This is a genomic window from Stenotrophomonas sp. FW305-C-20-S1 (assembly GCF_058783335.1).
The window spans coordinates 1-55,907 of record NZ_JBYTEK010000007.1; the positions used below are offsets into that span (position 1 = coordinate 1).

Here is a 55,907-nt window from a genome sequence, read left to right on the forward strand (position 1 = left end):
CCCCCCCCCCCCCCCCCCCCCCCCCCCCCCCCCCCCCCCCCCCCCCCCCCCCCCCCCCCCCCCCCCCCGCACTACCCTGTTCAGCGCGTCATCCGGATAATCGCGCGGTGAGTACCGAACCTGACACCCTCGCCGCGGTCGAGACTGAAACCGCGCCCCTGCAGCTGCTGCACCTGGATGAACGACTGGCCGTGGTCAACAAGCCGGCCGGGCTGATGGTCCATGACAGCAAGCTGGCCCGTGGCGAAGATGATTTCCTCGCCGATCGCCTGCGCGAGCAGCTGGGCCGGCCGATCTTCCTGGTCCATCGCCTGGATCGCGCCACCAGCGGCTGCCTGTTGCTGGCCTTCGACCGTGATACGGCCAGTGCGCTGGGCAAGTCGTTGATGGGCGGCGAGGTGAGCAAGGATTACCTGGCCATCTGCCGCGGCTGGCCGGCCGAGGAGGCCTGGCAGGTCGACCACGATCTGGATGGCGGTCCCGGCAAGCCGGTGAAGAAGCCGGCGGTCACCGACTTCCAGCGCCTGGCTACCGGCGAACTGTCGGTACCGGTGGGCGAGTTCACCAGCTCGCGCTATGCACTGCTGCGCTGCCAGCCGCTGACCGGGCGCTTCCGGCAGATCCGCCGCCATCTCAAGCACCTGTCACATCACCTGATCGGTGATACCAGCCATGGTGATGGCCGGCACAACCGCAACTTCCGCATGCAGGGTGTGCACCGCATGCTGCTGCACGCCGAGCGCCTGCGCTTTCCGCATCCGGATGGTGGCACGGTGGATGTGCGCGCGCCGGTCGACGGTGAATTCCAGAAGGCGCTGGACCTGTTCGGCTGGCAGGCTCCGTAGCGGTAGCGCCGGGCCATGCCCGGCGGCTTCTGCGAAGAAACGGCCGCGCTTCGCGCTCGCCGGGCATGGCCCGGCGCTACCGTCTTACTTCTTTTCCGGCTCGTTGACGATCGCTTCCAGATCCTTCTGCAGATCGGCGAACAGCGGCTGCATGCGCGTCTGGATCGCCACCATCACGTTCTGCATCAGCGCCGGGGTCTTGTCGAGCAGGCTCTGGCCGGCCGGGCTCTCGTAGAACTCGGCCATGGCCAGCACGTCTTCCTTGCTGAAGGTCTTCTTGTACAGGTCCACGTACATCGGCCGCAGCTGCTGCCACGACAGTGCCTGGCGCAGGGTCTGGCTGGTACGGGCCTGGATGCGCTGCAGCTGTTCCTGCTGCTGGGCGTTGAGCTTGCGCTGTGCGGCGACCTGCTGGAACTGCTGCTGCTGCATCGCTTCGATCTGCGGCAGCATGGTGTCGATCATGCTCTGCGCACGCGAGGCCGACAGCAGGCGGTTGATGTCGCCATCGGTGGGGGCTGCGGCCAGCACCGGCGCGCTTGCTGCGGCCAGCACCAGCAGCAGGGTCGCGCGGCGCAACAGGGAGGGAACGAAGCGGATCATGCGGAGCGTCCTGCAGTACACGGGATGGCAAGCATACCCCCGGCAAAGGCGAAGGCGGCGTGTTCGGTGCCTGATCGGCGGCATACGGGGCGTGATGGCAGCCACGGCAACGCGGCTGCCGCTACAATGCGCGGATGGGCAGTGGACCGGTCATCATCAGCGCGCAGCTTGAAATCCCCGACGGCGAAATCGTCGAGCGTTTCGTGCGTGCCAGTGGTGCCGGCGGCCAGAACGTCAACAAGGTCTCCACCGCGGTGGAACTGCGTTTCGACGTGGCCGGTTCGCCCTCGTTGCCCGAGCCGCTACGCGAGCGCCTGTTGGCGCGGCGCGACCGGCGCATGACCGGCGAAGGCGTGCTGGTCATCGACGCGCAGCGTTTCCGCACCCAGGATCGCAATCGCGAGGATGCGCGCGAGCGGCTGGCGGCCTTCATCCAGGCCGGGCTGAGCGTGCCCAAACCACGCAAGGCCACCAAGCCGACCTTCGGGTCGAAACTGCGTCGTCTGGACGCCAAACGCGGGCGCGCGCAGATCAAGCGCGGGCGCTCATCACGTGACTGGGAGTGATTGCTTGAACAACCCGACGCCGTTGCTGCCGGCCATTCCGCCGAACATGCCGCAGGTCAAGCCCAACCGTTTCCTGCGCTGGCTGGCGCGCTGCACGCTGCGCATGGGCGGCTGGAAAGTGACCGGCACGCTGCCGAACGTTCCCAGGCTGGTCTTCATCATCGCTCCGCATTCGTCCAACTGGGACGGGCTGTGGGGCATGGCCGCCAAGATCGCACTGGGCATGAAAGTGAAGGTGCTGGGCAAGGCCTCGCTGTTCTGGTGGCCACTGGGCCCGCTGCTGCACAAGCTGGGCGTGATCCCGCTGGATCGCAGCTCGCCGCAGGGCACTGTCGGCCAGGCCGTGGACCTGCTGCGCAACAACGAGAAGATGTGGTTCGCCATCACCCCCGAGGGCACCCGCAAGGCCGTGAAGGACTGGAAGGCCGGCTTCCTGAAGATTGCGCGGATGGCCGACGTGCCGATCCTGGCCGCGTATTTCCACTACCCGGAAAAGACCATCGGCATCGGCCCGCTGTTCACGCCGACCGGCGATGATGCCGCAGACATGGCGACCATCCGCGAGTTCTACCGGCCCTGGATCGGCAAGACCCGCGGCACGGTCTGAGCCAGCCGCCGCCGGCAGCGTAGACGCCACGTCCGGCACATGCCGGGCGCCCGTGACAGGAGTAGGGTGGACGGCTGCCATCCCGTACCGTCTGCCCAAGGAGCGTTTTACATGTCGCGTACCGTAGTCCTGGCCGCCGCCATCAGCCTGGCGCTGGCGGCCTGTTCCGGCAAGGAGTCCACCCCCGTGTCCGAAGCCCAGAATGCACCGGCCCAGCAGCCGGCCGAAGCCTCCACCAATCCGCTGCTGACCGCCAGCAGCCTGCCGTTCCAGGCACCGCCGTTCGACAAGATCAAGGACAGCGATTACCTGCCGGCGTTCGAAGAAGGCATGCGCCAGCATCTGGCCGACGTGCGCAAGATCGCCGACAGCGCCGAGCCGGCCACCTTCGACAACACCATCGTGGCGATGGAGCGCAGCGGCGAGACCCTGACCCGCGTGTCGCGCATCTTCTTCGGCCTGGTCCAGGCCGACACCAACGATGCCCGCCAGAAGATCCAGGAAGAAGTGGCGCCGAAGCTGGCCGCGCACCAGGACGAGATCAACCTCGATCCGAAGCTGTTCGCGCGCGTGAAGTCGCTGTACGACCAGCGCGAGACGCTGGGCCTGGATCCGGTGCAGAAGCGCCTGGTCGAGCACTACTACGACGGCCTGGTGCGCGCCGGCGCGCAGCTGTCCGACGCCGACAAGGCGAGCCTGCGCAAGCTCAACGTGGAAGAAACCACGCTGTCCACCCAGTTCCACACCCGCCTGGTGGCTGCAACCGCCGCTGCTGCGGTCGTGGTGGACGACAAGGCCAAGCTGGCCGGCCTGGACGAGGGCGCGGTCAACAATGCCGCCGCCGCCGCCAAGGACCGCAAGCTGGATGGCAAGTTCCTGCTGCCGCTGCAGAACACCACCCAGCAGCCGGTGCTCGGTTCGCTGACCGACCGCGACCAGCGCGCCGCCGTGCTGAAGGCTTCGGAAACCCGTGCCGAGCGTGGCGATGCCAACGACACCCGGCAGACCGTGCAGCGCCTGGCCCAGCTGCGTGCGCAGAAGGCCAAGCTGCTCGGCTTCGACACCTTCGCCGACTACCAGCTGGGCGACCAGATGGCCAAGACCCCGGCGGCCGCACTGAAGCTGCTGACCGACACCGTGCCTGCCGCCACCGCCAAGGCGCGTGCCGAAGCCGGTGAGATCCAGAAGGTGATCGACGCCCAGAAGGGTGGTTTCCAGGTGGCCGCCTCGGATTGGGATTTCTACGCCGAGCAGGTGCGCAAGGCCAAGTACGATCTGGACGAGTCGCAGATCAAGCCGTACTTCGAGCTGGACAACGTGCTGCAGAACGGCGTCTTCTACGCCGCCACCCAGCTGTACGGCATCACCTTCAAGCCGCGCACCGACATTCCGACCTACAACCCGGACATGAAGGTGTACGAAGTGTTCGACAAGGACGGCACCTCGCTGGCCCTGTTCTACACCGACTACTTCAAGCGTGACAGCAAGTCCGGTGGCGCCTGGATGGACGTGTTCGTCGAACAGGACGGCCTCACCGGTGCCAAGCCGGTGGTCTACAACGTCTGCAACTTCACCAAGCCGGCCGCCGGCCAGCCTGCGCTGATCAGCTTCGACGACGTCACCACGATGTTCCATGAGTTCGGCCATGCACTGCACGGCATGTTCTCGAACGTGAAGTACCCGTCGATCGCCGGTACCGCCACCTCGCGCGATTTCGTCGAGTTCCCGTCGCAGTTCAACGAGCACTGGGCGCTGGACCCGAAGGTGTTCGCCAACTACGCCAAGCACTACAAGACCGGCGAAGCGATGCCGCAGGAACTGGTCGACAAGATCCTCAAGGCGCGCAGCTTCAACCAGGGCTATGCGACCACCGAGTACCTGTCGGCGGCACTGCTCGACCTGGCCTGGCACACGCAGAAGGCCGATGCCCCGCTACAGGATGTCGGCGCCTTCGAAGCGAGCGCGCTGAAGAAGTTCAAGGTCGATCTGCCGCAGGTGCCGCCGCGTTACCGCACCACCTACTTCGACCACATCTGGGGTGGCGGTTACTCGGCCGGCTACTACGCCTACTTCTGGGCGGAAGTGCTGGACCATGACGCCTACCAGTGGTTCACCGAACACGGTGGCCTGACCGCCGCCAACGGCCAGGAATTCCGCGACAAGATCCTCTCGCGCGGCAACAGCATGGAGCTGTCGACCCTGTACCGCGATTTCCGCGGCAAGGACCCGTCGGTGGAGCCGCTGCTGAAGTTCCGCGGCCTGAAGTAAGCGCGGCCTGAAGTACGAAAAACAAAACGGCGGGGGCAACCCCGCCGTTTTTCGTTGTGTCGCTCATCCACACATGGCGTGGATCCATGTGTCGACCAAGATCGACACCCATCAAGAGCAGGCCATGCCATTCCGACAGGTCGCGGAAATGTGTCGAAGGCGGGGTGGGGCCGGTTGCGGGGGCGTGAGCGCCATGGATGGCGCGATCGAGCTTACATGGACGTACTTGCAGCGTCCCCCGCAACCGGACCCACCCCGCCATCCCCCAGGAAACCGGCTTTGGCTGTTGAGGTTGCCGGCCAGGGGCCGGCACTACCGGGTGCCGGCCGCAGCCCGGCCATCACGTCCCTACATGCACCCGGTTCGCCTGCTCGGCCAACCCCAAGTGATCCAGCGCGATATCCAGCGCCAGTACATAGCTCTGCGCGCCGTACCCGGCGGCGATGCCCAGGCGCTGGCCAACACCGGCCGGCAGGCACGGCTCGGCCACGGCGCCATCGTCATGCACTTCCACGTACGCGTTGTGCAGGTAGGGCAGCAGCCGCTGCAGGCGCAGGCTGTCGGCACATGCGCCCGGATCCAGCAGCGTCACCTCGCCACGGCTGTGGTCGGCCACGCGCAGCGCGTCCAGCAGTTCCTGCTCCGAACCGCAGGCGCGGATCGCCACGCTGGTGCCCGCATCGATCGCACGGTGCACCAGTGATTTCAGTACCGGCGCCGGCAGCGGCGCGGCGGTGCGGATCAATGCGCCCGCCGCTTCCGGGCCACGGATGATGAAGATCGACATGGCTCAGCCCTCCCGTGCCAGGCGACGGCTGACGATGGCCAATGACAGCGGATAACCCGCCTGCTGGCTGCGCTGGTCGACCACCACGGCGGCCGGGCCGTGCTGCAGGCGCAGGCGCGCTTCCAGACCGGGCTGGTGCGGCGACTGCAGTTCGATGTACTCCGCCGGCAGACCGTCCAGCGCCGCCTGCAGCGCACCGCCCTCGGCACACCATTGCGCCTCGTCGGCGACGCCGACATCAAGCAGCACCCAGTCCGCGGTGCGCGCCTGCGGCTGGCACAGACACTGGCGCACATCGGCCAGGCTGGCGCAGTCGGTGCACAGCACCGGATGGCCGGACAACTCGGCCGGCAGCAGCGGACGCGGCACCGACGGCGACGCATGCCGGATCACCAGGAGGGTCATACAACACCTTGCGCAAAGCGCCCTGCGGCGCGGTAGGCACACGATGCGCGTGGGGGCCGTAAAGGTGCGATGCCCAGTGCCCGGCCCGGGCGTAAAACCTTCATAACGTCCGGCCGGAATGCACCCGGTGGCTGCCGACCGTTGATCGGCACGGGCATGGAGACCGGCATGATGCGCGGGAACCTCACGCCTGCCCTTGCGGTCTGATGCCCACCCACCACCCGGAGCCTGACATGGATGCTGTAGCCCGTCCGCCGTTCCCAGAGCGCGCGCTCACCTGGCTGAAGAAGGAGGCACTGCCGCTGCTGGTGATGCTGGGCCTGCTCGCTGCCGCCCGCGACACCCTCGCCAACCACTATGTCGTGCCCAGCGGTTCGATGCAGCCGACGCTGCAACCGGGTGACCGGGTGGTGGTGGACATGCGCGCCTACGGCCTGCGCCTGCCGTTCACCAGCCAGGAGCTGCTGGCTACCGGCACGCCGCAGCGGGGTGAGGTGGCCGTGTTCGATTCACCGGCCGACGGCACCCGCCTGATCAAGCGCGTCGCCGCCGTGGCCGGCGACCACGTGCAGCTGCGCGATGGCCACCTGAGCATCAACGGCCAGCCGCTGCAGATCGCCGACCTGGCCGACACCGAAGCTTTCGGAGAGCGCCGCGCCAGCCTCGATCTGGACAGCGGCGGTGGCCCGGACATCGCGGATCTGCAGGTGCCCGCCGGCAAGGTGCTGGTGCTGGGCGACCATCGTGGCAACAGCTTCGACGGTCGCTTCTTCGGCTTCGTCGATGCGGACAAGATCTATGGCCGCGCAGTGGCGGTGTACTACCGCCGTGGCGACGGCTTCGAGTGGCAGCGGCTGTAAGCTTATCGATATGCCAGAAGTATCAATCATGACCTATCAGGTTATGGATCGACTGGATGGACGGGCCTAGTCTGGGACCCGTCCCCTCCAATCCGGCCGCCCCCACGGCCCACCGCTCCCATGACTGGCGATACCCCGGCGGCCCTCGCCGACCGTCCCCGTACTGACCACGCTCCCGTCGACACCCGCATCCAGCAGGGAACGCCGGCCTTCCGCCGCACCGCGCTGGCGCTGTTCCTGGCTGGCTTTTCGACCTTTGGCCTGCTGTACACGGTGCAGCCACTGCTGCCCGAGTTCAGTCGCCACTTCGGTGTGTCTGCTGCCGGCAGCGCGATGTCGCTGTCGCTGACCACCGGCACCCTGGCCGTGGCCATGCTGCTGGCGGGCCTGCTGTCCGATGCGGTCGGCCGGCGCCCGCTGATGATCGTTGCGTTGCTGGCCTCGGCCACGCTGTCGCTGTGCACCGCACTGGTCGACGACTGGGCCACCCTGCTGGTGCTGCGCACCCTGTTGGGGCTGGCATTGAGCGGCGTGCCGGCGGTGGCGATGACCTACCTGGTGGAAGAGATGGACAGCCGCGCGCTGGGCCTGGCGATGGGCCTGTACATCGGCGGCAACGCCATCGGTGGCATGAGCGGGCGCCTGCTGGCCGGCATCATCGCCGACCACTGGGGCTGGCGCTGGGGCATCGGCGTGGTCTCGATCATCGCCATCGCCAGCACCGTGCTGCTGTGGCTGCAGCTGCCACCGTCGCGCCACTTCCAGGCCAGTCGCAGTGGCCTGCGCCAGCTGCCCGCGCGCTGGCGCACGCTGTTTGCCGATCCCGGCCTGCCGTGGCTGTTCGCCACCTCGTTCGTGCTGATGGGTGTGTTCGTCACCCTCTACAACTACCTCGGTTACCACCTGCTGGCGCCGCCGTACCACCTCAGCCAGACCGTGGTCGGGTTGATCTTCAGCGTGTATCTGGTCGGGACCTTCAGTTCGGCGTGGATGGGCCAGCAGGCCACGCGCCATGGGCGCGGTCGCATCCTGGCGATCTCCTTCGGCCTGATCGCCGCCGGCATCGTGCTGCTGGCGATGCCGTGGCTGCCGGCGATGGCAGTGGGCATCGCGCTGGTGACCTTCGGTTTCTTCGGTGGCCATTCGGTGGCCAGCAGCTGGGTCGGCAGTCGTGCTGGTTCGATGCGTGCGGAAGCGTCGGCGCTGTACCTGTTTGCCTATTACCTGGGCTCGAGCGTGCTGGGCGGCGTGGGTGGTCTGGCCTATGCCGCGTGGGACTGGCTGGGCGTGTGCGCGTTCGCCGCGCTGCTGACCCTGATCGGAGGTGGCATCGTATGGGCGCTGCAGCAGCGCGCGCCGCAGCCGGTGACCGCCTGATCCTGCCCTGGTAGATGCCGACCTTGGTCGGCGTTGTGGCCCTGGGCCAACCAAGGTTGGCCACTACCGGGCGCGATGCACCTCACCCCTCCGCAAACGCGTCGCGCAGCAGCCCGGCGAAATTGCGGATCAACGGCGTCACCCCCTCGCGGCGCCACGCCAATTGCACTTCCGAATGCGCGCCGGCATCGGCCAGCGGCACGAAGCGCGCACCTTCCACCCTGATGTGGTCGCACGACGAAGGCAGGATCGCGGCACCCAGTCCCGCAGCGGCCAGGCTGATCAGCGTTGAAGCCTCACCGGCTTCCTGCACGATGCGCGGGGTGAAACCCGCTGCCGCGCACAGCGCGATCATGTGGTCATGGATGCCCGCCCCGGCGCTGCGGCGGAATGCCACGAACGGTTCCTGCGCCAGATCACGCAACGCCAGCGTCCCGCCTTTCGACAGTCGACGCAGGGCAGGGTGGTCGGCATGCACGATCAACGCCAGCGGATCGACGAACAGGCTGTGCGCCACCAGCTCGGCCGGCAGCGTGCGCTTGCGGATGATGCCCACATCCAGGCTGCCATCGAGCAGCGCATCGATCTGCTGCAGGGTGTTCATCTCGCTCAACTGCAGCCGCACCTGCGGATACTGCTGGCGGTACTGCAGGATCGAACGCGGAATCTGCGGTGACAACGGCGTGGCCCGGGTCAGGCCGATACGCAGCTCACCCTGCTCGCCACGCTGCGCGCGCTGCACTTCATCCACCGCCGATTCCACCTGCTGCACGATGCTGCGCGCACGTTCCTGCAGCAGTTCCCCTGCAGCGGTCAGCTGCACACGCCGATGGCTGCGCACGAACAGGCGCGCACCGATCAGTTCCTCCAGCTGCCGGATCTGCTGGCTGAGCGGCGGCTGCGACATCCCCAACCGCTCGGCCGCCTGGCCGAAGTGCAGGGTATCGGCAACGGCAAGGAAGTAGCGCAGGTGGCGAAGTTCGATGGACATGGATGCAGTCTATCCAGCCCGACGCCGGGAATCGTCATCCACGCATGACGTGGATCAACCGTGTCGACCAAGGTCGACACCCACCAAGAGCAGGCCATGCCGTTCCGACAGATCGCGGAAATCTGTCAGAGGTGGGGCGGTGTGGGTGGGCAGGGCCGTTGGCGCCATGGATGGCGCCATCGAGCCCCCAAGGACGGGTTTATGGCGTGTCCTGCCCACCCACACCGCCCCGCCATCCGACGGAATCCCCGCTGTTGCCGTTGCCGTTGCCGTTGCCGTCGATTCGGCAGGTGCAGGGCGCAGCCCTGCCGACAACCCCTCACCGCTCCGAATGCCCGCTCTGGTCGTAATCGCGCGGGCTGAACAACTCTGGCTGGATCAGCTCGATGAACGCCCGCGCCTGCGCCGACAGCGCCTTGCCACGCCGCACGATCACCCCGTAACTGCGCTCCGGGAACCAGCGCTTCATCGACCGTGCGGCCAACCGTTCGCGGTCAGCATCGTTCAGGCACAGCGCCGGCACGATGGAAATACCCATGCCCATCGCCACGTACTGCTTGATCACCTCCCAGCCGCCCACTTCCAGCGCAACGGTGTAGGCGATGCGGTGACGCTGGAACACCTGGTCCACCAGCCGGTAGGTGATCTGCCGTTTCGGCGGCAGCACCAGCGGGTAACGGGCGATGTCGGCCAGTTCCAGCTCGCCACCGCTGGCCAGCGGATGGTCATGCGGGGCGATCAGCACCTGTTCGAAACGGTAGGCCGGCGCATAGCTGAGGTCAGCCGGTACATCGGTCATCGAGCCGATCGCCAGGTCGGCGGCATCCTCGCGCAGCAGGTCGGTGCCGTCGGCGCTGATGGCGTTGTGCAGGGTCAGGCGTACGTCGGGGTAATGCTGGCGGAAGCGTTCGACGATCTTCGGCAGCAGGTACAGGATGGTCGAGCTGTTGGCAGCGATGTTCAGCTCGCCCGCGTCCAGCCCGCGCACCTTGTCGCGGAAGCGCGCTTCCAGACCGTCCAGGCTCTCCACCAGCGGCTGCGCCATTTCATACAGCAGCTGGCCCTCGCGACTGGGCACCAGGCGCCGGCCGCTGCGCTCGAACAGCGGTACCCCCAGCTCACGCTCCAGCGCCTGCAACTGCAGGCTGATGGCCGGTTGGCTGACGAAAAGTGCCTCAGCCGCCCGTGAGACTGAGCCCAGGCGCACCGTCTGGCAGAACGCGCGAAGCGGCTTCAGCCGATCGGATTTGTAGGAAAAACGAGGGCTTGGCGGGGTGCGCGTGGTCATGGCGTCACAAGTATTAGCACAAGTTATGTAAAGCATTGCAAAAACTGTTTTGCCAAATACAGGGCTGCGGCCGCACGGTGGAGTCGTTCCCCCACGCTGGAGTTCTGCCATGTCCGCCGTCGCTTCCGCTGTTCCCTCCACCGCCGCCAAGGCCACGCCGGGCATTGCCCTGGCGACCCAGGTGGCGGGCCAGGCCACCGTGCTGCCGGCGCCGTTGCTGGCCCTGCTGGTGTCCCTGCACCGGGCAGTGGAACCCGGCCGGCAGGCGCGGCTGCAGGCCCGTCGCGAGCGCCAGGCGTTCTTCGACCAGGGCGGCCTGCCGGACTTCCGCCAGGACACCACCGCGATCCGCAGCGGTGACTGGACCGTGGCGCCGCTGCCGGCCGCGCTGCAGGACCGTCGCGTCGAGATCACCGGCCCGACCGACCCGAAGATGGTCATCAACGCGCTGAACTCCGGCGCCAAGGTGTTCATGGCCGACTTCGAGGATTCGACCTCGCCGACCTGGCGCAACCTGCTGGCCGGTCAGCAGTCGCTGGCCGCTGCGGTGCGCGGCGACCTGCAGTACACCGCACCCAATGGCAAGCACTACGCACTGCGCCCTTATGAGGAGCAGGCGGTGCTGATCGTGCGTCCGCGCGGCTGGCACCTGGACGAAAAGCATGTGCGCGTGGATGGCCAGTTCCTCGCCGGCGGCCTGTTCGATGCGGCGGTCTTTGCCTTCCACAATGCGCGCGCGCTGCAGTCCAGGGACCGCGGCCCGTACTTCTACCTGCCGAAGCTGCAGAGCATGGAAGAGGCGGCGCTTTGGGAGACCGCGCTGTCGCACATCGAAGGCATGCTCGGCCTGCCGCACGGGCAGATCAAGGTGACCGTGCTGATCGAAACGCTGCCGGCAGTGTTCGAGATGGATGAGATCCTGCACGCCCTGCGCGATCGCATCGTCGGCCTCAACTGCGGGCGCTGGGATTACATCTTCTCGTACCTGAAGACCTTCCGCCGCCACGCTGACCGCGTGCTGCCCGAGCGAGGCCAGGTGACCATGACCCAGCCGTTCCTGAAGGCGTATTCGGAACTGCTGATCCAGACCTGCCATCGCCGCGGCGCACATGCGATGGGCGGCATGGCCGCGCAGATTCCGATCAACAACGATGCCGCCGCCAACGAGCAGGCGATGGCGCGGGTGCGTGCCGACAAGCTGCGCGAAGTGAGCGCTGGCCACGATGGCACGTGGGTCGCCCATCCGGCGCTGATTCCGGTGGCGATGGCGATCTTCGACGAGCACATGCCCACGCCCAACCAGCATCACGTGCTGCGCCAGGATGTGCGCGTGGGTCGCGATGAACTGATCGCGCGGCCGCCGGGCACGATCACCCGCGCTGGCTTCGAAGGCAATGTCGAAGTCTGCGTGCGCTACCTGGCTGCATGGCTGGATGGCAACGGCTGCGTGCCGATCCACCACCTGATGGAGGATGCGGCCACCGCCGAGATCAGCCGCAGCCAGCTGTGGCAGTGGCTGCATACCCCGGGCCAGCAGCTGGACGACGGCACTGCCATCGATCTGGCGCTGCTCGATACCACCCTGGCGCAGCTGCCGGCGCGCCTCGGCGACACCTCGGCGCTGCCAGGCGGCGGCCGCATCGAAGAAGCCATCACCCTGCTGGCCGAGTTGAGCCGCAGCAACGAACTGACCGACTTCCTGACCCTGCCGGCGTACGCGCGCATCGACTGACCGCTGCATGCCGGTTTTCCCGCCGCTTCCTTCCCCGCTGCATCCGCACGAACCGAACTGGAGATAGACATGAGCACGCTGCCCACTGCCGAACAGATCCAGCACGACTGGGACACCAATCCGCGCTGGGAAGGCATCCAGCGCAACTACAGCGCCGCCGACGTGGTGCGCCTGCGTGGCACCGTCCATATCGAGCATTCGCTGGCCCGGCTGGGCGCGGAAAAGCTGTGGAAGTCGCTGCATGAGCGCGACTTCGTCAACGCGCTCGGCGCGCTGACCGGCAACCAGGCCATGCAGCAGGTGAAGGCCGGGCTGAAGGCGATCTACCTGTCCGGCTGGCAGGTGGCGGCCGATGCCAACCTGGCCGGGCAGATGTACCCGGACCAGTCGTTGTACCCGGCCGATTCGGTGCCGGCGGTGGTCAAGCGCATCAACAACACGCTGCTGCGTGCTGACCAGCTGCACCATGCCGAAGGCAAGGATGACATCGACTTCCTGCAGCCGATCGTGGCCGACGCCGAAGCCGGTTTCGGCGGCGTGCTCAACGCCTTCGAGCTGATGAAGGCGATGATCGAAGCCGGTGCCGCCGGCGTGCACTTCGAAGACCAGCTGGCCTCGGTGAAGAAGTGCGGGCACATGGGTGGCAAGGTGCTGGTGCCGACCCGCGAGGCGATCGAGAAGCTCAACGCCGCGCGCCTGGCCGCCGACGTGCTGGGCGTGCCGACCCTGCTGGTGGCGCGTACCGACGCCGAGGCGGCTGATCTGCTGACCAGCGACATCGATGGCAACGACAAGCCGTTCGCCACCGGCGAGCGCACCGTGGAGGGCTTCTACAAGACCCGCAACGGCCTGGACCAGGCCATCAGCCGCGGCCTGGCCTACGCACCGTATGCCGACCTGGTGTGGTGCGAGACCGGCAAGCCGGACCTGGAATTCGCGCGGAAGTTCGCCGAGGCGATCCATGCGAAGTTCCCCGGCAAGCTGCTGGCCTACAACTGCTCGCCCAGCTTCAACTGGAAGAAGAACCTGGACGACGCCACCATTGCCAGGTTCCAGAAGGAGCTGGGCAGCTACGGCTACAAGTTCCAGTTCATCACCCTGGCCGGTTTCCACGCGCTGAACTACGGCATGTTCAATCTGGCCCACGGCTATGCGCGCCGGCAGATGAGCGCCTTCGTGGAGCTGCAGGAGGCCGAGTTCGAAGCGGCCGAGCGCGGCTTCACCGCGGTCAAGCACCAGCGCGAGGTCGGCACCGGCTACTTCGATGCGGTGACCCAGGCGATCCAGCAGGGGCAGTCCTCGACCACCGCGCTGACCGGTTCGACCGAGGAAGAGCAGTTCCATGGCGAGCGCAGCGAACGGGCTGCGTGATCTGGTCGTGCCGGCCGCTGGCCGGCAACCCTTTGTGTTCCCGCAGTCCTTGATGCTGTCGGCCAGCGGCCGGCGCGACCAGGGCTCGGGCTGATCAGGGTGGCCAGGGAAGGGCCAGACGACGCCGGCAGATCGGGGGATCTGCCGGCGTTGTTGTATCTGCGGCTGCTGCGACAATCGGCGTCGCGGTCACCGCAAGCTATTGATATGGCTTGCTTTCTCCCCGCAGTCAACGGGGGTGAACGGGCGACTCTGCGCCATGCAGGGCGGGGCACCGCGTCTTCACAAAAATGAGAAGCGGCGCACAGTTTGATTCACTGATATGCTCCGCGGCTCACCAGGGGACGCTGGCGGCGGGTGCAGGGAATGACCGGCAGGGGTGCGGCCGAGAACATCGACACGACAACCGGTATCGCCAAGGTGGCGATGGCCGAGATCGTGCATGCGCTGCTTTCCGACGAAGAGGTCGCCCTGTTTGCCCGGTTTGCCCAGCCCTGCCGGCTGCAGGCGGGCCAGTGGCTGTTCCACCGCGGCCATCGCGGCGAGTGCATGTACATCATCCTGGAAGGCCTGATCGAGCTGGATTTCGGCGAGGACCTGGTGCTCAAGACACTCGGCCGGCATGAGTTCTTCGGTGAGCTCGGCCTGTTGATGGGCGACCACCCGCGCAGCGCCAGCGCGCGGGTGATGGCCGACTGCCACGTGCTGGAGCTGGGACCGGCTGATTTCCATCGCCTGGTCGAGTCCGACCCGGGGCTGGTGGCCTACTTCCTGCGGCGCACGATCCTGCGTGTGCTGACCAACGAGCAGGCCCTGATCAGCCAACTGCGGCGGCGCAACCATGACCTGGAAGCCGCGCTGGACAACCTGTACATCACCACCCACCAGCTGACCCACACGCGTGAGCTGGTGCGCACCGACGAACTGACCGGCCTGCACAACCGCCGTGGCCTGGCCCTGTTCCTGCAGGAATGCCGCACGCAGGAAGAGGGGCCGCCGCAGGCGCTGCTGCTGATCGATTGCGACCGCTTCAAGCAGATCAACGACCGCCACGGCCACCAGGCCGGCGACCGGGTGCTGCAGAGCATGGGCAACATCCTGCGCTCGATGGCCGGCGAACATGACCTGGCCTGCCGCCTGGGCGGCGACGAGTTCTGCCTGATCCTGCGCCGGGCCAATGTCGAGATCGTGCAGCACGCGGCTGAATTCATCCTCAGCGCGGTGCACGGCCTGCTCGAGCGCAGCCATGGCACCCCGCACGTCAGCCTGGCCAGCATCGGTGCCAGCCTGCTGGCCCCTGACGCGGACTGGAGCGAGTGGTACGCTCGCGCCGATCGTGCGCTGTACCAAGCCAAGCGCGCAGGCGGCAACTGCCTGCGGTGGGCCAATGGCCCGGATGGACACTGAGCGGAGATCCTGGCGATGAATGGCGACAACGGAACGTCGGCCCCGCATAACGCCCAGCTGCGGGCGCTGCTGTTCACCGACCTGTGTGATTCGCTGCAACTGGTGGAGCGTATCGGCGACGCTGCCGCAGCCACCCTCTTCCAGGAGCACGACCGTCTGGTGCTGGTGTTGCAGCATCGCTGGAATGGGCAGTTGATCGACCGTTCCGACGGTCTGTTCCTGCTGTTCGAACGCCCGGTGGATGCGCTCGGGTTTGCACTGGATTACCAGCGCGACCTGCAGGCACTGGGCGAGCAACGGAGGGTCGAGCTGCGCGCACGAGCGGGCCTGCATGTGGGTGATGTGCTGACCTGGGAAAACAGTCCCGAAGCGGTCAAGGTCGGCGCCAAGTCGATGGAAGTCGAAGGCCTGGCCAAGCCGATGGCCGCGCGCCTGATGACCCTGGCGCGCCCAGGCCAGATCCTGATGTCGGCAGTTGCCGAGTCACTGACCCGACGCGCCACGGATGCCTTGGGCGAGCGTGGCCCACGCTTGCTATGGAAGTCGCACGGGCGTTGGCGGTTCAAAGGCATGCCGACCGTCCAGGAAGTGATTGAAGTTGGCGAGATCGGCTTTGCTCCGCTGCGCCCGCCGCGCGCCAACGCCAAGGCACGGCGTGATCTGCCGTTGTGGCGGCAGCCGGTGGTGTTGCTGGCGGAAAGCCTGATCCTGGCGTCTGTGGTGGTGGGGGGCTGGTTCCTGCTGCGCCCGGAGCCGGCCATCGCATTCTCAGAGCGCGATTGGGTGGTGCTGGCCGACCTTGAAAATTTCACCGGTGAGCCGGTGTTCGATGAATCGACACGCCATGCGATCCTGATCGCACTGGAACAGTCGCGCTACGTGAATGTGCTGTCCGAAGGCAAGATCCGCGAAAGCCTGGAAATGGCGCGCTTGTCCGGCGATACCCGCTTGAATCGCGGTGCAGCGATCGATGTGGCCATGCGCGAAGGCGCTCGAGCGGTCCTGCTGCCGACCGTACGCCCCAAGGCAGGGGGCTATCAGCTGGGAATCGACGTGGTGGCCCCCGGCAGCGGGCAGGTGGTGCGCAGCTTCACCGTCGCCGCCGACGGCCCCGACCAGATGATGTTCGCGGTGGACGATGTCGTCGGTCGTCTGCGCCGTGGCCTGGGCGAATCGGTGGCCAGCCTGGAGCAGTCCTTGCCGCTGCCGAAAGCCTCTACCCGTGACCTGCGTGCTCTGCGCGCCTATGCCCTGGCCGAGAATGCCCTGGGCCAGCGCCGCTTCGAGGAAGCACGCAATCTCTACCAGGCTGCGATCGACATCGATCCCGGTTTCGCGCTGGCCTACATGGGCGTGGCCAAGCTGCTGGCCCGCACCGAAGAAGGGCGGCAGGCCCGCGAGGCGATGCAGCATGCGCTCGCCCAGCAGGAACGCCTGCCACCGCGCGAGCGCCTGTACCTGAAGGCCTGGCAGGAAGAACTGGAACCGGGCGGCTGGGCCCTGGAGCAATGGCGGACGCTGGCCAAGGTCTATCCCGATTCCTTCGCCGGGCTGTCCAATACGTCCTGGCTTCTGTTGCAGGACAATCGTTTCAGCGAAGCCGAATCCTACGCACATGCGGCGTCCGTACCGCAGGATCCGCTGCGGCTGTATCCGATGGTGCAGTTGGCACGCATCCAGATCGCCCACAACCAACCGCAGCTGGCCGCCGAAACGCTGATGCAGGCACAAGGGCTGCGCGGCCGCGATGATCCCGATGACACCGGCGTCGATGTATTTGTGGCGCAGCGCCGTTACGTACAGGCCGGCCAGCTGCTTGTGAAGCTGCGCACCGGAGATGCGCTGGCGCAGCGGATGCGGCTGCGTGCACAGCTGCTGCTGGCTGCCGACCAAGGTGATTGCGCGTCGATGCAGGCGGCCGTGCGCGCGGACGCACCGGCACCTGAGCTTGCGGACATGCAGGTACAGCAGCGATTGCAGCACGCCAGCGTGACCACGTTGTGCGCGGCGGGCGACAAAGCCGAACTGCAGGCCATCGCAGCGCAGCTGCAGCCGCTGCTGGAAGATCGCGACGATCCCATGCAGCAGGCCCGCAGCCTGCAGTGGCTGGCCCTTGTCTATCTGGCTCAGCGGCAGGGACAGACCGATGTTGCCGAAGCCTGGCTGCATGCCAACGAGGCGCTGCTGCGCGCTCAGCGCAGCCCGATGGTCGGTAAATGGATGCGCGTGGTTGCGGCGATGGGCGAACTGCAGAGGCAACGGCCGGACGCTGCGCGGGCCCTGATCGAGCCGATGCTCGATGGCAGCGAGCCGGTGCAGGCGCACGTGGTACTGCTGCAGGCGCTACGTGCGCAGAGCGATGAAACAGGCGTGCGCCGCGAGCAGGAATGGCTGGCCCGCCACCGTGGCCAGGCCATTGCCGAAGTCTCGGCGATGCAGGTCTGGCAGCCGCTGAACGTGCACGATGTATCGAGCTGGGCCGCACCGGTGAAGGCGGGCGGCGCGCCCTGAGCCGCTATCAGCCGCCGATGCAATCGTCGACTTTGCCCGCTTCGAAGCAGAACACCACATTCATCGCGGTCAGCGAGCTGGCGAGGTGTTTCTGCAGGCCGTCGCGAACGCGGCGAAGCTCCTCCACCGGGGCGAGCGAGTCGATCTTCATGCAGTCCTTCTCACCCAAGGCAGCATCCAGACCGATGCTGGAGAGGGCCTTGGCGGGCGATTCGGCGAAGCGTTCGCGGAAGGCTGTATCGTTGATGAGGTTGTCCAGCAGTACGCCGGCATCTTCAGCGGAAAGGCGAGGGTCGGTAGCCATGTCGATCATCCAGAGTAGAACTTACGGTATCGGCCACCAACGCTCGGCATTTAGGGCGATGTGTGCATTGCACAGAAGCGCCTCCACAGTACCGCGGCCGTTGCGGGCAACCCGCATACTACGGTTTCCACTAGTGGATGATGAAAGATGCAGATCCGACGTTGCGCTATCGTGATGTTCGAACCCCGCAGCGAGGTCTCGCTGGACCTCTCCCTGCTGCTGCAGGGCCAGGCGGGACTGGTAACACGCATGCATTGGCAGGCCCTTGCCGCCCATCTGGACGCACCCGTGGAGGTGAGCATCGAGGAAATCGATGTGCTGGGCCGCATCGAGCCGGATCGTTGGGTGGAGCCTGCACAGGTCGGCCTCGAAGGCACTGCGCTGGCACGCCTGCTGGAGATCGGTCTGGTGATCAGCCAGGAGCCAGGTGAGGCTTCGCATCGTGACCGCGACCAGCGCGTGCGCGACGCCAACTGGTGGCCGCTGTCGGCGTTGCAGCACCGGATGGGACGCTGGGGCGGCATCAACAGCGCGCGTGAGATGCGCGAGCACAAGCTGGTCACGGCGCAGGATCTGCATGCCAGGTTCGGTGCACCGCCCGCCGCAGTGGATGCGCCCGGTACCGACCCCTTGATGTTGCCCGATACGCCTGACGATGCGCGCGACGAGCTGCTGCGAAAGCGTGCAACCTGCCGAAACTTCGACGCGCAGCGCGCGTTGGCGCTGCCGCTGTTGGCGCAGGTACTCAAGCGGACCGTGCAGGCACACGCCGCATTGCGGCCGGGGGATGGCATGGAGTTCCTGAAGAAGCACATTCCTTCCGGCGGCGGCCTGCATCCGTTGGAAACCTATGTGGTCGCCCTGGCTGTCGACGGTCTTGCGCCGGGCGTCTATCACTACCATCCGCTGGAACACGCGTTGCGACCGGTCGCCGTTGCCACCGACGACCTGCGCACCTTGATGCTGGGTTTTGTTTCCGGGCAGGACTGGTTCGCCGACGCCCCGCTGCACCTCATCCAGGTGGCACGCTTCCCACGCAGCTTCTGGAAATACCGCCACCATCCAAAGGCCTACCGGGCGGTGCTGCTTGATGCGGGGCACCTGTCGCAACAATGGATGCTGTCAGCCACCGAGCTTGGACTGGCCGCTTATGTGACCGCGGCGATCAACGAGATCGACGTGGAGAAGGCGCTGGGGCTGGATGGCATCGATGCCAGCCCGGTGATGATATGCGGCCTGGGGTGGCGCGCGGACGCGCAGGTCACCAGTGAATTCGACCCGCTGCAGCAGGTCTGGCGCGGGTAGGCCGCTGAAGCAGCCGCGCCTGGCGTAGCGGCCAGGCGCGTCCGACTCGTCATGTGATGCGCCGTCAGGCCACCTGTTTCATGGCGTCTGGAGCCAACACCAATCCCAGTTGTTCCGACTCGAACATGAAGGGGACTTTGAAGGGACCACTGCACACCAGTGATGCCACGAGCTGGGAACGGACGGCGGAAAACTCTTCCTTGCTGGCCAGCACGCCGTGGATTGCACAGGGACTACCACCCGCCAGTGGCTGCAGAGCATGTCGAACCAGGGCTGCGCTGGGATCGACGGAGAATTCATTGCGGAACGCGTCATCGTCGCACAGCAGATCGAGCAGGCGTACGGCGTTCTCGGCGGACAGCGGGGGCTTTCGGTACATGATGACTCCTGTGATAGCCGAATTGATGGATGCACCGCAGAGCGGCAAACGAAGCCTATCAGGTGGCGGCAAACTGCTGAAATGACCAGGTCATCGCGTGTGCCGGGAGGGCAGCGCGTTGCAGGCTGTAGGTGAGAGGACGCTGTGCAAGTCCGTCCTCGGTCCGTAGGCGCAAGACGCCCAACGATTTCTGGGCCGGGCAGCGCCCGGCCCACCCTCCATCACGCTGCTTCGAAATCCACCAGCACCGCGCCGTCGCCCACCTGGTCGCCGGCCTTGGCCCGATAGCCCTTCACCGTGCCATCGGCCGGTGCCTGCAGGGTGTGCTCCATCTTCATCGCTTCCAGCACCACCAGCGGCGTGCCGCGCTTGACCTGCGTGCCCGCCGCCACCAGCGTTGCGACGATCCTGCCGGGCATCGGTGCCAGCAGGCTGCCGGCATCGGCGCTGGCCTGCTCGGATTCGCCCACCGGGTCGTGCAGGGTGAAGCGGTGCTGGCCATCGCTGGCGAACAGGTACAGCTGATCGCCGTCGCGCTGCAGCTGCAGCCGCCAACGACGCTCGTCCATCTGCACCGACAGGGTCTGGCCATCGGCATGGCCGACCACCTGTTTCGGCGCTGCGTCACCGCACTGCACGCGCCAGCCATCGGCAGTGGTCCATACCTTCAGCGTGTGTGCCCGCTCTGCCTGCTGCAGCGGCACCAAGCGCGCGGCAGGCACGCCCAGCCGCCAGCCATCCTGTGCCTGCCACGGTGAATGCGGGTCGCGTGCATCGGCGGCAGCGGCAGGTGTGCTTGCCACCGCGGCGATCGCTGCCAGTTCCCACAGCGCCTGCTCACCGTCACCGGTGACCGCCAGTGCGGCCTGCTCGCGCTCGATCAGCGCTGTATCCAGCTTGGCGTTGGCGAACGAGTCGGTCTGCACCAGGCGCCGCAGGAAACCGGCATTGGTGGTCACGCCCACCACCTGGCAGTCGGCCAGGGACTGGCGCATGCGCCGCAGCGCGGCGTCGCGGTCCACGTCCCAGACGATCAGCTTGGCGATCATCGGGTCGTAGTACGGGGTGATGCTGTCGCCTTCTTCCACACCAGTGTCCACCCGCACGTTGGCCGACGGGGTCGGCAGGCGCAGGCGGCGCAGGGTGCCGGTGGAGGGCAGGAAGCCGCGGTCGGCATCTTCGGCATACAGGCGTGCTTCGAGAGCGTGGCCGTCGATGGCCAGTTCGTCCTGGCGCTTGGGCAGCGGCTGACCAGCGGCCACGCGCAGCTGCCACTCCACCAGGTCGGTGCCGGTGATGAACTCGGTGACCGGGTGTTCGACCTGCAGCCGGGTGTTCATTTCCATGAAGTAGAAATCGCCGTCCGGGCCGGCGATGAACTCCACCGTGCCGGCACCGACGTAGCCCACAGCGCGCGCGGCATCGACGGCGGCCTTGCCCATCGCGGCGCGGCGGTCGGCGCTCATGCCCGGGGCCGGCGCTTCTTCCAGCACCTTCTGGTGGCGTCGCTGCACCGAGCAGTCGCGCTCGAACAGATACACCGCCTCGCCCTGGCCACCGCCGAATACCTGGATTTCGATATGGCGCGGGCGCTCGACATACTTCTCGACCAGCACGTGGTCGTTGCCGAACGCCGAGGCCGCCTCGCGCTGGCAGCTGGCCAGCGCATCGACGAAGTCCTCGCTGCGCTCGACCTTGCGCATGCCTTTGCCGCCGCCGCCGGCGCTGGCCTTGATCAGCACCGGATAGCCGATGCCGTCGGCCTGGGCGCGCAGGAACTCCGGCGCCTGCTGGTCGCCGTGGTAGCCCGGCGTCAACGGCACGCCGGCCTTGGCCATCAGTGCCTTGGCTGCACTCTTGTCGCCCATCGCGCGGATCGCACTGGCCGGCGGACCGATGAAGGCGATGCCGGCCGCCACGCAGGCGTCGGCGAAGTCGGCGTTCTCGGACAGGAAGCCGTAGCCGGGATGGATGGCCTGCGCGCCGCTGCGGCGTGCGGCGTCGAGGATGGCATCGCTGCGCAGGTAGCTCTCGCGCGCGGCCGCCGGGCCGATGTGGATGGCTTCGTCGGCCAGCCGCACGTGGCGCGCATTGCGGTCGGCATCGGAATACACCGCCACGGTGGCGATGCCGAGGCGGCGGCAGGTGGCGATGACGCGGCAGGCGATCTCGCCGCGGTTGGCGATCAGGACTTTGCTGAACATGGCAACAGACTCGGTCATGGCACAGGTCACATGCGGAACACGCCGAAGCGCGTCTGCTGCGGGGGAGCGTTGAGGCTGGCCGACAGGGCCAGGGCCAGTACCCGGCGGGTATCGACCGGATCGATCACGCCGTCGTCCCACAGGCGCGCACTGGCGTAGTACGGGTGGCCCTGCTGCTCGAACTGGTCGCGGATCGGTGCCTTGAACGCATCCTCTTCCTCGCCCGGCCACTGCCCGCCCTTGGCTTCGATGCCATCACGCTTGACCGTGGCCAGCACGCTGGCGGCCTGTTCGCCGCCCATCACGCCGATGCGTGCGTTCGGCCACATCCACAGGAAATTGGGCGAGTACGCACGGCCGCACATGCCGTAGTTACCGGCACCGAACGAACCACCGATCACCACGGTGAACTTGGGTACCTTGGCGCAGGCCACCGCCATGACCAGCTTGGCCCCGTCCTTGGCGATGCCACCCTGTTCGTATTTGCGGCCGACCATGAAGCCGGTGATGTTCTGCAGGAACACCAGCGGAATGTTGCGCTGGGTGCACAGCTCGATGAAGTGCGCGCCCTTCAGCGCGGACTCGGAGAACAGGATGCCGTTGTTGGCGATGATGCCGACCGGATAGCCGTGCAGATGGGCGAAGCCGGTGACCAGCGTTGCGCCATAGCGCGGCTTGAACTCGTCAAAGCGCGAGCCGTCGACCAGTCGCGCGATCACTTCGCGCACGTCGTAGGGCTTGCGCGTATCAGCCGGGATCACCCCGTACAGTTCGTGCGCCGGCAGCAGCGGTTCTTCCACCGGCTGCAGCGCCATCGCCGCTTCGGGCTTGCGCCAGTTGAGCTGGGCGATGATCGCGCGCACCCGTGCCAACGCCTGCAGGTCGTTGTCGGCCATGTGGTCGGCCACACCGGAGATGCGTGTGTGCACGTCGGCACCGCCCAGTTCTTCGGCCGTCACCACTTCACCGGTGGCCGCCTTCACCAGCGGCGGGCCGCCGAGGAAGATGGTGCCCTGCTCGCGCACGATCACCGTCTCGTCGCTCATCGCCGGCACGTAGGCGCCACCGGCGGTGCAGCTGCCCATCACGCAGGCGATCTGCGGGATGCCCTGCGCGGAGAGATTGGCCTGGTTGTAGAAGATGCGGCCGAAATGGTCGCGGTCCGGGAACACCTCGTCCTGCAGCGGCAGGAAGGCGCCACCGGAATCGACCAGGTAGATGCACGGCAGGTGGTTCTGCTCGGCGATCTCCTGCGCGCGCAGGTGTTTCTTCACTGTCACCGGGTAATAGGTGCCGCCCTTGACCGTGGCATCGTTGGCCACGATCACGCACTCCACGCCGCTCACCCGGCCAATGCCTGCGACCACGCCGGCGGCGGGCACGGCATCGTCGTACATGCCGTGCGCGGCCAGCGGTGCGATCTCCAGGAACGCGCTGCCCGGGTCGAGCAGCGCATCGATGCGATCACGCACCAGCAGCTTGCCGCGTGCGGTGTGCTTGGCCCGCGCCGCCTCGCTTCCACCCAGGGCGGTGCGGGCGAGGGTGGCGTGCAGGTCGTCGACTACGGCCTGCATCGCCGCGCGGTTGCTTTCAAACGTTTCGCTGCCCGGTTGCAGCTGGCTGCCTAGGATGCTCATGGGGTGCCTTACAGGGTGCGCTGGAACAGTTCGCGGCCGATCAGCATGCGGCGGATCTCCGAGGTGCCGGCGCCGATTTCATACAGCTTGGCGTCGCGCCACAAGCGGCCGGTCGGGTATTCATTGATGTAGCCGTTGCCGCCGAGGATCTGGATCGCCTGGCCGGTCAGCCACGTTGCCTTCTCGGCGGCGTACAGGATCGCGCCGGCCGCATCCTGGCGGGTGGTACGGCCCTGGTCGCAGGCGCGCGCCACGGCATACGCATAGGCGCGGCAGGCACCCAGGCCCACGTACATGTCGGCGATCTTGGCCTGGATCAGCTGGAAGCTGCCGATCGGCTCACCGAACTGGTGGCGTTCGTGCACGTACGGCATGACCACGTCCATGGCTGCAGCCATCAGGCCCAGCGGGCCGCCGGACAGCACCACGCGCTCGTAGTCCAGGCCGGACATCAGCACGCGCACGCCGCCGCCGACCGCGCCCAGCACGTTTTCTTCGGGAATCTCGCAGTCCTGGAACACCAGTTCGCAGGTGGGCGAGGAGCGCATGCCCAGCTTGTCCAGCTTCTGCGCGGTGGAGAAACCCTTCATGCCCTTCTCGACCAGGAACGCGGTGATGCCCTTGGCGCCGGCTTCGACATCGGTCTTGGCGTACACCACCAGCACGTCGGCGTCGGGGCCGTTGGTGATCCACATCTTGTTGCCGTTGAGCACGTAGCGGTCGCCGCGCTTGTCCGCGCGCAGCTTCATCGACACCACGTCCGAACCCGCACCCGGTTCGCTCATCGCCAGCGCGCCGACCTTGGCGCCGCTGCACAGGTCCGGCAGGAAGCGCTGCTTCTGCGCTTCGGTGCCGTTCTTGCGCAACTGGTTCACGCACAGGTTCGAGTGCGCGCCGTAGGACAGGGCGATGCCGCCGGAGGCGCGGGAGATTTCTTCCATCGCCACCACGTGGGCCAGGTAGCCCATGCCGGTGCCGCCGTATTCTTCTTCCACGGTCAGGCCCAGCAGGCCCTGTTCGCCCAACTTGGGCCATAGTGCCAACGGGAACTGGTTGGTTGCATCGGCCTCGGCCGCGAGCGGCGCGATCTCGGCAGCGGCAAAATGGGCCACGCTCTGGCGCAGCAGGTCGATATCTTCGCCGAGGTCGAAGTTCAGGGATGGCACGTGCATTGCGATGGCTCCACGAGGGAAGGTGGGGAATGGACGCACCCGGAAGGGGAAGCGGGCGGCTGTTCAGAGCAGCGGCCCGCGCGGGCGATTGGACCCCAGCGTAGCGGGGTTCGGGTAAGAAGTGAATACAAATTCAAAAATTGAAACCAGACTCATAACATGGCCTACAAACGCTCAGCATTGATGGAAGAACGCCTGGCCGGGGCCCGTGAACGGATCCTGCTGGCCACCCGCGAACTGGTCGCCACCGGCGGCTGGCGCAACGCGCCGGTAACCGCCGTGGCCACCCAGGCCGGGGTCTCCACCGGCCTGATCTACCGCCACTTCCCGTCCAAGGCCGAGCTGTTCGTGGAAGTGCTCAACGCTGCCGTGGCCCATGAGGTGGCGATCATGGAGCGCATCGCCAGTGCGCCGCAGCCGGCCAGCGTGCGCCTGCGCCAGGCCATCACCGCCTTCGTGCGCCGTGCCCTGGCCGGCCCGGGCCTGGCCCATGCCTTCATCGTCGAACCGGTGGACCCGGACGTGGAAGCCGAGCGCATGCGCGGCCGCCGTGCCTTCGGTGACGTGTTCCTGCGCCTGGTGGAAGAGGGCGTGGCGGCCGGTGAACTGCCGGCACAGGACGCGCACGCTGCCGCCGCCTGCCTGGTGGGTGCCTTCACCGAAGCGATGGTGGGCCCGACCGCACCCAGCCGCGAAGCGCACCGCGACGAGGACGCACTGGTCGAGGCCATCTGCAGTTTCTGCCTGCGGGCTGTTGGCGCAGGGTGATGCCGCCGTTGCGCATGCCGGGCGGCTTCTGCCGCGCTTCGCGCTCGCCGGGCGCGGTCCGGCGCCACCCGCACGCGGCCACGGCCGCATGCTGCGCCGCACCAGCTGTGATGCCTGTTGTCGTGCGTGGCGTGCGTTCTATACTCGGCCCATCACGCAGTCGCTCAGCCGTGGTCCAACGACTATCAGCCAGGGGTAACGAAGAGTGCGGAATTACGATCTGGAGTTCCTGAAACGCTTCTCCATGGTGATCGCGCTGTTGATGGCCATCACCCTCGGTCTGATCCTGCTGGCCGCGTTCATCCACACCCGGATTCCGCCCGAGGTGTCGCCCACCGCCGCCAAACGCACTGAACAGCGCATCTCGCCCACTGGCGCGGTATACGCCGGCAGCACCGGCGCCGCCGCGCAGGCCGCGGCCAAGGCCGCAGCGCTGGCCAAGGCCGCCTCGCAGGTGGCCTACGGCGGTACCAAGGACGGCAAGGTGATCTTCGACAACCTGTGCACCGCCTGCCATACCACTGGCGTGGGCATGGCGCCGACGCTGGACCACTCGCACTGGGACAAGCGCCTGGCGCAGGGCAAGGACACCCTCTACAAGCACGCCATCGAGGGCTACACCGGCCCCGACGGCGGCATCATGCCGCCCAAGGGCGGCAACCCGGCGCTCACCGAGGAGCAGATCCACGCCACCGTGGACTGGATGCTGGGCAATCTGAAATAGCGGACGCCGCCGCGTCCGCTGGTAGTGCCGGCCGCTGGCCGGCAGCCTCATGATCTTTGGTAATGCCGGCCGCTGGCCGGCAGCCACGCATCGCATGAAGGTCATGAGGTTGCCGGCCAGCGGCCGGCACTACCCCAGCTTTGCCCACCAAGGCCGGAACCCCGCTGCGCAGGCGGGGTTTCGCATTTCAGGGTTAGTCTGTGCGCCTCTTCCGTGGAGTCGTCTGTCGATGCGTCGCCGTTCCCTCGCCCTTGCCCTGTCCCTGCTGATGCCGGCATCCGCTTTCGCCCAGGCCCAGCCACAGGTTGCGCCGACCTCGGCGCCTGCGCCACGCAGCCCAGCCACCGTCACCTTGGCCGCCGCGCCGGCCGACTGGCGTGCACTGGATGGGCAGCACGTGCGCATCGCCGCGCCGCTCACCCTGGCCGGCACCGATGGCCTGGAACGCTTCGGCCAGCTCACCGTCGCCTTCGATGGCCGCCTGTGGCAGCCGACCGAAGTGGCCGCGCCCGGCAGTGCCGGGATCGAACAGGTGATGGCCGACAACCAGCACCGCCGCCTGCTGCTGGACGATGGCAGCAATGCGCGTGATCCGGCCAGCGTCGCCTATCTGCCGGGCAACCCGGTGCTGCGTACCGGCATGCAGCTGCGCAACGTGGAAGGCACCGTGCGCGTGGACGCGCAGGGCCGGCCCAGCCTGCAGGTGGATGGTGTACTGAAGCTGCCGGACCTGCAGCGCCCGGCCGTGCCGAGCGTACCCGGCCGCCTGCACATCGCTGCGTTCAACCTGGAGAATTTCTTCAATGGTGACGGCAAGGGCGGTGGGTTCCCGACCCTGCGCGGCGCGCGCACGCTGGACGAGCACAAGGCGCAGGTCGGCAAGCTGGTCGCCACCGTCAACGCGCTGGGCGCCGACATCGCCGCGCTGATGGAACTGGAGAACGACGGTTACGGCCCGCAGTCGGCCATCGCCGAACTGGTGGATGCGCTCAATGCCGGCCTCGCCGCAGACAAACAGTGGGCGTTCGTCGATGCCGGCCAAGGCCCCGGCAGCAATCCGATCCGCGTCGGCATCATCTACCGCAAGAGCGAATTCAAGCCGCTCGGCACGCCGTTGACCAAGCTCGACGGCCCCTTCGTCGAACACAGCCGTGCGCCGCTGGCACAGGCCTTCCAGGGCAAGGGCGCACCGTTCATGGTGGTCGCCAACCACTTCAAGTCCAAGGGCTGCCGTGATGCCAGTGGCGCCGACGCCGACCGCAATGACGGGCAGGGCTGCTGGAACGCCACCCGCGTGGAATCGGCCAGGCAGCTCAACACCTGGGTGCAGGCCGAAGCCGCCCGCCTGAAGGTGAAGGACGTGGTGCTGATGGGCGATTTCAACGCCTACGCCATGGAAGATCCGATCCGCACCCTGCACGACCTCGGCTGGCAGGATGCCTTCAAGGTGGCCAAGGTCGAACAGCCCTACAGCTACGTCTACAACGGCTACACCGGCCGCCTCGATCATGCGCTGCTCAGCCCGACCATGGCCAAGCGCCTCGCCGGCGCCGCCGAGTGGCACAGCAATGCCGACGAGCAGGACGCCAGCGGCTACCAGGGCCGCAACGTGCAGGGCCCGTGGCGCAGCTCCGACCACGACCCGCTGCTGCTGGGCTTCGATCGCTGAGTGGGTGCCCGGCCGGCCCTGTGCGGACCGGCCGGACGGCCTGCTGCTCATCGCCAGTAGTAGCGCTCGATGCGGAAGGTTGCACGGCAGCCGTTGTCGACCCAGATCGTGCCGCGGTCCACGCCCCAGTCGCGTCCCTGCAGGCAGGAGGCATGTGACTCGCGGTTGATCAGGTGCACGCTGTCCTTCTGTGAGACCTGTGCATGGCAATGCGCGCGACGCTGGTCGCGGCTGCTGCAGCTCACCACTTCCGAGCTTGAATCGCCGCGATGGGTTTGTACGGGGGGCGGATAGGCGGGATAGCGCGGATAGGCCGGTTCATGTGATGGATAGCCGATCCCGCCGCTGAAATCGGGATAGCCTCCGATGCTGCTGCAACCGGTCAGGGTTGCGGCCAGCAGCATGAGAGCGCACACGTGTTTCATCACATTCTCTCCAGATGCAGGTCCGGTCGAGTCTAGGCAGCGGGATGCCCATCACGACGGAACTGCACTGTGAGCGGCGTCAACGTATCAATCGAAATGCGCAGCAGGATCGGAATCTTCTGCACCGGCTATCGGCAACGGCGCGAACTGTGCGCATCAACCCAGCGCGATCAGGGTGATCGCGACTACCGCCAGCGCCAGTCCGAGGCGGTTCCACCGGCTCATAGGCTCGCCGAAGGCGAATACGCCAACCAGCGCACCCAGCACCACCACGCCGATGTTCATGCCGGCGAACACGGTGGCCGGGCTGTCCGGCATCGACTGGTGCGCATGCACATAGAAAAGAATGTTGCCGCCGTTGAGCAGGCCCAGCAGTGCACCCGCACCCAGGTTGCGCCAGGCCAGGCGGCTGCGCCCACTGAAATGCCGCCACAACTGCAGCGCCAGCATCAGCACGAAGGCCACGCTGAAACTGGCCAGCACCGCCGCCATCGACGGCGTGCCCGACAGCGCCACCTGCTTGAGCAGCACATCCACCACCGCGAATCCGGCCCACACACCCAGCAGCCAGCCCCAGCCGCCGGCGGAAGCGGCCACTGCCGGGCCGCGCGGACGCAGGCTGATGGCCACCATCGCCAGCAGGCCCAGGCCCAGCCCCACCAGCTTCCACGTGCTGGCGCTCTGGCCAAAGAACAGGAACGCCGCCGCCAGCGACAGCAGCAGCGACAACCGCTGCGCCACATCACTGCGGACGATGCCGGCCACCGCCACCGCGCGGCCCAGCACCAGGAAGATCGAGGGCAGCGCCACCGCCAGCGCCAGCAATGACAGCCACGGCGCATGCGGTCCGCGCAGTGCGTCCAGTGGCGGCTGCAGCACCACCGCCGTCATCGTCGCCGCCACCAGGTAGTTCCAGGTCACCATCTGCGCAACGTCCAGCTGGCGACGGCCAGCCAGCTTCAACAACACCGAAACCAGCACACTGCAGATCACGGCCAGGGACAGGTAGAGCATGGGGCGGGCACAGGGCAGCGGCGGGGGACGCTATCATGGTGCCATGCACACGCCCTCGTTCCCCGTCGCCCCCGGCGAAACCGCCTGCATTGCACTGGAGGGCCCGGTTGGCCCGCTGGAAGTGCTCGTCGACCTGCCCAAGGCCGATGTGCCGGTGCAGCCGATCGTGGCCATCATCTGCCATCCGCTGTCCACCGAAGGCGGCACCCTGCACAACAAGGTGGTCACCATGACCGCCACCACCCTGCGCGAGCTGGGCATTGCCACGGTGCGCTTCAACTTCCGCAGCGTCGGCGGCTCTGCCGGTGAATTCGACCATGGCGTGGGCGAGCAGGAGGACCTCAAGGCCGTCACCGCCTGGGTGCGCCAGCAGCGCCCGGACGACCGCCTGTGGCTGGCCGGTTTCAGCTTCGGCGCATTCGTTTCGCTGAAGGCTGCCGCCGAACTGCAGCCCGAAGCGCTGATCTCGATCGCGCCGCCGGCGGGCCGTTGGGACTTCGATGGCATCGCGCCGCCGGCCCGCTGGCTGGTGATCCAGGGCGAGCAGGATGAAATCGTCGACCCGCAGGCCGTGTACCAGTGGCTGGACACCCTCGATGCCCCGCATGAACTGGTGCGCATGCCCGAAACCAGCCACTTCTTCCACCGCAAGCTGATCGACCTGCGCGGCGCGCTCACCCACGGCGTCAAGCATTGGCTGGGCACGGCGGCATGAGCGAGGTGGAACTGACCCCGACGCAGCGTTATGCGGCCGGGGTGGAACGCGGCGATTGGCAGAACGACCCGGCCCAGCATGCGGCCCTGGCCGAGCTGGACCGGATCCATCTGGCCCTGGTGGACAGCGCCGAGGACGGCTGGCTGGACCGCCTGTCCTCGTTCTGGAAGAAGCCCGAGCCGGTCAAGGGCCTGTACTTCTGGGGCGGCGTCGGCCGCGGCAAGACCTTCCTGGTCGACCTGTTCTACGACGGCCTGCCGATCAAGCAGAAGTACCGCACCCACTTCCATCGGTTCATGCGCAGCGTGCATGAGCGCCTGCGCGAGCACCAGGGCCAGAGCGACCCGCTGGCGAAGATCGCCCAGGAATGGCGCAGCAACCTGCGCGTGCTGGTGCTGGACGAATTCTTCGTCACCGACATCGGCGATGCCATGCTGCTGGCGCGCCTGCTGGAGCGGATGTTCGCCGAGGGCGTGACCCTGGTCACCACCTCCAACACGGCGGTGGAAAACCTGTACCTCAACGGCCTGCAGCGCGAGAGCTTCATGCCGGCCATCGGCCTGCTGCAGCGCTACTGCGTGGAGCTGTACGCCGAAGGCACCGAGGACTACCGCATGCGCGCGCTGACCCGTTCGCCGGTGTACCGCGCGCCGCTGGCCGCCGACAGTGACACCTGGCTGGCTACGCGCTGGGGCGAGTTGAGCGGTGGCCAGCCGGCCAAGGCGGGCAACATCGAAATCGAGAGCCGCAAGATTCCGGTGCGCGCGCGCGGCAAGAGCATTGCCTGGTTCGACTTCGCCGCCCTGTGCGAAGGCCCGCGCGGGCCGTCGGACTACATCGAGATCGCGCACGAGTTCAACACCGTGCTGCTGGGGGGCATTCCGGCCTTCGATCGCCTGAACGAGGATGCCGCGCGCCGCTTCGTCAACCTGATCGACGAGCTATACGACCGCCACGTCAACCTGGTCTGCACCGCCAGCACCTCGCCGGTCGAGCTGTACACCGGTACCCGGCTGCAGGGCGCGTTCGAGCGTACGGCCTCGCGCCTGATCGAAATGCAGAGCGCCGAGTACCTGGGTACCCCGCACCGGGCGTGACAACCGGGGCGGATGCCGGCCGCTGGCCAGCATCCGCCTGGTGCTTCCGCAGGTCATGGGCTGCCGGCCAGCGGCCGGCACTACCTGATGCTGCCCCGTCCACCGGCTGCCCACTGTCTGCCCACCACCTATCCACAGACTTGTCCCTCGCCTGCGTGGTCCTGTCATGTGAAGCTGTCATCGTTCCGCTGGTGGGGCGCTGATTGCCACCGCGATGACGTGTTTCGGGCTTGACTGCGCAGCCCGTTCCAGCAGGTCCAAAGCGTCCAAACCGGGCGCCGATGGCACGATCCTTGCGGCGCAAGGGATTGCCGAATTTCACTACATTTGGCGTTGACGGACCCAACTACCCCCACTATCTTGTGGCTGTCGGTTGTGGGGACCCCAAGCCGCCGGGTCCATGGAATGGATCGCCGGACTCTCCGGTGATACGCCCTCCATGCCCGCAGCGGCACCGGTCAGCACTGCCAGCGGCAGCCACAGGCGCAGGGTCTCAATTCCTGCGACACCGGTCTGCCACCCTGGGCTGTCATGTCCCGGGCCGCGTCACCCGATGCTCCGAGCCACCATCCATCACGCCAAGAGGACACACGCCGTGACCACCGAGACCAGCGCCACCATCGAGAAGGAAAGCGAATTCCTGTTGACGTCGCCGCCGACGTCCAACGCGATGAGTGTGACCAAGCGCAATGGCACGACCGAGCTGGTGGATCTGAACAAGATCGTCCGCGCGGTGCAGCGTTCCTCCGAGGGCCTGCACGCCGTCGATCCGATGCGTGTGGCCACCCGCACCATTTCCGGCCTGTACAACGGCGCCACCACCCAGGAGCTGGACGAACTGTCCATCCGCACCGCGGCGCTGCTGATCGGCGAAGAACCCGAATACGGCCGCCTGGCCGCGCGCCTGCTGGCCAACTTCATCGCCAAGGAAGTGTCCAACCAGGAAATCCACGCGTTCTCGCAGTCGGTGGGTCGTGGCCACGAAGTGGGGCTGATCAACGACCGCCTGCTGAACTTCGTGCAGACCAACGCACGCAAGCTCAACGATGCCATCGACAGCTCGCTGGACCTGAACTTCGATTACTTCGGCCTGCGTACCCTGTACGACCGCTACCTGCTGCGCCACCCGCACACCCGCAAGGTGATCGAGACCCCGCAGCAGTTCTTCCTGCGCATCGCCAGCGCGCTGAGCGAGGATGTGCCGGAAACCCTGGCGCTGTACAAGCGCATGGGCAACCTGGACTACCTGCCGTCCAGCCCGACCCTGTTCAACTCCGGCACCACCCACGAGCAGCTGTCCTCGTGCTTCCTGCTGGACTCGCCGCAGGATTCGCTGGAATCGATCTACTCCAAGTACGGCGACATCGCCCAGCTGTCCAAGTTCTCCGGCGGCATCGGCGTCAGCTACACCCGCGTGCGTTCGCGTGGCTCGCTCATCAAGTCGACCAACGGCCATTCCAACGGCATCGTGCCGTGGCTGAAGACCATGGATTCGTCGGTGGCTGCGGTGAACCAGGGTGGCAAGCGCAAAGGCGCGGCCTGTGTGTACCTGGAAACCTGGCACGCCGACATCGAGGACTTCCTCGAGCTGCGTGACAACACCGGCGACGAATCGCGCCGTGCGCACAACCTGAACCTGGCCAACTGGATCCCGGACCTGTTCATGAAGCGTGTCGAGTCGGACCAGGAATGGTCGCTGTTCGATCCGCGCGTGGTGCCCGAGTTCACCGACCTGTTCGGCGAAGCCTTCGAGGCCGCCTACCTGCAGGCCGAAGCACAGGGCAAGGCCAACCGCACCATCTCCGCGCGCAAGCTGTACTCGCGGATGATGCGCACCCTGGCCGAGACCGGCAACGGCTGGATGACCTTCAAGGACAAGTGCAACCGCGCCAGCAACCAGACCCTGCGTGCCGGCAACGTGATCCACCTGTCCAACCTGTGCACCGAGATCCTGGAAGTCACCTCGGCTGAAGAAACCGCGGTGTGCAACCTGGGTTCGATCAACCTGGGCAACCACTTCGACGGCAACGGCGAGTTCGATTTCGACAAGCTGGCCGACACCGTGCGCCTGGCCGTGCGCCAGCTGGACCGCGTGATCGACCTGAACTTCTACCCGATCGAATCGGCGCGCCGCGGCAACCTGCGCTGGCGTCCGGTCGGCCTGGGCTGCATGGGCCTGCAGGACGTGTTCTTCCGCAAGCGCCTGCCGTTCGATAGCGCCGAAGCCCGCGCGCTGTCGAAGAAGATTGCCGAGACCATCTACTTCCACGCGCTGGAAACCTCGGTCGAACTGGCCCAGGAACGCGGCAAGCACCCGTCCTTCGCCGACACCCGTGCGGCCAGCGGCGAGCTGCAGTTCGATGCCTGGAACGTGGTGCCGGAAGATGCCGCGCGCTGGGATGCCCTGCGTGAACGCATCAAGGAACACGGCCTGCGCAACTCGCTGATGATCGCGATCGCCCCGACCGCCACCATCGCCTCCATCGCCGGCTGCTACGAGTGCGTGGAACCGCAGGTGTCCAACCTGTTCAAGCGCGAGACCCTGTCCGGTGACTTCCTGCAGGTGAACCGCTATCTGGTGAACGAGCTGAAGAAGCTGGGCCACTGGACCCCGGAAATGCGCGATGCAATCAAGCTGGCCGACGGTTCGATCCAGGCCATCACCCAGATTCCGGAAACGCTGCGCCACGTCTACCGCACCGCATGGGAACTGCCGATGCGTTCGCTGATCGACATGGCCGCCGACCGTGGTGCCTTCATCGACCAGTCCGCCTCGCTCAACCTGTTCATGGAAAGCCCGAGCATCGGCGCGATGTCCTCCATGTACATGTACGCCTGGAAGCAGGGCATCAAGACCACCTACTACCTGCGTTCGCGTCCGGCCACCAAGATCGCCAAGACCACCGTCAGCCACACGGCCAGCGTTGCGCCGGAAAAGGTGTTCAGCCCGGAGGAGGCCATCGCCTGCTCGCTGGAGAACCCGGAAGCCTGCGAAGCCTGCCAGTAACACCGCGCGGTGGATTAACGCGCGGTGGGTGCCGACCGTTGGTCGGCACTGCTGCCCGACTACGGAAATACCAAGGTAGCGCCGGGCCATGCCCGGCGTTTTGACCCGAGAAGACAAGGAAACACCCATGGCCGACAAGCCCAAGCAGATGCTGCTCGATCCCGGTTTTGAACTGACCCTGCGCCCGATGCGCTACCCGCAGTTCTATGACATGTACCGGAATGCGATCAAGAACACCTGGACGGTGGAAGAGATCAACTTCCAGATCGACATCAGCGACCTGCACAGCAAGATGTCGCCGGGCGAGCGCCACCTGATCCACCGCCTGGTCGCCTTCTTCGCCACCGGCGATTCGATCGTGTCCAACAACCTGGTGCTGAACCTGTACCAGCACTTGAACGCACCCGAAGCGCGCATGTACCTGTCGCGCCAGCTGTATGAAGAAGCGCTGCACGTGCAGTTCTACCTGACCCTGCTGGACAACTACCTGCCGGATCCTGACGAGCGCGTCAAAGCCTTCGCCGCGGTGGAGAACATCGACTCGATCAAGAAGAAGGCCGATTTCTGCTTCAAGTGGATCGATTCGATCCAGGACCTGAAGCGCATCGAGACCCGCGAAGAGCGTCGTCAGTTCCTGCTCAACCAGATCTGCTTCGCGGCGTGCATCGAAGGCCTGTTCTTCTTCGCCGCCTTCGCCTACGTGTACTACTTCCGTTCGCGCGGCCTGCTCAACGGCCTGGCTTCGGGCACCAACTGGGTGTTCCGCGACGAAAGCGCGCACATGGAGTTCGCCTTCGAGTGCGTGGACGTGATCCGCGAGGAAGAGCCGGACCTGTTCGACGACAAGATGAAGCAGGATGTCTATGACATGCTGGCCGAGGCCATCGAGTGCGAAGTGCAGTTCGCCGAGGACGTGCTGTCCGGTGGCGTGGCTGGCATTTCCACCCGTGACATGCGCCAGTACCTGCAGCACTGCGCCGACAACCATTTCCATCGCCTGGGCATGGAGCGCAAGTACAACGTGCGCAACCCGCTGAGCTTCATGGAACTGCAGGACGTGCAGGAACTGACCAACTTCTTCGAACGCCGCGCCTCGGCCTACCAGGTGGGCGTGAAGGGCGAAGTCGCCTTCGACATGAACTTCTGATCGATCCAATCAGGCCTGTCGCGAAAACCCCGGCCAACGCCGGGGTTTTTCGTTTTTACGGTAGCGCTGGGCCACGCCCGGCGAGCGCGCAGCGCGGAAGGTTTTCAGGGTGCCGTGCGCATTCCGCCGGGCATGGCCTACCGCTACCGCCGCCCATCCACCGCCATGCGCACGGCCAACCCGGCCAGCACCGTGCCCATGAACCACCGTTGCACCGCCTGCCAGGTGGGGCGGGCGGCCAGGAAGCCAGCGATGCTGCCTGCCATTATCGCGATCACCGCGTTCACGCTCACGCTGACCAGCAGCTGGGTGGAGCCCAGCACCAGCGACTGCATCAGCACGCTGCCCTCGCTGTCCGGGTGCAGGAACTGCGGCAGCAGGGACAGGTACATCACCGCGACCTTGGGGTTCAGCACGTTGGTCAGGAAACCCATCGCGAACAGCTTGCGTGGGCCGTCCACCGGCAGATCACGCACCGCGAACGGCGAGCGGCCGCCGGGCTTCAGCGCCTGCCACGCCAGGTACAGCAGGTACAGCGCGCCGCCGACGCGCAGCGCGTCGTAGGCAAACGGCACGGTCATCAGCAGCGCGGTGATGCCCAGCGCCGCGCACAGCATGTAGAACACGAAGCCCAGCGCCACCCCGCCCAGCGAGATCAGCCCGGCCATGCGGCCCTGGCAGATCGAGCGCGAGATCACGTAGATCATGTTCGGCCCGGGCGTCAGCACCATGGCCAGCGAGACAAGGGCGAAGGCCAGCAGGTCGGACGTGGCGGGCATGGTGGGTTCACGCAGTGGGGGTGCCGAAGTGTAGCGCCGCCTGCACACCACCTGCCTTAAAATCCGTCTCACCCCACACCCGAACCGCCCCCATGACCCCCATCCCCGAGACCGTGCCGCCGACCGAAGTGCGCATGGCCGAAATCGTCTTTCCCAACCACACCAACCACATGGGCACCCTGTTCGGTGGCCAGGCCCTGGCATGGATGGACAAGGCCGCCTTCCTCGCCGCCGCCCGCTATTCGCGCCGCACCGTGGTGACCGCGCGCAGCGACCAGGTCGATTTCAAGCTGCCGATCCGCATCGGCCAGATGGTGGAAACGATCGGCCGCATCGTCGAGGTCGGCCGCAGCTCGATGAAGGTCGAGGTGGAGCTGATCGCCGAGGACCTGCACAGCGGCGAGCGCAAGCTGTGCACCCGTGGCCACTTCGTGATGATCGCCCTGGGCGACGATGGCCACCCGGTGACCGTGCCGCAGCTGCCCGGCGCGCCGGCGGCCTGAGCCGATGCTTGCGAGGGCGCCGGTGCGCCCCCATCTGGCTGCCATGACCCCGCCGCTCACCGACTTCATCGACCGCGCCCAGCGCTTGTTCGTGCTGACCGGCGCCGGCTGCAGCACCGCCTCGGGCATCCCCGATTACCGCGATGCCGATGGCCAGTGGAAGCGCACGCCGCCGGTGACCTACCAGGCCTTCATGGGCGAGGCCGCCACCCGCCAGCGCTACTGGGCGCGCAGCCTGCTGGGCTGGCCGCGCTTCGGCCAGGCCCGGCCCAATGGCACCCACCAGGCGCTGGCCGCACTGGAGGACAGCGGCAAGCTGCAGGTGCTGCTGACCCAGAACGTGGATGGCCTGCACCAGCGCGCGGGCAGCCAGAACGTGATCGACCTGCATGGCCGCCTGGACCTGGTGCGCTGCATGGGCTGCGAACGCCGCAGCGAGCGTGAGGCGTTCCAGCAGCGGCTGCTGCAGGCCAACCCCGGCTGGGAATTACTGCAGGCCGGTATCGCGCCGGACGGCGACGCCGATCTGGAAACCGACTTCTCCGCGTTTGCGGTGCCCGACTGCCCGCACTGCGGTGGCCTGCTGAAGCCGGACGTGGTGTTCTTCGGCGAAAACGTGCCGCGTGAACGTGTGGCTGCGGTGCATGAGCACCTGCAGCAGGCGGATGCAGTACTGGTGGTGGGTTCCTCGCTGATGGTCTATTCCGGCTTCCGCTTCGTGCAGGCCGCGGCCAAGGCGGGTCTGCCGGTGGCCGCGCTGAACCGTGGCCGCACCCGTGCCGACGACCTGCTGCAGTTCAAGGACGAGCGCGACTGCGCCGAGGCGCTGGCCGGGTTCGTCATCGGGTAGCGCCGGACCATGCCCGGCGGAAACGGGCTGCCGCGCTGTGCGCTCGCCGGGCGTGGCCCGGCGCTACCCACAACGCGCCCCCACGAAACAGCGATCCACCCACACGGTTGATCTATCGGCCGCACAGCGGTGCAATACGCACCCCCTTTGGTACACCCCCACTGCCGTGAGCCAGCTGTTTTCGCCGATCTCCTTCGGCCCCCTGACCCTGTCCAACCGCATCGTCGTCGCGCCGATGTGCCAGTACTCCGCCGAAGACGGCCGCGCCAGCGACTGGCATGCCATGCATCTGGGCAACCTGGCGCAGTCCGGCGCGGGCCTGCTGATCCTGGAGGCCACCGCAGTCGAAGCGCGCGGCCGCATCAGCTGGGCCGATCTGGGCCTGTGGGATGACGGCACCGAAGCGGCCCTGGCGCAGGTGCTGGCCAGCGTGCGCCGCTGGTCGCCGATGCCGCTGGGCGTGCAGCTGGGCCATGCGGGCCGCAAGGCCTCTACGACGCGCCCGTGGGATGGCGGTGGCCAGCTGCCGGCCGATGATGCACGCGGCTGGACCACGGTTGCGCCGTCGCCGCTGCCGTTCCATGCCGCCGATCCGGCACCGCAGGAACTGGACGAGGCCGGTATCGCCGAAGTCGTTGCCGCTTTCGCCGCCAGTGCGGTGCGCGCCGAGCGCCTGGGCTTCGAGCTGATCGAGATCCACGCCGCGCACGGTTATCTGCTGCATCAGTTCCTGTCGCCGCTGAGCAACCGCCGCACCGATGGCTACGGCGGCTCGCTGCCGAACCGCCTGCGGATGCTGGTGGAAGTGTTCGACGCGGTGCGTGCCGCAGTGTCGGACAAGGTCGCCGTAGGCGTGCGCATCTCCGCCAGCGACTGGGTCGAGGGGGGGTGGGACATCGTGCAGAGCGAGGCGCTGGCACAGGTGCTGGACGCGCGCGGCTGCAATTTCCTGCATGTGTCCAGCGGCGGCCTGCACGAGCGCCAGAAGATCAGTGTCGGCCCGGGCTACCAGGTGCCGTTCGCGGCGGCGATCAAGGCCAAGAAGGTGCGCATGCCGGTGATCGCGGTGGGCATGATCACCGAGCCGGAGCAGGCCGAATCGATCCTGCGCCACAACCAGGCCGATGCCATCGCACTGGCCCGCGGCATCCTGTACGACCCGCGCTGGCCGTGGCACGCCGCTGCTGCACTGGGCGACAGCGTGGTGCCGGCACCGCAGTACCTGCGCTGCGAACCGCGCGACGCACGCGGCGTGTTCAGCCCGCGCTGAGCACTACACCTGCCAGGCCGGCGGCAGGCCGGCCTGCAGGTGCTCGAACAGCGCGCGGATCTTGGCGGTGAAATCGCGGCGGTCGCTCACGCAGAAGTAGACGTCCATCGGTTCCGGCTGCCAGTCGGTGCCGCAACCGAACACGCATTGCAGGCGACCATCGCGCAGGTAGGGCTCGGCCACGAACGCCGCCAGCCGGGTGATGCCGGCACCGGCGGCGGCCAGCTCGGCCAGCGCGTCGATGTCATCGCAGACCATGCTCGGCGGCAGCGCGGCATCCACCCGCTCGCCGTCCTTCAGCAGGCCCCAGCGCAGTGGCCGGCCATCGGTGGGAAAGCGATGCAGCAGGCCGCGATGGGCGGCCAGCTGCGCCGGTTGCAACGGCGTGCCGTGCGCCTGCAGGTACGCCGGCGAGGCGCAGAACACGAACGGGATGCGTGCCAGTGGACGTGCCACCAGCCCGTCCTCCAGCTGCGCGCCGATGCGGATGCTGGCATCCACCGCCTCGGCACCGTGCTGCACGGCGCGATCGGTCAGGCGCAGCTCCAGCTGCAGCTGCGGGTAGCGCTGCTGCAATGAGGGCAGCAGCGGTGCCAGCACGTGCCGGCCGAACGCGCTGCTGCTGGCGATGCGCAGGGGCCCGGCCGGCTCCACGTCGCCGGCGGTCACCATCGCCTGCGCGCGCGCCAGGTCGGCTTCGATATGCCGCACCTGCGCCAGATACACCGTGCCGGCCTCGCTCAGCGCCAGCTGGCGCGTACTGCGGTTCAGCAGCCGCACGCCCAGGTGGGCCTCCAGCCGGTTGATGTTCTGGCCCACGGCGGTGGCGCTGATGCCAAGGGTGCGCGCCGCAGCGGCAATGCTGCCGGTCTCTGCGGTGCGGGTGAAGCTGCGGATGAGCTGCAACAGGTTCATGACCGACCAGCTTGCCATGCGGAAGGCCAAGTATCGCTTGGGTCTGTCCCAAGCAGTCGGTTGCATCGGTGACCATCGTTCACCGCGCAGCGGCGCTGCCCTACACTCCGGCGATGCGCCCCGATTCCATCCTCACTCTCTCCTGTCCCGACCGTACCGGCATCGTCTACCGCGTGTCGGGCCTGTTGTTCGACCACGGCTGCAACATCCTCGACGCCCAGCAGTTCGGCGATGAGGAGAGCGGTCGCTTCTTCCTGCGCGTGCACTTCGACCGCGATGCGGGCCTGCCGCTGGACACCGTGCACGCCGCGATGGCCGCACTGGCCGCAGACTTCGGCATGGACTGGCAGCTGCATGATGGCCGCCGCCGGCCGCGCCTGCTGGTGCTGGTCAGCAAGCAGGGCCATTGCCTGAACGACCTGCTGTTCCGTGCCCACAGCGGCCAGTTGAAGGTGGACATCGCTGCGGTGGCCTCCAACCATGCCGACTTCGCAGCACTGGCAGCGTCCTACCAGGTGCCGTTCCACCACCTGCCGGTGAACGCCGACACGCGCGCGGCGCAGGAACAGCAGATCATCGATCTGGTCGAGCGCGAGCGCATCGACCTGGTGGTGCTGGCGCGCTACATGCAGATTCTCTCGCCCACGTTGTGCCGTGCGCTGGCGGGCAGGGCGATCAACATCCACCACAGCTTCCTGCCCAGCTTCAAGGGCGCGCAGCCGTACCACCAGGCGCACGCGCGCGGGGTCAAGATCATCGGCGCCACCGCGCACTACGTCACCGAAGACCTGGACGAAGGCCCGATCATCGAACAGGACGTGGCCCGCGTGGACCACGCGATGACCCCGCGCGAGCTGGTACGGCTGGGCAGCGATACCGAATCGCAGGTGCTGGCGCGGGCGGTACGCCGGCATGTGGAGCACCGCATCCTGCTCAACGGGCACCGCACGGTGGTGTTCAGGTAACGCGGGCAGTGCCCGGGATGGAGCCCGGCAATTGCCCACGATGCGCCCGCTGCTGCTGCTGGACTGGCCTGGGACAGGTGGAACGCACGCCATCGATATGTTCCATCAGCCCTTTGGGAATGGATGACCACATCGGATCCAATACAAAATCGACCCCTTCACGCCGGGCGAGCTTCGCGGCGGGCACGAAGTCGGCATCGCCGGCCATCAGGATGATCTGGCGGACCTGGCGCTTGAGGGCGAGTGAGGAAATGTCGATGCCGATGCGCATGTCCACGCCTTTCTGTCGCACATCCGGTTGCAGCTCATCGGCCTGAAGATCGCCGAAGGTCCGCTTGCCCTTGAGCAGGTCGTCGAAGGTTCGCGATCCGGTCGTCCACGAACTGAAGTCGGTGAGGTGGCCAAGACGCAGGGCGACCTTCCATTTCTGCTTCAGCGCCTCGTGCAGGCTGGATCTGAACAGTGCTTCGTCGGATCGCGAGTAGTCGATGCACAGCCCCGAAATCGGGTTGTGCATCTTCTTGCGCAGCGGCGGGCAATCGTAGAAGAAGATGCGATAGAGATCGCGTTGCTCGCCACTTGCATGCTTCAGATGGGCGATGGCCCATCGGTGAGCGACCTCGGCGGCGCGTTGAGCGTTGTAGGCGTTGTGGGGCTCGATGCGGCGAAAGCGTTTGATGAAATAGCCGCCATCAATGAGAACTGCCGTCGGCATACCGTTGCCCTCCTGGCTTCGTCCAATGAAAAAGCCCTCGGTTCGGCCGTCCCGCGATCTGTTGGGGGGCGTACTTGGAGGGCTGGATGGGCTCGATTCTGCAGGGGGCGAATCAGGCGCACAAGCGGCAGAGGCGACACGCTGCCTACAGGATCGCGATCCTCGCCTTCGCCAGGGCTTCGCGCACCATGCCGTCATTGGCCTCGGTCACCGGCCGGGTGAGCTCCCACAGGAATTTCACCCGGAAACCCGACTTCACCGCGTCCTGCGCGCTCCACAGCACGCAGTAGTCGCGGGCCAGCCCGCACACGTGCACCTCGCGGATGCCGCGTTCGTGCAGCCAGCCGGCCAGCCCGGTGGCCGGGCGCGTGCCGTCCGGGCCGTGGTTCTCGCGGAAGGCACTGTAGGAATCCACCTGCTGGCGGCTGCCCTTGCGCAGGATCAGGTCGGCCACGGTCCAGTCCACGCCGGGGTGCAGGGCGGCGCCGGTGCTGCCCTGCACGCAGTGGTCCGGCCACAGGGTCTGCGGCTGTGCATGCAGCAGGATGGCTTCAAAAGGCAGATGGCCCGGGTGCTGGCTGGCGAACGAGGCGTGGTTGGCCGGGTGCCAGTCCTGGGTGGCCACCACGGTGCGGTAGCGGCGCTCGGCCAGCAGCGCGTTGATCGGTGCCACCAGCGCATCGCCCTGTTCGCAGGCGAGGGCGCCACCGGGCATGAAGTCCGGCTGCAGGTCGATCACCAGCAGGGCGACATCAGCGGGCAGGGCGGTCATGGCAGGTCCAGCACAACGGAAGATGGGCGGCCAGCGTGGCCGCCCATCGCGCGCACGTCAATCGCCGCTGGCGGTGTCGTTGTCCTGCCCGTAATACAGCAGGCCGATCCTGATGCGCTCGCGGCCGTTCTCGCGACGATGGCGGTTGGCATCGCGCAGCGAGTAGACGCAGCCACAGTACTCCTGCTGGTAGAACTGCTCGCGCTTGCTGATCTCGATCATGCGGCTGGCACCGCCGCCCTTGCGCCAGTTGTAGTCCCAGTACTGCAGGCCCTCGTAGCGCGAGGCGGCGCGCACACCACAGTCGTTGATCTGCGCCATGTTCTTCCAGCGCGAGATGCCCAGCGAGGAGCTGATGGTGTCGTAGCCGTGCTCGTGCGCGTACAGCGCGGTGCGCTCGAAGCGCATGTCGAAGCACATGGTGCAGCGGATGCCACGCTCGGGTTCGTTCTCCATGCCACGCGCACGGCTGAACCAGTTGTCGGTGTCGTAGTCGCAGTCGATGAAGGGGATGCCGTGCTGTTCGGCGAAGCGGATGTTCTCCTGCTTGCGCAGCTCGTACTCCTTCACCGGATGGATGTTGGGGTTGTAGAAGAAGATCGCGTAGTCGATCCCGGAGGCGGTGATCGCCTCCATCACTTCGCCCGAGCATGGCGCACAGCATGAGTGCAGCAACAGGCGCTTGCCGTTGTCGGGAAGGGTCAGGGTGGGGCGTTGGAGCTCGGTCATCGTCGGGTGCATCTGGGCGTGGGCAGCGGGTCTGGACGGAAACCGTGAACAGGACGCGCGCGGCCACATCGCCTGCACGCGCAGGACGACGACGGCCCCGGCAACCTCCCCGCGGAGATTCCAGGTCGAGTCAGGGGACGGTCGTGTCCCCCGGCCGGGGCCGGTATTCGGGCTGATGGACACGGGCCGGCTGGCCCACCTACTACCTGCCGCTTCCCAGGCGCGAGCCCAGTGCTGTTGGCAGGATTCGTTTCCATTCACCGCTGCGGGGCAGCTCCGGAATGGGCGCGCAAGGCGCCTTCACCGGATTCCCGTTTAAATCCCTGCCGCCATCGAAGCCACGGCAGGGATACCTTCGGCGTGCCCACGGTGGACGCGTTGGCGGCAATGGTCAAGGGCCGATGAAAACGCAGGGCTGTGGCGCGTTTCTCAGGCTGTGAGAGTGCCTCTTGCCATACTGGGCACCGACAGACGGGAGGTGGCTCGTGGCGGCGAAGTACTGCGATCTGGTCATGAAAGGCGGCATCACCAGCGGCATCGTGTATCCCAACGCGGTGCTCGCACTGGCCCGCGAATACCGTTTCAAGAGCATCGGCGGCACTTCGGCCGGTGCGATCGCCGCTGCCGTGGCCGCCGCTGCGGCATATGGCGACCGCCACCAGCAACGGGGCGAACAGCTGCCTGGCGACGCCGGCTATGGCGGCCTGTCGGCGGTGTCGGCGCAGCTGTCGCGGCGTGGATTCATCTACAGCCTGTTCCAGCCTGCCGCCGGCGCGCGCGCTGCGTATCGGTTGCTGGTGGTGCTGACCGGCAACGCCGGCTGGCCACGCAAGCTGCTGTGCCTGGCCATCGCGGTGTTCCAGATCGCGCCGCTGGAAGTGCTGGTGTCGTTGGCACTGCTGCTCGGCCTGGGCTGGTGGGGCGGTGGCTGGAGCGGCGTGGCGGCGACCCTGCTGCCGTCGCTGCTGTGTGCCTACGGCGCAGGCGTGGCCGCCGCTGCGCTGCGCGTGGCTCGGGTGGCGCGGCGCAACCTGCTGGGCCTGTGCAGCGGGCTTAGCCGCAGTGCAGGCAGGCCGGCGCTGACCGAGTGGTTGCATGAAAGCCTGCAGCAGCTGTCGGGCAAGCCGATGGATGCACCGCTGACCTTCGCCGATCTGCACGACGCGCCGCGCTATGCAGGCGAACCGGATAGCCCGCATGCGATCACCCTGCAGATGATCACCACCTGCGTATCGCACAACGAACCGCGCACGCTGCCGTTGGGCGGGGCGCAGTTCTGGTTCCTGCGCGAGGAGTTCGAGCAGCTGTTCCCGGCCAGTGTGGTGCAGTGGATGGTCGACCGTGCCGGCCCACCGCGCGAGGTTGAAGGCCGCAACTACTACCATCTGCCGCAGGGCGCGTCGCTGCCGGTACTGGTGGCCACGCGCATGAGCCTCAGCTTCCCGCTGCTGATCAGCGCGGTGCCGCTGCATGAGCCCTCGCGTCGCGAACGTCGCTGCGAGCCGACGTCGACGGCTGCAGGAGAGGCCGGACACAACGTGGCCGACAGCATGGAAGGGCTGACCAGCGCGGGCCAGGGCTGTGGTCCGGTGATCACCGCGTTCCGGGTGTGCTGGTTCTCCGACGGCGGCATCAGCAGCAACTTCCCGATCCACCTGTTCGATGCCGCACTGCCGCGCTGGCCGACCTTCGCCATCAACCTGGTCTATCCGCAACGCCCCGAGCCGGTGGTGCGCGAGAGCGACAACCGCCAGGCGCTGGAACGCGCGGTGTTCCTTCCCACCGAAAACCGGCATGGATGGCAGCGACATTACCAGTCCATCGCCACGCCGCTGGCGGCCGGTGAGCTGGGCCGCTTCCTGTTCGCGGTGGTGGCTACCATGCAGAACTGGCGCGACCTGCTGCAGGCGCGTGCTCCGGGGTATCGCGACCGCATCGTGCATGTGAGTCTGCAGGGCGACGAGGGTGGCATGAACCTGGACATGCCGCAGGAGGTGCTGACCCGCATCGCCGACAAGGGCAGCCTCGCCGGTGCGCGCTTCTGTTCGTTCTCGTTCGAGAACCATTACTGGATTCGTTGGCGCAACCTGGCCTCGGCTTACCAGCGCTACACGCTGGAGATATCGCGCACCGATGATCCGGCGCAGCAGGTGCTGGCCTATCGCGCGGCCTATGCGATGGTGGCCACCGGCACGCCGCCACCGCCGTCGTACAAGCTGGGTTCGGAAGACAAGCGGCTGGCGTCGCAGCAGCTGTGGGGGCTGATGGTGGAGCAGGGCCGCAGCTGGGATGACCTTGGCCCCGACCTCACCGACGGCTCGCCACGGCCGTTGCCACAGATGAAGGTGACGCCGATCTATTGATCGCGGTGCGCCGCTGCGCTCGCCGGGCATGGCCCGGCGCTACCGTTGGCTATCGCCACGCCTCGACCACTGCATCGCCGCGCAATGGCGCATACAACGGCAAGGCCAATTCCTGCTTCACCCATCCCGGGTTGAGCGCGCGCAATCCCGCCAGGTATTCGCGGGCCAATGCGGTTTCACCCTGCGACATCGCCAGCCGCGCCGCGCGTGCCCATGTCCGGTCCCAGCCATGCGCCAGCGCCAGCGAGGTGGCCAGCGACGCACGTGCGCCGGCCACGTCGCCCTGTTCCCACTGCTGCTCGGCGCGGATGATCGCTTCATTCGAAAGCCGCATGTCGTACAGCTCGCGCAGGCGCGCCACGGCACGCGGATCGGCATCCACGCGCAGGTCGGTGTCCTGCCAGTCGCCGCCAGGCGTGCGCACCAGCAATGCCGCCGACCATTGCCCGCTGCGTTGTCCACCCGCCGCTTGTCCCGCTTCCAGCGCTGCCAGCAGGCGCGCGGCAAGCGCACCGTGGGTGGTCGTAAACGCGCGTTGCATCGCCGCCAGCACGTCCGGCCCGGCCAGTCCGTTGCCTTGCACGCTCACCTTGCCCTCGCCAACGGCACCGGCCCAATCGGCCCGCTGCGCGGTCGCGCCGGTGTACTGCGCGTTGCCGCCTCGCGCACTGACCAGCCCGACCTGGCGCTCGGCGATGGTGGTGCCATCGAAGTCGCCATCCTCGTCCAGCAACTGCTTGAGCACCTGTGCCGGCGTGCGACCTTCGGCCAGCAGCGCCAGCCCCTTCGAGCCGTAGGTCGGGTTGGTTTCGAACTGGCTGGCGACCGCGCCGACCTTCGCCTGCGCCCACGGCACGCCGACACCGCCGACGGCGAGGTTGTGCGTGGCGACAGCCACCCCGCAGTCACCGGCTTCGTTGCAGGCGGCAATGGAAAAGGTCGCCCATGCCGGTGCAGCGACAGCAGCGAGCAGCAAGGCCAGGCAAGAACGCAACAGGCACATGGGGCATCTCCAGGGCAGGCAATGCAATGGGATGCAGCCTACGCGCGGAAGGTTTAGTAGATCCACGCCATGCGTGGATGAATCCCCATCGAAATCGAATATTTCGACAATTCGTCGAAGAGCATCCACGCATGGCGTGGATCTACCGTGTCGACCAAGGTCGACACCCACCAAAAGCAGGCCATGCCACCCCGCCATCCCACGGAATGCCCGCTGTTGCTTTTGCTGTTGCCTTGGATTGAAGCAGGTGCAGGGCGCAGCCCTGCCGGGCCGCCCCCTACCGCCCCGGCAACTGGGTAAACGCGCGCTGCATGCAGTCCTCGCGCGGGCACACCCGGCAGCCCGGCCCGATCGACACCGAATTGCCCGGGCTCTGCACGTCCAGCCCCAGCGAATACACCAGCCGATCGGCATGCTGCAGGTCACACCCCAGTGCCACCGCGAAGGTCTTGCGTGGCTGGCCGTGTCCCACCGGGCCGCTGCTGACCTGCCGTGCCAGCCAGAAATGGCGGCGGCCATCGGGCATGCGCGCGGTCTGGGTGAGGATGCGTCCGGGCTGGTTGAACGCCTCATAGACGATCCACAAAGGGCAGGAACCGCCCACCTGCGAGAAGTGGAAATCGGTGGCCGAGTGGCGCTTGGACACGTTGCCGGCGCGGTCCACGCGGATGAAGAAGAACGGCAGCCCCGGCGCACTGCGGCGTGCCAGCGTACTCAACCGATGGCAGACCGCCTCGAATCCCACACCGAACTGATGCGCCAGCAGCTCGATGTCATAACCGCTGGCCTCGGCCGCGCGCAGGAAACGCATGTACGGCATCACCAGCGCACCGGCGAAATAGTTGGACAGGCCGATACGCGCCTGTGCGATGCGGGCCTCGTCGGTGAAGCCGGTGCGCGCGATCACCGCATCGATCTGCGGCAGGTAGCCGCGCAGCGCCAGCTCGACCGCCATCTGGAACGCCTGCTGGCCCGGCTCCAGGTAGTCGGGCAGCCACAGCGTACGGCTGCCGGCATCGTACTGGCGCTTCTCGCGCCCGGCCTGCAGCGCAGCCACTTCCACCAGCACCCCGTGGCGGTCGGCCAGCAGCTGGCGCAGCCGTGGCGCCACGTGTCCCGGCGCCAGCCCCCATTCGGCAAACAGCTGCTCGGCCAGTTCGTCCAGCTCGGGGATGTGGTTGTGCATGCGGTTGAAGAACTCGCGCACCTGGTCGCCGGCCGGCAACGTGCTGCCCGCGCCCGGCTCGCCCAACTGGAATTCCAGCGCGGCGGCATGCTCGCGCAGCGCCAGGTGGCGTCGGTGCAGGTCCAGCAGCGCGCGGCTGACCTGCGGCAGGTTGCCGGCCAGCGCGCGAAGTTCGGTGGCGCTGACGTCGGCCAGGCCCAGATCGCGCAGGGTCTCGCCCAGCGACTCCTGCAGCGCGGCGGGCTCATCGTCGTCGAACAGGGTGGAAACATCGCCCAACACCTCGCCCAGCTTCTTCTGCACCGCAGGCGTCAGCGGGCGCTTGTTGCGCTCGATCTGGTTCAGGTAGCTGGCCGACAGCCCCAGGGCGCGGGCAAGGTCGGCCTGGCTGTAGCCGCGCTGCTCGCGCAGGCGCAGCAGACGCAGGCCGAGCTGGCGCTGGGGGGCTGAATAATTCACAGGATTAACAGGAATCGTGACGGGCATTGGCCAGATTAAGCGGATTCAGGCCGGAAATCGAGGTGTGGCCTGTGAATAATGCCAAGCATCTTTCGCCCCCCGTGGATTGTCGTCATGACTGTTGCAGCGCCCCGTATCCGCATGCTGATCGATGGCCAGTTCGTTGAATCGGCCACCTCCCACTGGCAGGACGTGATCAACCCGGCCACCCAGGACGTGCTGGCCCAGGTGCCGTTCGCCACCACGGGTGAAGTCGATGCCGCCGTGGCTGCCGCCAAGGAAGCCTTCAAGACCTGGCGCAAGACCCCGATCGGTATCCGCGCGCGCATCTTCCTGAAGTACCAGCAGCTGATCCGCGAAAACATGAGCGAGCTGGCGCACATCCTCACCGCCGAACAGGGCAAGACTCTGCCGGACGCCGAAGGCGATGTGTTCCGCGGCCTGGAAGTGGTCGAGCACGCGGCCGCCATCGGCAACCTGCAGCTGGGCGAACTGGCCAACAACGTGGCCAACGGCGTGGACACCTACTCGATCATGCAGCCGCTGGGCGTGTGCGCAGGCATCACCCCGTTCAACTTCCCGGCGATGATTCCGCTGTGGATGTTCCCGATGGCCATTGCCACCGGCAACACCTTCATCCTCAAGCCGTCCGAGCAGGACCCGATGGTCACCATGCGCCTGGTCGAACTGGCGCTGGAAGCGGGCATTCCCAAGGGCGTGCTGAACGTGGTCCACGGTGGCGAAGAAGTGGTCAACGCCATCTGCGACCACCCGGACATCAAGGCGGTGTCGTTCGTCGGTTCCACCCGCGTCGGTACCCACGTGTACAACCGCGCATCGCTGGCCGGCAAGCGCGTGCAGTGCATGATGGGCGCCAAGAACCACGCCGTGGTGCTGCCGGACGCCAACAAGGAGCAGACCCTCAATGCGATGGTCGGCGCGGCCTTCGGTGCGGCGGGCCAGCGCTGCATGGCCGCCTCCACCCTGGTGCTGGTCGGTGAAGCGCGCGGTTGGGTGCAGGACCTGGTCGAAAAGGCCAAGACCCTGAAGGTCAGCGGTGGCACGGTCGCCGGCACCGACGTCGGCCCGGTCATTTCCTGCAGCGCCCGTGATCGCGTTGAAGGCCTGATCGCGTCGGGCGTGGAGCAGGGCGCCAAGCTGGTGCTCGATGGCCGCAAGCCGCAGGTCGATGGTTTCGAGAAGGGCAATTTCGTTGGCCCGACCATCTTTGCCGGTGTTACCACCGACATGCGCATCTACCAGGAAGAAATCTTCGGGCCGGTGCTGGTCATCCTCGAAGCGGAAACGCTGGATGAGGCCATCGCCATGGTCAACAGCAACCCGAACGGCAACGGCACCGCGCTGTTCACCCAGTCCGGCGCCGCAGCACGCCGGTTCCAGGAAGACATCGACGTCGGCCAGGTCGGCATCAACGTGCCGATCCCGGTGCCGGTACCGCTGTTCTCGTTCACCGGCTCGCGCGCCTCCAAGCTGGGCGACCTGGGTCCGTACGGCAAGCAGGTGGTGCTGTTCTACACGCAGACCAAGACCGTCACCGCGCGCTGGTTCGACGACGAGACGCTGAGCCATGGCGTCAACACCACGATCAGCCTGAAGTAACCGCAGGGAGCAGCCATGAGCCACTCGATGACGACGGAACAGGAAGAAGCGCAGCAGGCGTACCGCGAAGCGGCGCGTGACTTCGCACAGGCCGAACTGGCACCGCACGCCGCGCGATGGGATGCGGAGGGCATCTTTCCGCGCGAGGCGATCGCCAAGGCCGGTGAACTGGGCTTCTGCGGTCTGTACATGGACCCGGAAGTGGGCGGCAGCGGCCTGAGCCGACTGGACGCCGCCGTCGTCATCGAGGAGCTCGCCAACGTCGACCCGTCGACCGCGGCCTATATCAGCATCCACAACATGGCCTCGTGGATGGTCTCCAAGTGGGGCCAGCCGGCGCTGCGCGATGCGTGGGGCAATGACCTGTCTTCTGGCAGCAAACTGGCCTCGTACTGCCTGACCGAGCCGGGCGCCGGTTCGGATGCAGCCTCGCTGAAGACCACCGCCGTGCGCGATGGCGACTTCTACGTGTTGAATGGCTCCAAGGCCTTCATTTCCGGCGCCGGTGCCACCGAGCTGCTGGTGGTGATGGCACGTACCGGCGGTGCCGGTGCCGGTGCAGGCGGGGTCAGCGCGATCGCGGTGCCGGCCGACCTGCCGGGCATCAGCTATGGCCGCAAGGAAGAGAAGATGGGCTGGAACAGCCAGCCCACCCGCGGCATCACCTTCGAAAACGTCCGCGTACCGGTCAGCCACCTTCTGGGAGAGGAAGGCGGCGGCTTCAAGCTGGCGATGAAGGGGCTCGATGGTGGCCGGATCAACATCGCCGCGTGCTCGCTGGGTGCTGCGCAGGGCGCGCTGGATGCCGCACGCCGCTACATGGGCGAGCGCCGCCAGTTCGGCAAGGCGTTGTCCGAATTCCAGGCGCTGCAGTTCAAGCTGGCCGACATGGCCATCGAGCTGGTTGCCGCGCGGCAGATGGTGCATACCGCTGCGCGCAAGCTCGATGCCGGTGCCAGCGATGCCAACGTGTGGTGCGCGATGGCCAAGCGTTTCGCCACCGATGCCGGCTTCACCATCTGCAACGAAGCCCTGCAGATCCACGGGGGCTACGGCTACATCCGCGAATATCCGATCGAACGCCTGCTGCGCGACAGCCGCGTGCACCAGATCCTGGAAGGCACCAACGAGATCATGCGGGTGATCGTTGCCCGTCACCTGCTCAATACCGAAGAGGAACTGCGATGAAGGATTGGCGTACCCAGGAGCACGTTGGCCTGAAGGTCGAGGCCGATGGCCACACCGCCGTGGTCACCCTGAACAACCCGCCGGCGCATACCTGGACCGTGCACAGCCTGTCGGCGCTGCGCGACCTGGTGGGCGCACTCAATGCAGACCGCGACATCTACGCGCTGGTGATCACCGGTGATGGCGAGAAGTTCTTCTCCGCGGGGGCCGACCTCAACCAGTTCGCTTCCGGCGACAAGGCTGCCGCACGCGAAGCGGCACGCCGTTTCGGCGAAGCCTTCGAGGCGCTGTCCGCATTCCGTGGTGTATCGATCGCTGCGATCAACGGCTACGCAATGGGCGGCGGCCTGGAGTGCGCGCTGGCCTGCGACCTGCGCATCATCGAAGACCACGCCCAGGTTGCGCTGCCGGAGGCCACCGTCGGCCTGCTGCCGTGCGCCGGTGGCACCCAGAACCTGCCGCGCCTGGTCGGCGAGGGTTGGGCCAAGCGCATGATCCTGCTCGGCGAGCGCATCAACGCCGAAACCGCCGTGCGGATTGGTCTTGCCGAAGAAAAGGTCGGCAAGGGCGAAGCCAAGGCGCTGGCACTGGAATGGGCGAAGAAGGCCGGCAAGCAGAGCCCGACCAGCATTGCCGCCTGCAAGACGTTGGTGCAGTCCACCCGCACCGGCACCCATGCGTCGGCGCTGGTGGCCGAGCGCGAGGCCTTCGTCGATCTGTTCGACACTGCCGACCAGGTCGAGGGCGTGAGTGCCTTCCTTGAAAAGCGCGCCGCGCAGTGGAAGAACGCATGAGTACCGATACCGCTGCCGATGACGCACCGGTGCTGTTCGAAGAGCGCACCGCCAGCAATGGCACACGCATCGGCATCGCCACGCTCAACGCGCCGCGCACGCTCAATGGCTTCTCGCTGCCGATGGCACACCTGCTGCTGAAGCAGTTGAATGCCTGGGCCGACGACGATGCCATCGCCATGGTGGTGCTGCAGGGCGCCGGTGAGAAGGCGTTCTGCGCCGGCGGTGACCTGCACAGCCTGTACCAGAGCATGCGTGCCTACCGCGACGCCGGCCAAAACGATATCCGCGGGAACGACTACGCCGCCGAGTTCTTCGACGTCGAGTACCGCGTCGACTACCTGATCCATACCTACGCCAAGCCGATCCTGTGCTGGGGCCACGGCATCGTGATGGGCGGCGGCATCGGCCTGATGTCCGGCGCCAGCCATCGCGTTGTCAGCGAGCGTTCCAAGCTGGCCTTCCCGGAAATCACCGTGGGCCTGTTCCCGGACGTGGGTGGCAGCTGGCTGCTGCCGCGCGTGCCGGGCAACGGTGGCCTGTTCCTGGCCCTGACCGGTGCGCTGCTCAACCCGGGCGATGCGATCTATGCCGGCCTGGCCGACGTGCATGTGGCCGAGGAACGCCGCAGTGCGGTGTTCGACGCGCTGCTGCAGGTCGCGTGGTCGACCGATGCCGCACGCAACCACGAGCGCCTGTCACAGCTGCTGCTGTCGTTTGCCAGCGATGCGGCTACCGGCCCGCTGCTGGCCAATGCTACGCAGGTCGATGCGCTGTGCGCAGGCGATGACCTGGCCGCCATCGTCGAACGCATCAGTACCCTGCAGACCGATGATGCGTGGCTGCAGGCCGCACAGAAGACCCTTGCCGCCGGTGCACCGGGTTCGGCACGGTTGGCCTTCGAACTGCAGCGCCGCAGCGCCGGCCAGGATCTGGCCAGCGTGTACCGGCTGGAATACATCACCGCCCTGCATTGCGCTGCGCATGGTGATTTTGCTGAAGGCATCCGCGCGCTGCTGATCGACAAGGACCGCAATCCCTCGTGGAACCCGGCCACGCTGGCCGATGCCGACCGCGCATGGGCCGATACGTTCTTCGCTTCTCCCTGGGCCGATGCCGCGCATCCGCTGGCCGACCTGGGTACCCCTGTCGCTGAAAGGAGCCTTGCATGAGCCGCGTTGCATTCATTGGGTTGGGCAACATGGGTGGCCCGATGGCCGCCAATCTGGTCAAGAACGGCCACACCGTACGTGTGTTCGATCTGGTGCCTGCCGCGGTGCAGGCGGCGGTCGACGCGGGTGCCAGCGCCGCGCCGTCGGCACGCGAGACCCTGGCCGATGCCGAGGTGGTGATCTCGATGCTGCCGGCCAGTCGCCATGTTGAAGGCGTGTACCTGGGTGATGACGGCATCCTTGCCGCGATTCCCGCCGGTGCGCTGGTCATCGACTGCAGCACGATTGCCCCGGCCAGCGCGCGCAAGGTTTCCGAAGCGGCCGCCGCACGTGGCCTGCAGATGATCGACGCGCCGGTGTCCGGTGGCACTGCCGGCGCACAGGCCGGCACGCTGACCTTCATCGTCGGTGGCGAAGAGGACGCGCTTGAACGCGCCCGCCCGGTGCTGCAGGCGATGGGCAGGAACATCTTCCATGTGGGCGCCAGTGGCGCCGGCCAGGTGGCCAAGCTGTGCAACAACATGGCGCTGGGCGTGATCATGGCTGTCACCGGCGAAGCCATCGCCCTGGGCGTGGCGCACGGGCTGGACCCGAAGGTGCTGTCGCAGATGATGGCGGTCAGCACCGGCCGCAGCTGGGCCACCGAAGTGTGCAACCCGTGGCCGGGCGTTCTGGAAAACGCGCCGGCGTCGCGCGGTTACAGCGGCGGCTTCGGCAGCGATCTGATGCTGAAGGACATGGGCTTGGCGGTGGAGGCGGCGATGAGCGTCGGCGCCTCGATCCCGCTGGGCGAAGTGGCCCGCAACCTGTACTCGATGAACCACCAGGCCGGCCGCGGCAAGCTGGATTTCTCCAGCGTCGTGCAGCTCATCACGAGCGAAAAGTGACCTGGTAGTGCCGGCCGCTGGCCGGCAACCTCATGCCCCCTTGCGGGACAACGAAGGTGGGATGGGCGGATGCCCGGTTTCGACCGGCATCCGCCCATTTTTTTGCCCAGCCGCTTGGTAGTGCCGGCCGCTGGCCGGCATCACCGCATCAGGCAACGATCAGCGTCACGTCGATGTTGCCGCGGGTCGCGTTGGAGTACGGGCAGACGATGTGCGCCTTCTGCACCAGCTCTTCCACCTGCTCGCGCGGCACGCCCGGCACGTTGATGGTCAGCTCGGCTTCGATGCCGAAACCGGTCGGGATCTGGCCGATGCCGACCTTGCCGGTCACGGTGGTGTCGGCCGGCAGTGCGACCTTGGCCTGGCCGGCGACGAACTTCAGTGCGCCGAGGAAGCAGGCCGAATAGCCCGCAGCAAACAGCTGCTCCGGATTGGTGCCCGGGCCGCCAGCGCCGCCCAGCTCGCGCGGGGTCGACAGCTGGATGTCCAGCACGTTGTCGGACGAGACGGAACGGCCTTCACGGCCGCCGGTGGAGGTGGCCTGGGCGGTGTACAGAACCTTTTCGATGGACATCGGGATGCTCCTGGTCAGTGGGTGGGTAGTGCGTTGGAGCTTACTTTGCCCGGATTCTGCACACCGTTGGTTGCAATAAATCCGAAAAATTTGACTGAACGTCCTGCCGGCCTAGATCGTCCATTCCCGGTCGGTGGTGAACATGATGGTCAGCCAGCGGTCCGGCGACGATTCGCCCAGCGCATCGCCGATCTCGTCACGCAGGTGATCCCACTCCAGCAGGGGCCGCGGCGGATCGTCCTCGCGCACCACGAAGAACAGCTCGATCTGCTCGCCACGGCCCACCTGCGCCACGTAACTGCGGTGCTCGACGAAACCGTGCTTTGCAACAATCGCCCGCGCCACCGCATCCACATGCGCCTGCAGTTCCGGCGGGGTAACCAGCAGGATGCCGGCCAACGCGCGCCGCACCGTGCCCAATGGCGCGATCATCACCAGCACGCAGACGAAGGCGAGGATGGCCGGATCGATGTACGGCCCGACCCACGCCAGCGACGTGCCACGCACCAGCACGCCACCGAGGAAGGCCAGCAGATAGCAGGCCGACATGCTCGCGGCGATCACCCAGTTCTTCGCATCCAGTGCGATGAACTCCGAACCGATGCGCTGGTTCGCACGCAGCACGAACCAGGCCAGCGCGCTTTCAGCCACGATCGACAGTGCCGCGAAGATGATTGCGGGGCCAAGCGCGATCTGTCGCCCACCCGACATCAGCGCATCGACCGCATTGACCAGTGCGTACAACGCCGCACCGATCATCAGCGTGCCACTGACTCCCAGCACGATCGGTTCCAGATGCCAGAAGCCCATGGTGAAGCGCTGGTTCAAACGCGACTGCACTGCGTCGGTCTGGGTGGACAGCGCGATCAGCCGCGCGACCAGCAGCGACAGCCACGTCATCACCACGTCGATCAGGCCGTAGATGCCATCGAAGATGATCAGCGACGAATTGGCCAGCAGGCCGAATACCACTGCGGCGGCGGCCAGCAGCAGCGAGGCGGCGATGGACAGCCGCAGCACACCCTGCTCGGTGCGTGGATCGAGGAAACGTTCGGAACGGGAAGACATGCAGAAATCCGGCTGGGAAAGCGCCGCGGAAGCGGTGCCGCACCATTCTATCCAGACCACCGCTCGCCTCTGTGACTGCACCGGCGCAGGGCCCGGAAAAGTCACCAGACTGGTGACGGTTTACGGATTGACGGGTGCACACCTCAGGCGTATCTTTTCAACCACGATGACATACAAGCCTCTGGCGACCGCCGGGGGCTTTTTGCGTTTACGCCGCCCGTCGGCGCCTTGTCATCGTATTTGCGGCCCTGCCAGTCCTGGTGGGGCCGTTTCTGTTTCCGCCCCGACCCTGCCCTTTTCGCACCGTCCTCGATGACAGCGTGCGGCGTAGCCGCGTGCGCAGGGTCGGGGCATCCAACATCCATCAACGAAGGAGGATTCGATGCCCCTGCTGACACTTGAGCAGTGCCGCATGCACTGCCGTATCGACGGCGACTACGACGACGCCATTCTGGACGACCTGCTGGCCGCGGCGACCGACGCGGCGTCGGCCTACCTGCGGCGGGCGCTGTTTGCCGACCAGGCGGCACTGGATCTGGCGCTGGACCAGTTGCCGCAGGACATGGCGGCGGCGGTGACCGGGCATGAAGCCGCGGTCGCCGCCGCCAATGCCGAGACCAACGCGGCCAAGGCCAAGGCCATGCGTGACGTCGCTGATCGTCGCTTGGCCGTGGCCACCGAACGCAGCGCGCAGCTGCTGCAGGGCCTGCCGGCCAACGACAGCATCCGCGCTGCGGTGCGCCTGCTATTGGGCCATCTGTATGCGCATCGGGAAGCGGTGGTGGTTTCCACGCACGCCTTGGATGTACCGGTCGGTGCTGCTGCCATCGCGATGGAGCTGCCGTTTGGCGTCGCCGCACTGCTCGATCCCTACCGACTGGCGGCGACCCCATGAACGCCGGTCACTTCA

General features: G+C 66.9%; 51 protein-coding genes and 1 riboswitch (1 of these 52 running past the window's edge). Of the genes, 30 read left to right on the forward strand and 21 right to left on the reverse strand.

Annotated features, from left to right (window positions below):
• The first annotated feature begins 107 nt into the window (after positions 1-107).
• Positions 108-845, forward strand: coding sequence for a pseudouridine synthase (locus AC3WTC_RS05265; RefSeq protein WP_025875833.1), 738 nt, complete (start codon positions 108-110; stop codon positions 843-845).
• An 84-nt stretch (positions 846-929) separates the two neighbouring features.
• On the opposite strand, the gene AC3WTC_RS05270 is transcribed toward AC3WTC_RS05265, so the two are convergent.
• Positions 930-1,448, reverse strand: a complete 519-nt coding sequence (locus AC3WTC_RS05270; RefSeq protein WP_032978115.1) for a DUF2059 domain-containing protein — start codon at positions 1,446-1,448, stop codon at positions 930-932.
• Between the two features lie 134 nt (positions 1,449-1,582).
• Here AC3WTC_RS05270 and arfB point away from each other — a divergent pair, with 134 nt between their 5' ends.
• The 3 genes from arfB to dcp all read left to right on the forward strand — a co-directional run bounded on the left by arfB (position 1,583) and on the right by dcp (position 4,889).
• Positions 1,583-2,014 (forward strand): alternative ribosome rescue aminoacyl-tRNA hydrolase ArfB, encoded by a 432-nt coding sequence (gene arfB / locus AC3WTC_RS05275; RefSeq protein WP_025875829.1) that lies wholly within the window; start codon positions 1,583-1,585, stop codon positions 2,012-2,014.
• Positions 2,015-2,018: 4 nt separating this feature from the next.
• Positions 2,019-2,621, forward strand: coding sequence for a lysophospholipid acyltransferase family protein (locus AC3WTC_RS05280; protein ID WP_025875827.1), 603 nt, complete (start codon positions 2,019-2,021; stop codon positions 2,619-2,621).
• 111 nt (positions 2,622-2,732) lie between these two features.
• Entirely contained in the window at positions 2,733-4,889 is a 2,157-nt protein-coding gene (gene dcp, locus AC3WTC_RS05285) for a peptidyl-dipeptidase Dcp (protein WP_492710865.1), read from the forward strand.
• Between the two features lie 340 nt (positions 4,890-5,229).
• On the opposite strand, the gene AC3WTC_RS05290 is transcribed toward dcp, so the two are convergent.
• Both AC3WTC_RS05290 and AC3WTC_RS05295 read right to left on the reverse strand, forming a co-directional pair.
• On the reverse strand, positions 5,230-5,676 hold the full coding sequence (locus tag AC3WTC_RS05290) for a hypothetical protein (RefSeq protein WP_025875822.1): 447 nt from the start codon (positions 5,674-5,676) through the stop codon (positions 5,230-5,232).
• A gap of 3 nt (positions 5,677-5,679) precedes the next feature.
• Complete coding sequence (locus AC3WTC_RS05295; protein ID WP_032978120.1) at positions 5,680-6,081, reverse strand: hypothetical protein; 402 nt, start codon at positions 6,079-6,081, stop codon at positions 5,680-5,682.
• A gap of 233 nt (positions 6,082-6,314) precedes the next feature.
• Here AC3WTC_RS05295 and lepB point away from each other — a divergent pair, with 233 nt between their 5' ends.
• Together lepB and AC3WTC_RS05305 are read left to right on the forward strand one after the other, a co-directional pair.
• A complete protein-coding gene (gene lepB / locus AC3WTC_RS05300; RefSeq protein ID WP_025875818.1) occupies positions 6,315-6,941 on the forward strand; it encodes a signal peptidase I in 627 nt (208 codons plus the stop codon).
• A gap of 120 nt (positions 6,942-7,061) precedes the next feature.
• Positions 7,062-8,318, forward strand: coding sequence for an MFS transporter (locus tag AC3WTC_RS05305; RefSeq protein WP_032978124.1), 1,257 nt, complete (start codon positions 7,062-7,064; stop codon positions 8,316-8,318).
• Between the two features lie 82 nt (positions 8,319-8,400).
• Here the strand turns inward: AC3WTC_RS05305 and AC3WTC_RS05310 are convergent, their stop codons facing one another.
• Positions 8,401-9,309, reverse strand: a complete 909-nt coding sequence (locus tag AC3WTC_RS05310) for a LysR family transcriptional regulator (protein ID WP_025875814.1) — start codon at positions 9,307-9,309, stop codon at positions 8,401-8,403.
• Between the two features lie 319 nt (positions 9,310-9,628).
• Positions 9,629-10,597, reverse strand: coding sequence for a LysR family transcriptional regulator (locus AC3WTC_RS05315; protein WP_033832747.1), 969 nt, complete (start codon positions 10,595-10,597; stop codon positions 9,629-9,631).
• Positions 10,598-10,706: 109 nt separating this feature from the next.
• On the opposite strand from AC3WTC_RS05315, the gene aceB reads away from it, so the two are divergent.
• From aceB to AC3WTC_RS05335, 4 genes are all read left to right on the forward strand, one after another.
• Positions 10,707-12,329, forward strand: coding sequence for a malate synthase A (aceB, locus tag AC3WTC_RS05320; RefSeq protein WP_032978130.1), 1,623 nt, complete (start codon positions 10,707-10,709; stop codon positions 12,327-12,329).
• Positions 12,330-12,398: 69 nt separating this feature from the next.
• A complete protein-coding gene (gene aceA / locus AC3WTC_RS05325) occupies positions 12,399-13,700 on the forward strand; it encodes an isocitrate lyase (RefSeq protein ID WP_025875808.1) in 1,302 nt (433 codons plus the stop codon).
• A 366-nt stretch (positions 13,701-14,066) separates the two neighbouring features.
• Positions 14,067-15,107 carry a GGDEF domain-containing protein gene (locus tag AC3WTC_RS05330; RefSeq protein WP_025875806.1) on the forward strand — a complete coding sequence of 347 codons (1,041 nt, stop codon included), beginning with the start codon at positions 14,067-14,069 and terminating at the stop codon, positions 15,105-15,107.
• 15 nt (positions 15,108-15,122) lie between these two features.
• Positions 15,123-17,618 (forward strand): putative peptide modification system cyclase, encoded by a 2,496-nt coding sequence (locus AC3WTC_RS05335; RefSeq protein WP_492710869.1) that lies wholly within the window; start codon positions 15,123-15,125, stop codon positions 17,616-17,618.
• Positions 17,619-17,625: 7 nt separating this feature from the next.
• Here AC3WTC_RS05335 and AC3WTC_RS05340 read toward each other — a convergent pair whose 3' ends face one another.
• Complete coding sequence (locus tag AC3WTC_RS05340; RefSeq protein WP_025875803.1) at positions 17,626-17,922, reverse strand: NHLP-related RiPP peptide; 297 nt, start codon at positions 17,920-17,922, stop codon at positions 17,626-17,628.
• 147 nt (positions 17,923-18,069) lie between these two features.
• Here AC3WTC_RS05340 and AC3WTC_RS05345 point away from each other — a divergent pair, with 147 nt between their 5' ends.
• Positions 18,070-19,227, forward strand: coding sequence for a putative peptide maturation dehydrogenase (locus AC3WTC_RS05345; RefSeq protein ID WP_099786257.1), 1,158 nt, complete (start codon positions 18,070-18,072; stop codon positions 19,225-19,227).
• Between the two features lie 64 nt (positions 19,228-19,291).
• Here AC3WTC_RS05345 and AC3WTC_RS05350 read toward each other — a convergent pair whose 3' ends face one another.
• The 4 genes from AC3WTC_RS05350 to AC3WTC_RS05365 all read right to left on the reverse strand — a co-directional run bounded on the left by AC3WTC_RS05350 (position 19,292) and on the right by AC3WTC_RS05365 (position 24,619).
• A complete protein-coding gene (locus AC3WTC_RS05350) occupies positions 19,292-19,606 on the reverse strand; it encodes an NHLP-related RiPP peptide (RefSeq protein ID WP_099786256.1) in 315 nt (104 codons plus the stop codon).
• 221 nt (positions 19,607-19,827) lie between these two features.
• Positions 19,828-21,810 carry an acetyl/propionyl/methylcrotonyl-CoA carboxylase subunit alpha gene (locus AC3WTC_RS05355; protein ID WP_492710872.1) on the reverse strand — a complete coding sequence of 661 codons (1,983 nt, stop codon included), beginning with the start codon at positions 21,808-21,810 and terminating at the stop codon, positions 19,828-19,830.
• A gap of 26 nt (positions 21,811-21,836) precedes the next feature.
• On the reverse strand, positions 21,837-23,447 hold the full coding sequence (locus tag AC3WTC_RS05360) for a carboxyl transferase domain-containing protein (protein WP_025875797.1): 1,611 nt from the start codon (positions 23,445-23,447) through the stop codon (positions 21,837-21,839).
• A gap of 8 nt (positions 23,448-23,455) precedes the next feature.
• Complete coding sequence (locus tag AC3WTC_RS05365) at positions 23,456-24,619, reverse strand: isovaleryl-CoA dehydrogenase (RefSeq protein ID WP_492710874.1); 1,164 nt, start codon at positions 24,617-24,619, stop codon at positions 23,456-23,458.
• A 159-nt stretch (positions 24,620-24,778) separates the two neighbouring features.
• Here AC3WTC_RS05365 and AC3WTC_RS05370 point away from each other — a divergent pair, with 159 nt between their 5' ends.
• The 3 genes from AC3WTC_RS05370 (at position 24,779) to AC3WTC_RS05380 (ending at position 27,780) form a co-directional block, all read left to right on the forward strand.
• Complete coding sequence (locus tag AC3WTC_RS05370; protein WP_025875794.1) at positions 24,779-25,387, forward strand: TetR/AcrR family transcriptional regulator; 609 nt, start codon at positions 24,779-24,781, stop codon at positions 25,385-25,387.
• A 205-nt stretch (positions 25,388-25,592) separates the two neighbouring features.
• On the forward strand, positions 25,593-26,111 hold the full coding sequence (locus tag AC3WTC_RS05375) for a c-type cytochrome (protein WP_025875793.1): 519 nt from the start codon (positions 25,593-25,595) through the stop codon (positions 26,109-26,111).
• Positions 26,112-26,340: 229 nt separating this feature from the next.
• Complete coding sequence (locus tag AC3WTC_RS05380) at positions 26,341-27,780, forward strand: ExeM/NucH family extracellular endonuclease (RefSeq protein WP_492710877.1); 1,440 nt, start codon at positions 26,341-26,343, stop codon at positions 27,778-27,780.
• A gap of 47 nt (positions 27,781-27,827) precedes the next feature.
• On the opposite strand, the gene AC3WTC_RS05385 is transcribed toward AC3WTC_RS05380, so the two are convergent.
• Together AC3WTC_RS05385 and AC3WTC_RS05390 are read right to left on the reverse strand one after the other, a co-directional pair.
• Complete coding sequence (locus AC3WTC_RS05385; RefSeq protein ID WP_218788390.1) at positions 27,828-28,205, reverse strand: DUF3011 domain-containing protein; 378 nt, start codon at positions 28,203-28,205, stop codon at positions 27,828-27,830.
• 156 nt (positions 28,206-28,361) lie between these two features.
• Entirely contained in the window at positions 28,362-29,219 is an 858-nt protein-coding gene (locus tag AC3WTC_RS05390) for an EamA family transporter (RefSeq protein WP_492710879.1), read from the reverse strand.
• A gap of 43 nt (positions 29,220-29,262) precedes the next feature.
• Here AC3WTC_RS05390 and AC3WTC_RS05395 point away from each other — a divergent pair, with 43 nt between their 5' ends.
• The 4 genes from AC3WTC_RS05395 to AC3WTC_RS05410 all read left to right on the forward strand — a co-directional run bounded on the left by AC3WTC_RS05395 (position 29,263) and on the right by AC3WTC_RS05410 (position 35,185).
• On the forward strand, positions 29,263-29,934 hold the full coding sequence (locus AC3WTC_RS05395) for an alpha/beta hydrolase (RefSeq protein WP_025875785.1): 672 nt from the start codon (positions 29,263-29,265) through the stop codon (positions 29,932-29,934).
• The gene (gene zapE / locus AC3WTC_RS05400; RefSeq protein WP_025875783.1) at positions 29,931-31,031 is read left to right on the forward strand and encodes a cell division protein ZapE; all 1,101 of its coding nucleotides are present in this window, start codon (positions 29,931-29,933) and stop codon (positions 31,029-31,031) included. Before AC3WTC_RS05395 ends, zapE begins: the two co-directional genes overlap by 4 nt.
• Before the next feature lie 595 nt (positions 31,032-31,626).
• Entirely contained in the window at positions 31,627-34,038 is a 2,412-nt protein-coding gene (locus AC3WTC_RS05405) for a ribonucleoside-diphosphate reductase subunit alpha (RefSeq protein WP_483021539.1), read from the forward strand.
• 127 nt (positions 34,039-34,165) lie between these two features.
• Positions 34,166-35,185: a ribonucleotide-diphosphate reductase subunit beta gene (locus AC3WTC_RS05410; protein ID WP_025875781.1), complete on the forward strand. Its 1,020-nt coding sequence runs from the start codon at positions 34,166-34,168 to the stop codon at positions 35,183-35,185.
• 143 nt (positions 35,186-35,328) lie between these two features.
• Here AC3WTC_RS05410 and AC3WTC_RS05415 read toward each other — a convergent pair whose 3' ends face one another.
• Positions 35,329-35,964, reverse strand: coding sequence for a LysE family translocator (locus AC3WTC_RS05415; protein WP_492710882.1), 636 nt, complete (start codon positions 35,962-35,964; stop codon positions 35,329-35,331).
• A 92-nt stretch (positions 35,965-36,056) separates the two neighbouring features.
• Here AC3WTC_RS05415 and AC3WTC_RS05420 point away from each other — a divergent pair, with 92 nt between their 5' ends.
• From AC3WTC_RS05420 to AC3WTC_RS05430, 3 genes are all read left to right on the forward strand, one after another.
• Positions 36,057-36,467: an acyl-CoA thioesterase gene (locus AC3WTC_RS05420; RefSeq protein WP_025875773.1), complete on the forward strand. Its 411-nt coding sequence runs from the start codon at positions 36,057-36,059 to the stop codon at positions 36,465-36,467.
• A gap of 43 nt (positions 36,468-36,510) precedes the next feature.
• Entirely contained in the window at positions 36,511-37,317 is an 807-nt protein-coding gene (locus AC3WTC_RS05425; RefSeq protein ID WP_025875771.1) for an NAD-dependent protein deacetylase, read from the forward strand.
• A gap of 166 nt (positions 37,318-37,483) precedes the next feature.
• Positions 37,484-38,587: an NADH:flavin oxidoreductase/NADH oxidase gene (locus tag AC3WTC_RS05430; RefSeq protein ID WP_492710885.1), complete on the forward strand. Its 1,104-nt coding sequence runs from the start codon at positions 37,484-37,486 to the stop codon at positions 38,585-38,587.
• Between the two features lie 3 nt (positions 38,588-38,590).
• On the opposite strand, the gene AC3WTC_RS05435 is transcribed toward AC3WTC_RS05430, so the two are convergent.
• A complete protein-coding gene (locus AC3WTC_RS05435) occupies positions 38,591-39,502 on the reverse strand; it encodes a LysR family transcriptional regulator (RefSeq protein ID WP_025875767.1) in 912 nt (303 codons plus the stop codon).
• Between the two features lie 113 nt (positions 39,503-39,615).
• Between AC3WTC_RS05435 and purU the strand changes: the two genes are divergently transcribed.
• Positions 39,616-40,467 carry a formyltetrahydrofolate deformylase gene (gene purU, locus AC3WTC_RS05440; protein WP_093820901.1) on the forward strand — a complete coding sequence of 284 codons (852 nt, stop codon included), beginning with the start codon at positions 39,616-39,618 and terminating at the stop codon, positions 40,465-40,467.
• Here purU and AC3WTC_RS05445 read toward each other — a convergent pair.
• From AC3WTC_RS05445 to AC3WTC_RS05455, 3 genes are all read right to left on the reverse strand, one after another.
• The gene (locus tag AC3WTC_RS05445) at positions 40,460-41,182 is read right to left on the reverse strand and encodes an NYN domain-containing protein (RefSeq protein WP_492710887.1); all 723 of its coding nucleotides are present in this window, start codon (positions 41,180-41,182) and stop codon (positions 40,460-40,462) included. The genes purU and AC3WTC_RS05445 overlap by 8 nt on opposite strands.
• 145 nt (positions 41,183-41,327) lie before the next feature.
• Positions 41,328-41,954, reverse strand: coding sequence for a bifunctional nicotinamidase/pyrazinamidase (gene pncA, locus AC3WTC_RS05450; protein WP_032978166.1), 627 nt, complete (start codon positions 41,952-41,954; stop codon positions 41,328-41,330).
• A 57-nt stretch (positions 41,955-42,011) separates the two neighbouring features.
• Entirely contained in the window at positions 42,012-42,683 is a 672-nt protein-coding gene (locus AC3WTC_RS05455) for an epoxyqueuosine reductase QueH (RefSeq protein ID WP_492710890.1), read from the reverse strand.
• A 141-nt stretch (positions 42,684-42,824) separates the two neighbouring features.
• A riboswitch (cobalamin riboswitch) is annotated at positions 42,825-43,041 on the reverse strand.
• Between the two features lie 154 nt (positions 43,042-43,195).
• Here AC3WTC_RS05455 and AC3WTC_RS05460 point away from each other — a divergent pair.
• A complete protein-coding gene (locus tag AC3WTC_RS05460) occupies positions 43,196-45,046 on the forward strand; it encodes an RpoH suppressor (RefSeq protein WP_492710892.1) in 1,851 nt (616 codons plus the stop codon).
• Between the two features lie 49 nt (positions 45,047-45,095).
• Here AC3WTC_RS05460 and AC3WTC_RS05465 read toward each other — a convergent pair whose 3' ends face one another.
• Both AC3WTC_RS05465 and AC3WTC_RS05470 read right to left on the reverse strand, forming a co-directional pair.
• Positions 45,096-46,049, reverse strand: coding sequence for a DUF1028 domain-containing protein (locus AC3WTC_RS05465; protein WP_492710893.1), 954 nt, complete (start codon positions 46,047-46,049; stop codon positions 45,096-45,098).
• A 277-nt stretch (positions 46,050-46,326) separates the two neighbouring features.
• Positions 46,327-47,721, reverse strand: coding sequence for a helix-turn-helix domain-containing protein (locus AC3WTC_RS05470; protein ID WP_170919628.1), 1,395 nt, complete (start codon positions 47,719-47,721; stop codon positions 46,327-46,329).
• 87 nt (positions 47,722-47,808) lie between these two features.
• On the opposite strand from AC3WTC_RS05470, the gene AC3WTC_RS05475 reads away from it, so the two are divergent.
• From AC3WTC_RS05475 to mmsB, 5 genes are read left to right on the forward strand one after another with little or no spacing between them, the layout of a single operon-like run.
• Positions 47,809-49,314, forward strand: coding sequence for a CoA-acylating methylmalonate-semialdehyde dehydrogenase (locus tag AC3WTC_RS05475; protein ID WP_492710895.1), 1,506 nt, complete (start codon positions 47,809-47,811; stop codon positions 49,312-49,314).
• A gap of 15 nt (positions 49,315-49,329) precedes the next feature.
• Complete coding sequence (locus AC3WTC_RS05480; protein ID WP_492710897.1) at positions 49,330-50,502, forward strand: acyl-CoA dehydrogenase family protein; 1,173 nt, start codon at positions 49,330-49,332, stop codon at positions 50,500-50,502.
• Positions 50,499-51,296, forward strand: a complete 798-nt coding sequence (locus tag AC3WTC_RS05485; RefSeq protein WP_059064019.1) for an enoyl-CoA hydratase — start codon at positions 50,499-50,501, stop codon at positions 51,294-51,296. The genes AC3WTC_RS05480 and AC3WTC_RS05485 overlap by 4 nt, the downstream gene beginning before the upstream one ends.
• The gene (locus AC3WTC_RS05490) at positions 51,293-52,468 is read left to right on the forward strand and encodes an enoyl-CoA hydratase/isomerase family protein (protein ID WP_492710899.1); all 1,176 of its coding nucleotides are present in this window, start codon (positions 51,293-51,295) and stop codon (positions 52,466-52,468) included. Before AC3WTC_RS05485 ends, AC3WTC_RS05490 begins: the two co-directional genes overlap by 4 nt.
• Positions 52,465-53,355, forward strand: a complete 891-nt coding sequence (gene mmsB / locus AC3WTC_RS05495; RefSeq protein ID WP_492710901.1) for a 3-hydroxyisobutyrate dehydrogenase — start codon at positions 52,465-52,467, stop codon at positions 53,353-53,355. The genes AC3WTC_RS05490 and mmsB overlap by 4 nt, the downstream gene beginning before the upstream one ends.
• A gap of 148 nt (positions 53,356-53,503) precedes the next feature.
• On the opposite strand, the gene AC3WTC_RS05500 is transcribed toward mmsB, so the two are convergent.
• Together AC3WTC_RS05500 and AC3WTC_RS05505 are read right to left on the reverse strand one after the other, a co-directional pair.
• Positions 53,504-53,929, reverse strand: a complete 426-nt coding sequence (locus AC3WTC_RS05500; RefSeq protein WP_004153735.1) for an organic hydroperoxide resistance protein — start codon at positions 53,927-53,929, stop codon at positions 53,504-53,506.
• 111 nt (positions 53,930-54,040) lie between these two features.
• Positions 54,041-54,997, reverse strand: coding sequence for a cation diffusion facilitator family transporter (locus AC3WTC_RS05505; protein WP_025875736.1), 957 nt, complete (start codon positions 54,995-54,997; stop codon positions 54,041-54,043).
• Between the two features lie 382 nt (positions 54,998-55,379).
• Here AC3WTC_RS05505 and AC3WTC_RS05510 point away from each other — a divergent pair, with 382 nt between their 5' ends.
• Both AC3WTC_RS05510 and AC3WTC_RS05515 read left to right on the forward strand, forming a co-directional pair.
• Positions 55,380-55,892, forward strand: coding sequence for a head-tail connector protein (locus tag AC3WTC_RS05510; RefSeq protein WP_032978182.1), 513 nt, complete (start codon positions 55,380-55,382; stop codon positions 55,890-55,892).
• Positions 55,889-55,907, forward strand: the 5' portion of a protein-coding gene (locus AC3WTC_RS05515) for a head-tail adaptor protein (protein ID WP_033832778.1). The gene runs 332 nt beyond the window's last position; 19 of the gene's 351 nt are visible here — the first part of the coding sequence; the start codon lies at positions 55,889-55,891; its stop codon lies off the right edge, out of view. Before AC3WTC_RS05510 ends, AC3WTC_RS05515 begins: the two co-directional genes overlap by 4 nt.

Coding starts and splice junctions, on each gene's coding strand:
- AC3WTC_RS05385 (WP_218788390.1), bottom strand. CDS start 28,205: ATGAAACACGTGTGCGCTCTCATGCTGCTGGCCGCAACCCTGACCGGT.
- AC3WTC_RS05480 (WP_492710897.1), top strand. CDS start 49,330: ATGAGCCACTCGATGACGACGGAACAGGAAGAAGCGCAGCAGGCGTAC.
- arfB (WP_025875829.1), top strand. CDS start 1,583: ATGGGCAGTGGACCGGTCATCATCAGCGCGCAGCTTGAAATCCCCGAC.
- AC3WTC_RS05415 (WP_492710882.1), bottom strand. CDS start 35,964: ATGCCCGCCACGTCCGACCTGCTGGCCTTCGCCCTTGTCTCGCTGGCC.
- AC3WTC_RS05445 (WP_492710887.1), bottom strand. CDS start 41,182: ATGCCGACGGCAGTTCTCATTGATGGCGGCTATTTCATCAAACGCTTT.
- AC3WTC_RS05305 (WP_032978124.1), top strand. CDS start 7,062: ATGACTGGCGATACCCCGGCGGCCCTCGCCGACCGTCCCCGTACTGAC.
- AC3WTC_RS05350 (WP_099786256.1), bottom strand. CDS start 19,606: ATGTACCGAAAGCCCCCGCTGTCCGCCGAGAACGCCGTACGCCTGCTC.
- AC3WTC_RS05315 (WP_033832747.1), bottom strand. CDS start 10,597: ATGACCACGCGCACCCCGCCAAGCCCTCGTTTTTCCTACAAATCCGAT.
- AC3WTC_RS05390 (WP_492710879.1), bottom strand. CDS start 29,219: ATGCTCTACCTGTCCCTGGCCGTGATCTGCAGTGTGCTGGTTTCGGTG.
- AC3WTC_RS05340 (WP_025875803.1), bottom strand. CDS start 17,922: ATGGCTACCGACCCTCGCCTTTCCGCTGAAGATGCCGGCGTACTGCTG.
- AC3WTC_RS05420 (WP_025875773.1), top strand. CDS start 36,057: ATGACCCCCATCCCCGAGACCGTGCCGCCGACCGAAGTGCGCATGGCC.
- mmsB (WP_492710901.1), top strand. CDS start 52,465: ATGAGCCGCGTTGCATTCATTGGGTTGGGCAACATGGGTGGCCCGATG.
- AC3WTC_RS05370 (WP_025875794.1), top strand. CDS start 24,779: ATGGCCTACAAACGCTCAGCATTGATGGAAGAACGCCTGGCCGGGGCC.
- AC3WTC_RS05435 (WP_025875767.1), bottom strand. CDS start 39,502: ATGAACCTGTTGCAGCTCATCCGCAGCTTCACCCGCACCGCAGAGACC.
- AC3WTC_RS05310 (WP_025875814.1), bottom strand. CDS start 9,309: ATGTCCATCGAACTTCGCCACCTGCGCTACTTCCTTGCCGTTGCCGAT.
- AC3WTC_RS05335 (WP_492710869.1), top strand. CDS start 15,123: ATGAATGGCGACAACGGAACGTCGGCCCCGCATAACGCCCAGCTGCGG.
- pncA (WP_032978166.1), bottom strand. CDS start 41,954: ATGACCGCCCTGCCCGCTGATGTCGCCCTGCTGGTGATCGACCTGCAG.
- lepB (WP_025875818.1), top strand. CDS start 6,315: ATGGATGCTGTAGCCCGTCCGCCGTTCCCAGAGCGCGCGCTCACCTGG.
- AC3WTC_RS05490 (WP_492710899.1), top strand. CDS start 51,293: ATGAGTACCGATACCGCTGCCGATGACGCACCGGTGCTGTTCGAAGAG.
- AC3WTC_RS05365 (WP_492710874.1), bottom strand. CDS start 24,619: ATGCACGTGCCATCCCTGAACTTCGACCTCGGCGAAGATATCGACCTG.
- AC3WTC_RS05475 (WP_492710895.1), top strand. CDS start 47,809: ATGACTGTTGCAGCGCCCCGTATCCGCATGCTGATCGATGGCCAGTTC.
- AC3WTC_RS05355 (WP_492710872.1), bottom strand. CDS start 21,810: ATGTTCAGCAAAGTCCTGATCGCCAACCGCGGCGAGATCGCCTGCCGC.
- AC3WTC_RS05460 (WP_492710892.1), top strand. CDS start 43,196: ATGAAAGGCGGCATCACCAGCGGCATCGTGTATCCCAACGCGGTGCTC.
- aceB (WP_032978130.1), top strand. CDS start 10,707: ATGTCCGCCGTCGCTTCCGCTGTTCCCTCCACCGCCGCCAAGGCCACG.
- AC3WTC_RS05510 (WP_032978182.1), top strand. CDS start 55,380: ATGCCCCTGCTGACACTTGAGCAGTGCCGCATGCACTGCCGTATCGAC.
- AC3WTC_RS05295 (WP_032978120.1), bottom strand. CDS start 6,081: ATGACCCTCCTGGTGATCCGGCATGCGTCGCCGTCGGTGCCGCGTCCG.
- AC3WTC_RS05360 (WP_025875797.1), bottom strand. CDS start 23,447: ATGAGCATCCTAGGCAGCCAGCTGCAACCGGGCAGCGAAACGTTTGAA.
- AC3WTC_RS05455 (WP_492710890.1), bottom strand. CDS start 42,683: ATGACCGAGCTCCAACGCCCCACCCTGACCCTTCCCGACAACGGCAAG.
- AC3WTC_RS05395 (WP_025875785.1), top strand. CDS start 29,263: ATGCACACGCCCTCGTTCCCCGTCGCCCCCGGCGAAACCGCCTGCATT.
- zapE (WP_025875783.1), top strand. CDS start 29,931: ATGAGCGAGGTGGAACTGACCCCGACGCAGCGTTATGCGGCCGGGGTG.
- AC3WTC_RS05380 (WP_492710877.1), top strand. CDS start 26,341: ATGCGTCGCCGTTCCCTCGCCCTTGCCCTGTCCCTGCTGATGCCGGCA.
- AC3WTC_RS05410 (WP_025875781.1), top strand. CDS start 34,166: ATGGCCGACAAGCCCAAGCAGATGCTGCTCGATCCCGGTTTTGAACTG.
- AC3WTC_RS05505 (WP_025875736.1), bottom strand. CDS start 54,997: ATGTCTTCCCGTTCCGAACGTTTCCTCGATCCACGCACCGAGCAGGGT.
- AC3WTC_RS05465 (WP_492710893.1), bottom strand. CDS start 46,049: ATGTGCCTGTTGCGTTCTTGCCTGGCCTTGCTGCTCGCTGCTGTCGCT.
- AC3WTC_RS05270 (WP_032978115.1), bottom strand. CDS start 1,448: ATGATCCGCTTCGTTCCCTCCCTGTTGCGCCGCGCGACCCTGCTGCTG.
- aceA (WP_025875808.1), top strand. CDS start 12,399: ATGAGCACGCTGCCCACTGCCGAACAGATCCAGCACGACTGGGACACC.
- AC3WTC_RS05345 (WP_099786257.1), top strand. CDS start 18,070: ATGCAGATCCGACGTTGCGCTATCGTGATGTTCGAACCCCGCAGCGAG.
- AC3WTC_RS05330 (WP_025875806.1), top strand. CDS start 14,067: ATGACCGGCAGGGGTGCGGCCGAGAACATCGACACGACAACCGGTATC.
- purU (WP_093820901.1), top strand. CDS start 39,616: ATGCGCCCCGATTCCATCCTCACTCTCTCCTGTCCCGACCGTACCGGC.
- AC3WTC_RS05485 (WP_059064019.1), top strand. CDS start 50,499: ATGAAGGATTGGCGTACCCAGGAGCACGTTGGCCTGAAGGTCGAGGCC.
- AC3WTC_RS05470 (WP_170919628.1), bottom strand. CDS start 47,721: ATGCCCGTCACGATTCCTGTTAATCCTGTGAATTATTCAGCCCCCCAG.
- dcp (WP_492710865.1), top strand. CDS start 2,733: ATGTCGCGTACCGTAGTCCTGGCCGCCGCCATCAGCCTGGCGCTGGCG.
- AC3WTC_RS05500 (WP_004153735.1), bottom strand. CDS start 53,929: ATGTCCATCGAAAAGGTTCTGTACACCGCCCAGGCCACCTCCACCGGC.
- AC3WTC_RS05290 (WP_025875822.1), bottom strand. CDS start 5,676: ATGTCGATCTTCATCATCCGTGGCCCGGAAGCGGCGGGCGCATTGATC.
- AC3WTC_RS05425 (WP_025875771.1), top strand. CDS start 36,511: ATGACCCCGCCGCTCACCGACTTCATCGACCGCGCCCAGCGCTTGTTC.